Origin of the sequence: Streptococcus suis (assembly GCF_046032515.1) — a bacterium.
In the GTDB taxonomy this organism is placed as follows: domain Bacteria; phylum Bacillota; class Bacilli; order Lactobacillales; family Streptococcaceae; genus Streptococcus; species Streptococcus suis_AL.
Genome location: NZ_JARQPJ010000002.1, coordinates 114,690 through 172,360, shown reverse-complemented (window position 1 = coordinate 172,360; position 57,671 = coordinate 114,690). Strand labels below are relative to the sequence as shown.

Sequence of the window (57,671 nt, the reverse complement as noted above, 5' to 3'; positions counted from 1 at the left end):
TTTTACACCTGACCCAGAAATTTTTACTGAGACGACTGAGTTCGACTTTGCAAAATTAAATAAGCGGATTCAAGAATTGGCCTTCCTAAATCGTGGTTTAAATCTCTCTATTACGGACAAACGTGAGGGAGTAGAGCAAACAAAGGAATATCACTATGAAGGTGGTATTGCTTCCTACGTTGAGTATCTTAATGAGAACAAGGATGTCATTTTTGAGACCCCTATCTATACAGAAGGGGAAATGGATGATATTACCGTTGAGGTTGCCATGCAATATACGACGAGTTATCATGAAAACGTAGTTAGTTTTGCCAACAATATTCACACGCATGAAGGTGGTACCCATGAGCAAGGATTCCGTACAGCTCTGACACGTGTTATCAACGACTACGCCAAGAAAAATAAAATTCTCAAAGAAAATGAGGATAATTTGACTGGTGAAGATGTGCGTGAAGGCTTGACAGCGGTCATTTCTGTTAAGCACCCAGGGCCTCAATTTGAGGGACAAACTAAGACAAAACTTGGGAATAGTGAAGTGGTCAAAATTACCAACCGCCTTTTCTCTGATGCCTTTGCAGAATTTCTTTTGGAAAATCCACAGATTGCTAGACGGATTGTTGAAAAAGGTATCTTGGCAAGCAAGGCTCGTATTGCTGCTAAGCGTGCGCGTGAGGTAACTCGTAAGAAATCGGGTCTTGAGATTTCAAACCTCCCAGGTAAGTTAGCGGACTGTTCCTCAAATGATGCAACGAAGACAGAGCTTTTCATCGTTGAGGGGGACTCAGCCGGTGGTTCAGCTAAATCCGGTCGCGACCGTGAATTTCAGGCTATTTTACCGATTCGTGGTAAGATTTTGAACGTAGAAAAAGCCAGCATGGACAAGATTTTGGCCAACGAAGAAATCCGTAGTCTATTTACAGCTATGGGAACTGGCTTTGGTGCGGATTTCGACGTTAGCAAGGCACGTTATCAAAAATTAGTCATTATGACAGATGCCGATGTCGATGGTGCCCATATTCGGACACTCCTTCTGACATTATTTTACCGCTACATGCGTCCTGTTGTAGAAGCGGGATACGTATATATCGCTCAACCACCTATTTACGGTATCAAGGTTGGAAGTGAGATAAAAGAATATATTCAACCTGGGGTTAATCAAGAGCAAGAATTGCAAGATGCCTTAGAAAGACATAGTACGGGACGGTCCAAGCCAACGATTCAACGTTACAAAGGTTTGGGAGAAATGGATGATCATCAGTTGTGGGAAACTACGATGAATCCTGAAAATCGTCTCATGGCACGCGTTTCAGTTGATGATGCGGCAGAAGCCGATAAGATTTTTGACATGCTAATGGGGGATAAGGTTGAACCTCGTCGAGAGTTTATCGAGGAAAATGCTGTTTATTCAACATTGGATGTCTAAAAACTAAAAAAACAAGTGCATATACTAGAGATTTATGGTATAATTAAGCGATATTTTCTAGTAATTACTATGAGCTAAGGAGATTTACATGCCTACAGGAACAATCATCTTAATCGTTTCGATTGTTATTATTTTAATCATTGCCTATGTAGCTTGCCTGATTGTTCGTAAACGAAATGACAACCTTTTGGTTGCATTGGAAGAACGTAAGGAAGAGCTATTTAACCTTCCAGTTAATGAAGAAGTCGAAGCTGTCAAAGTACTTCATTTGATTGGTCAAAGTCAGGTGTCATTCCGTGAATGGAATCAAAAATGGGTTGATTTGTCGCTCAATTCATTTGCCGACATTGAAAATCATATCTTTGAGGCAGAAGGTTATAACAATGCCTTTCGCTTTGTGAGTGCAAAGAACGCTATCGACAGTATCGAAAGCCAAATTGATTTAATTGAAGAAGACATCGCCTCTATCCGTCATGGTTTGATGGAGTTGAAGGAGCAAGAAGAGAAAAACTCTGGTCGCGTAAAACATGCGTTAAACTTGTTCGATAGTTTACAGGAAGCTGTTCGTGAAAATCCAGATAGCTACGGTGAGACATTACCAGAACTTGAGAAACAATTGAAAAATATTGAAGTTGAGTTTTCTGAATTTGTGATGCTCAATTCCTCAGGTGACCCGATTGAAGCTTCTGAAATCCTTGATAAGACTGAAGAGCATATGATTGCTCTCAATCAAATCATGGATCGCATTCCAAGTTTGATTGAACGAGTTACAAAAGACTTCCCAGAGCAATTGGAAGATTTGGAGTCGGGTTATCGGAAACTGGTTGAGCAGAATTATTTGTTCACAGAAGCTAACATCGAGTCACAGTTCCAAAATATTCGCGTTTCAATTCGTGAAAATACTGCTTTGATTGTTTCCTTTGATTTGGATGCGGCAGAAGCTGAAAATGAGGGAATTCAAGCAAAAATTGATCATTTGTATAAAGTCTTCAATCGTGAAATCGAAGCGAATAAGGAAGCTGTTAAGATTAGTAAAAACTTGCCAAAATTCTTGGAGCATGTTGTCCAAAATACACAGCTCTTGGATGAGGAAAGCCAACGCCTAAACGCAACTTACTTGCTGGCAGATAGCAAACTTTCACGGATCAATCAGCTTAAAGCTCGTTTGGAATCGATTGAAATTGTTGTTACAGAAAGTGTGGAAGACATTGAAAATCCACAAGTTGCATATTCTATTCTGGAAGAGCGTTTGGACCATTCATTGGCAAGCTTGAAAGAAATCGAAGAGGAGCAGCTTGTTTTAGCTGACTATCTTAAATCACAAGAATTGTCAGAGAACACAGCGCGTAAGAAAGCTACGCTTTATATCAACAAATTGCATACCCTTAAGCGTTATATGGAAAAACGCAACCTTCCAGGAATTCCAGCTGAATTTTTAACAAACTTCTTTAGAACGAGCGATCATGTGGAAGCCTTGATTGCCGAGTTAGACTATAAACGAATTAATATCGAAGTTGTTAACCGTTTGTTGGAAAATGCAACGTATGATATGAATCAATTGGAAGAGTTAGCGTATTTGATTGTGCAAAATGCGACTTTAACAGAGCAGTTGCTACAATACTCTAACCGTTATCGTTCATTCGATGAAAGTGTGCAAAAAGCATTTAACCGTTCATTATCAATTTTTGAAAAGGATTTTGATTACCAAGCAGCATTTGAAGAAATTTCATTTGCTTTGGAAACAGTTGAACCTGGTGTAACAGAGCGTTTTGTACGTTCATACGAAAAAACTCGCGAAGCCATTCGCTATTAGATAAAAAGCCATTTGGCTTTTTATTTTTATACTTTGAAAGGAATATCGGAAATGACAACTGGATTATTAGTTATGGATGTTGATTCAACATTAATTTTGGAAGAAGGAATAGATCTACTTGGAGAAGAGGCCGGTTTAGGAGAGCAAGTTGCAGCAATTACCGAACGTGCTATGCGTGGGGAATTGGATTTTGAAGAAGCCTTACGTGAACGTGTGGCGTTGTTAAAGGGATTGCCTGTTTCTGTGTTTGATCGAATTATCAAAAAAATCCACTTTACGCCTGGAGCAGCAGAATTAGTCTCAGAATTAAAAATGCGAGGCTATAAGGTAGCAGTAGTTTCAGGCGGGTTTCATGAAACAGTCGATCGACTAGCTGCACAGTTAGAGTTAGACTATGTTCGGGCTAATCGATTAGAAGTAGTGGATGGAGTATTGACGGGACAAGTATTGGGTGAAATTGTAACGAAAGATACTAAAAAAGCATGTTTAGAAGAATGGGCGGCAGAAAATGGGCTGAGTCTATCTCAAACGATTGCCATGGGGGATGGAGCAAATGATCTACCAATGATTCAACGAGCAGGAATTGGAGTAGCTTTCTGTGCTAAACCGATTGTCCAAGAACAGGCGCCCTACCAAATAAATGAAAAAAATCTCTATAAACTAATAGAGATTTTAGATAGTAAATAATGGTAGCGGGAAAGAACTCGACTGGTCAAAAAAAGAGTTCGTCTTCCCGCCCCCGCACAGTTGATTAGGTCAGATTCGGAGTGTAAAACACGAACAAATCTGCCAATCAACCACTGCGCTGAGATGTTGACACGAACCCTGAGAAGCGAAGTTGGTCTTTTTGCCCAGCCTCTTTATTCTGTTGTCAGTAAAATCCTTTTCAAATCTTGGACGGTTTCGACTATCATGGTGGCCCCAGCCTTTTCAAATTCCTGTTTGTTCCCATAGCCGTAAAGAACACCGATGGCGGGAAGTTGGTGTTTGCGTGCTCCTTCAATATCATGTTCTCTATCTCCAATCATCACAGCATGGTTTGGAAATGCTTCTAATTGATTTATAGCATAGCTGATGACGTCCGCCTTACTGATGCGACTACTATCCAGACTAGCACCGGCAATGACATCAAAGTAGTGAGCGATACCAAAATGTTCTAGGATCTGTTTGGCAAATATTTCTGGCTTTGAGGTAGCAATTACTAGTGTTTTTCCAGCTGTTCTCAATTCTTCAAGCAGAGGGATGATTCCAGGATAGAGTTGATTTTCAAACATTCCTTTTTCTTTAAAATAGACACGGAAAGCATCAACTGCACTTTGTGTATCTTCAGGGCTGAGTTGGTAGAATCGTGAAAAAGATTCATAGAGTGGCGGGCCGATGAATCGGTTTAAATTGGCTGTATCTGGTTCTTCGATTCCCATTTTTTCTAGTGCGTAGGCGACGGAGTTTAAGATTCCTTGTCCAGAATCAGTAAGTGTTCCATCTAAGTCAAATAATATAGTTTGATACATACTTATCTCCTTTCTTTCAGTATAACACAGACGATGAAAAACAGAAAAGATTTATTGAAAGCTGAATAGTAGTGTGATATACTAATAATATAAAGGAGGTTAGTATCATGCATATTCTCATTGCTCCGGATTCATTTAAAGAGTCTCTTTCAGCTACAAAGGTTGCTGAAGCGATTAAAAAAGGATTTTCTAAGGTTTATCCACAAGCAGGGTATGACTTAATTCCCCTAGGAGATGGTGGCGAAGGGACAGTTGAGAGTCTAATGCAGGCCTTATCCTTGGATGTAACCCAGACTTGGGTGACAGGTCCATTTGGAGATAAAATTAAGGTTTCCTATGCGGTTAAAGATGATCTTGCGGTTTTTGAAATGGCTAAGATTGTAGGGCTGGCAAGTATCCCGCATGGAAAAAGGAGTCCTCTCTTTATTAAGACACAAGGGGTTGGGGAGCTGATTGTAGAGCTCGTTCAAAATGGTGTTAAACGAATATTTATAGGAGTAGGTGGCTCTGCTAGTCATGATGGTGGTATCGGAATGGCGGCAGGTTTAGGAGTGAAATTTTATAATCGAGAGGGAAAAGAAGTAGAGGCAATTGGAGCTCATATCGGGGAGATTGTCAGTTTTTCCACAGAGGATATGTTGGTAGATTTATCTCAGGTCAGTATTGATTTGGTAACGGATGTGGAGAATCCGCTTTGTGGACCAGCGGGAGCCACATTTGTTTTTGCAGGTCAGAAAGGTCTTTCCTCTGCTGAATTTGAACCAGTAGACAAGAAAATGGAGTCCTTTTATAAATTAGTTAATCCAATGCTACTCGATTTAGCAGGAGCGGGTGCTGGAGGAGGTATGGCAGCAGGTTTAGTCCAATTTGCTGGTGCTCGCATTCAAAAAGGCATCGACTTTGTCTTGGACCAGTTGGATTTTGATCATCGCGTCGCCAAAGCGGATCTGGTTGTGATCGGAGAAGGGCGGATGGATGCCCAAAGCTTATCAGGGAAGACTCCGATAGGAGTAGCTAGACGTACGCCGACTGGGATTCCCATCATTGCAATTTGTGGTAGCCTCAAAGACGATCTTCCCGAGTTTCCTTTTGAAAATATCTGCGCCGCTTTTCCGATCATTGCAAGCGTTGAAAGTTTGGAGGACACGCTTCAAAAAGCAGAAAAAAACCTGGTCCGCACGGCAGAACAGGTGGCAAGAATTCTTCAGTTAGGAGGCCAACAAAGATGGAATTAGTGAAATATGTGGCTATTATCTTATTTATTTTTATTTGTCTTGCAAAGCTAGTATTCGTTTTGAGACTTTCCGAAAAAGAAAGAGGAATGGAAACGAATGTAATAAAGGCAAATGGAGCAATGTTCTTTTTCAATGAAAAAAATGAAAGAGGCAGATTGCTAGGAATCCTTTGTCTAACCTGTATTATTTTTACTTTAATATTTATACTGCTTTATTGATAAATCAGTCTAACCAAATAATTTTTTCCAGAAGGAAGATTTTGCATCTTCCTTTTTTTCTTCTGGCTTTGAGATAAGATTTGGAAATATGGATTCTAAGCTAACTTTTTCATTATCCACAGCGTGATTTGTGTGAAAGACAAGTGCGTAGGGAGACTGTCCTATTTTTTCATCGATGATAGCGGTAGTAATGCCGAAGTTCTGAGCAATTTTTAGTAGTGAAATTTGTTGCTTGTCAGACAGGGCTGGCGAGAGTTTGAGGAATAGAGGAGAGTAGCTGTTTGCTAGTTTTTGGCAAATTGTATCGAACTTATTTCCGACGACTTCACTACTCAAATCGTCAAAGGAAACGAGCAGGACAACCCGTTCGCGATAGGTTCCCATGTATAGACGTTGTTCATCTGGATTGAATCGTGTTTCGCCAGAGGCTTTCTGTAGTATGGTAGTATTTAAATCGTTCATGGTTTCAGTATAACATACTCAGTTAACTTTGAAAAGGAAGGCGTTTACATTATTTCTTTCAGTAAAATAACCTGTTTTTTCTTGAAAAATCCCTTCTTTTAGGGTATGATAGCTATGTAACAATTTTAAACTCAAAGGAGAGTAATATAATGTCAATTATTACTGATGTTTACGCTCGCGAAGTCCTTGACTCACGCGGTAACCCTACACTTGAAGTTGAAGTTTATACTGAATCAGGTGCTTTCGGACGTGGTATGGTTCCTTCAGGAGCTTCTACTGGTGAGCACGAAGCAGTTGAGCTTCGCGACGGTGACAAATCTCGTTACCTTGGTCTTGGTACTCAAAAAGCTGTTGACAACGTGAACAACGTGATTGCTGACGCTATCATCGGTTTTGACGTTCGTGATCAACAAGCTATCGACCGCGCTATGATCGCTCTTGACGGTACTCCTAACAAAGGTAAATTGGGTGCAAACGCAATCCTCGGTGTTTCTATCGCTGTTGCGCGTGCTGCTGCTGACTACCTTGAAGTGCCACTTTACACTTACCTTGGTGGATTCAACACTAAAGTATTGCCAACTCCAATGATGAACATCATCAACGGTGGTTCTCACTCAGACGCTCCAATCGCTTTCCAAGAATTCATGATCTTGCCAGTTGGCGCTCCTTCATTCAAAGAAGGTCTTCGTTGGGGTGCTGAAGTATTCCACGCTTTGAAGAAAATCTTGAAAGCTCGTGGTTTGGTAACAGCTGTTGGTGACGAAGGTGGTTTCGCTCCTAAGTTCGAAGGAACTGAAGACGGTGTTGAAACAATCATCGAAGCTATCGAAGCTGCTGGTTACGAAGCTGGCGAAAACGGCATCATGATCGGTTTCGACTGTGCGTCATCTGAATTCTACGACAAAGAGCGTAAAGTTTACGACTACACTAAATTCGAAGGTGAAGGCGCTGCTGTTCGTACATCTGCAGAACAAATCGACTACCTTGAAGAATTGGTTAACAAATATCCAATCATCACTATCGAAGATGGTATGGATGAAAACGACTGGGATGGCTGGAAAGCTCTTACTGAGCGTCTTGGCAAACGCGTTCAATTGGTTGGTGACGACTTCTTCGTAACAAACACTGACTACCTTGCACGTGGTATCAAAGAAGGTGCTGCTAACTCAATCCTTATCAAAGTTAACCAAATCGGTACTCTTACTGAAACATTTGAAGCTATCGAAATGGCTAAAGAAGCTGGTTACACTGCAGTTGTATCACACCGTTCAGGTGAAACTGAAGATTCAACAATCGCTGACATCGCAGTTGCAACTAACGCTGGCCAAATCAAGACTGGTTCATTGTCACGTACAGACCGTATCGCTAAATACAACCAATTGCTTCGTATTGAAGATCAACTTGGTGAAGTTGCAGTCTACAAAGGCTTGAACTCATTCTACAACTTGAAAAAATAAAACAGTCTGGGAGACTGTTTTATCCCTGAGCTAGCATAGCGAAGGTTATAATAAGAACAAGTCTGGAAATTTCCAGACTTGTTTTTTCCAAGTACAGTGTACTAATTTATCCCCGAGTTAGAATAACGAGGGTTATAGTAAAAACAAGTCCGAAGATTTTCGGACTTGTTTTCAATGTCTGGGAGACTGTTTTATCCCCGAGCTAGCATAGCGAGGGATTAGTAAAACTCTCTAGGTTTTCCAAGGGAGTTTTCTTTGCCTTGATATTGATAAAATGATATTCTAAAAAGGTAGATCAACTTAAGTATTCTCATGTTGAAAAGAGATGGAGAGTGGGATGATAGAGTGGATATTTTTTGATTTGGGTTCGACGCTTTTAGATGAAGAGACTGCTTATGGTTATTATATAGACAAGTGTGTGAAGAAGTTAGAGTCTCTGGATATAGAGGTTTCATCAGATTCTTATAAAAAGAAAATGGTGGAGTATGCTCATCAGTCGCTGGATCCCATTCGTGCGACCTGGCACTATTTTGCACCGACCGAGCCACGTCCTTTATGGACAAATGAGGGTGTGAGCCTGTATCCTGAAACAATAGATGCTCTAGAGAAGTTATCACAAAACTATCGATTGGGGATTGTTGCCAATCAGTCTAGTAGTGTTAGAGATCTGCTTAAAGAGTGGGGAATTGAGTCTTATTTTCAACTCATCATCCTCTCTGAAGAGGTTGGGCTATCTAAACCAGATACAACTATTTTCACACTTGCCTTGCAAAAAGCAAACATCCCTGCAGATAGAGTTGTCTATGTCGGGGATAGGTATGATAATGATATTCTACCTGCTAAATCTTTGGGAATGTGGACTGTACGGATACTGACAGGTTTTGGGAAGCATGCCCGTGAAAATGAAAAATTGAAGAGCGATTGGGTAGTTCCTTCATTGCAAGAGATAACAAATATTTTTGAACAAACAAAAAACTAGACTGAACATTCTCAGCCTAGTTTTTACATGTATTAGAACAAGCCTTTAACTTTATCTAAAAGACCGTTAACACCTTCAGAACCTGATAACAAGCCTTTTGCCTGTTCCAAGTATTCACCAAATTGGTCTTTGTTTTCTTCGATAAATTGTTTTGCACCATCAAAGGTTAGTGTAAAATAATTCTCGGAAAAATGTTTACAAGTTTTCAAAATAAAAAAGTCCTATATCCTAGGAAGTGCGTAAATAACCTAGAAGGATATAGAACCCATGACTATTGTAGCAGAGATTTGTGAAATTTTAAAGAGTAGTGTTCATTTAGCTGAGTTTGACAAGAGTGTCATGCAGTTGATGAGTCAGTTATTGACTAAATCTGTGAGAGAATCCTTGGAACGTTTGGACAAGGAAATTATCCAGTCTTATCTCTCGGATGGATGGGAGATAGACCGTTTAGAAGAGCGTCAGCTGACTTTCTTGTTTGGGACGGTTTCGTTTAAGCGTCGTCGGTTACGAAAAGCTGGGGAAAAGAGATTCTTGCCTTTGGATAAGGTTATAGGGTTGAATTCTAGAGAACGTTATAGTCCTAGTTTCAATGAAAAACTTAGCCTTTTAGCGACAGGAATGACCTATCGTCAGGCCTCCCAAAGTTTATATCTTCTGACAGATATTGAGATGAGTCACCAAGGGATTCACAACCTTGTCCAGCGTGTTGGTGAGAAGGTGGTCAATAGCCAAGTAGAGCCTACAGAAACTGAGTTAAAACGCCCTGAATTTCTCTTTATTTAGGGTGATGGTGTTTGGATTGGTAGTCAAGATAAAGGGAAACACTTGGAGTTGAAACGTGGCTACATTCATGAAGGTGTGAGACGTTCTGGCAAGCGTGGCGAATTGATTAACCCTGTCTATTTCGGTTGTTTTGGTACAAGTCAGGACTTGTTTAAGCAAATGAGTGACTACCTCCAAATGCACTATGACCTGAGGTATACGGTTATTGTTGCCAATAGTGACGGCGGCTCTGGCTACGAAGCTCACAAGTTCGAAGACATGCTTGGACGACACAAGAGCTTTGACTACTGCCTTGATTCCTACCACGTTATGAAGTATGTTACTGGAAAATTAGGCTTTGATAAAAGCTTGTTACAAGCGGTGCGGAAGTGTGTAAAAGCCCATGACTGTGAGCAACTGGTCTTGATTTTAGACACGGCAGAATCCGTTTTGGAAGATGAGAAACAACTTGAAAAGCTATTGGCAGTCAAGTCTTATTTGATGAGCCATTGGGGAGCCATCAAGCCCTTCAAACTACGGGATTTGGGCGTTAGTGATGGTGTAGGAACCTGTGAAAGTGGGCATCGATTTTACAGCTACCGCATCAAGAAACAGGGTCGAAACTGGAAAAAACGAGGCGTGAGTCATCTAGTTGCCATCATGACAGCACAGAAGAATGGAACTTTTGAGGCTTTATATCGTAGTTCTAGCCCACATCAAGTCTTTAGTGACAAGGTTGCAATCAGTATGCGCCAAGTACTAAAAAAACTACCGCACGAGCCTCATAGGGTACCTCAAGCAAGCATTGCTTTGAACGGTGCTACCAGCACTCCGATTGGTCAACTCAAGAAATGGATATAGGACTTTGAAAACTTTCCGAGAGAAACTTGACATAAACAAGTCAGGTCGTGAAAAGGAGTTGTTCGATTTGTTCTATGCCCATCTCATAGATGAAGGGGTGATTGCCCATTCAGGTCAGATTGTGGATGCTACCTTTGTCGAATGCCCTAAACAAAGCAATTCACATGAGGACAATCAGAAAATCAAGAAAGGCGAAAAGATAGAAGGTTGGAATAAGACTAAACGGAGCCAAAAAGACGTAGATGCGACTTGGACACGCAAAGGTGATGTCCGCTATTTTGGCTATAAAAACCATATTTGTGTCGATAGAAAATCAAAACTTATCAAAAATTATGAGGTCACAACAGCTAGTGTACACGACTCCAATGTCCTAGCCCCTCTTTGTGATGCCAATGAAGCGGTTTTTGATGACAGTGCTTATGTTGGAAAATCAGTACCAGAAGGTTGTCGCCACCACACGATTCGTCGTGCGTTTAGAAATAAACCGTTGACTGAGACTGATAAGGTCATTAATCGACATATTGCCAAAGTCCGTTGTCGCGTTGAGCATGTTTTTGGCTTTATTGAAATGAGCATGAAAGGTAGCATCTGTCGAGCAATTGGGAAGGTACGAGCTAAAACCAATGTGACCTTAACCAACTTGCTCTATAATATCTGTCGTTTTGAGCAAATCAAACGACTAGGATTGCCATCGTGGGCTTAGTGCGCCCAAAAATAGGAAAATAAGCAAAAAGTAAGCTTCGAAAGCGAAGCTTACTGGAAATAATGCTTACAATTAGGGCTTACTTAACAACTACTTGAAGTTTTTAGAGGTGCCCGAAAAAGATAATTACAGTAAAGATAAATTATCGAAGCAAGTAATGTATAATTATCAAAATATTTCCTTTGAAAATTTTGATAGTTTGTTTAAAAATGTTGAGAAAATTATCCAACATAATTTCCTGAAACGAGTATTTAAAAAATAAAGGAAACGAGGAAAATTTATTATTACAATATCTAATATCCTTGTTATAATTGCTAGAGAAGCCCCTATTATTAAAAAACGAGCAATTCCAATTTGGAGTTGCTCGTTTTTCACGCTTTACAATTATAATAACAACAAAACAACTAGCAAGCTAGAGTTGGCCGTAGATCATTTTATGCTAGAAATTATTCAATACTGCTAGCCCAAGACTTAGCCACATAACGTGACAGGCTTGAAATGGCGAAATTGATGACAAAGTAGATGAGAGCAACCATGAGATAGAGAGCAAAAACTTGCTCCGCCTCAAAGTAGCGTCCCATGAGGATTTGACTCGAACCGAAGAGTTCTTGCAGGGCGATAACGGAGTAGAGGAAACTAGTGTCCTTGATGACCGTTACAATCTGCGAGATGATGGCTGGCAGCATCTTGCGGATAGCCTGTGGCATGATGATATAGACCATGATTTGCACTGGTGTAAAACCCTGTGACAAACCAGCTTCGGTCTGGCCCGGTCCGATGGCGTTTAGACCACCACGGATAATCTCGGCCATGGCTGCCGTGGTAAAAATAGTAAAAGCAGTAATACCAGCAGGCGTTGACTTCATTTGGAAGACTAAGAAGACGGTGAAAATCCAGAGCAAGTTTGGCACATTACGTACAAATTCGATATAGATGGTTGCAATCCACTTGAAAATTGGATTTTTTCCATTTCGCATAATGGCCAAAATCATACCAAACAGGACAGACAAGACCACGGAAATACTGGAAATATAGAGAGTGAGTTTCAAGCCGTTCCACAAGAGTTGGAAGGTTGAAGGTTTGAGTAATTCTAAAACATAATTCATCGTTCAACCTCCTTCTAGTGTGAAAAAGCTGACTTATTCTTTTCTTCAATGCGACGTCCCCAGCTTGCAACAGGGAAGCACATGATGAAGTAAAGGAAAGCAGCACCAGCAAAGGCTGGAATGTAGTTGGCATTCATGGCAGACCAAGATTTTGTCATAAACATAATATCAGCTCCAGAAATAATGGCAACAGTAGCCGTATTCTTAATTAAGTTTACTACTTGGTTGGTCAAAGGTGGAAGAATGGTCGGAATGGCCTGTGGTAAAATGATGATTCGCATGGTTTCAGACTGAGTAAATCCTTGTGAAAGTGCGGCTTCAGTCTGCCCAGTAGGCACAGCCTCAATCCCTGCACGAATGACCTCTGCGATATAGGCACCGTGATAGAGTCCGACGCAGATAACAGCAGTCCAGTAAATGGATGGCATAAGAACGTAGTTAGAAATTAGTGGTAGTCCATAATAAACAATCATGAACTGAACCAACAGCGGCGTGTTCTGATAGTATTCAACATAGACACGTGCGATGATTTTTAAAACTTTATTTTTACTTGAAGAGAGACTACCAAAGACAATTCCTAAAAACATGGCCATGATAAAGGCACCGACAGAAATGGCTAAGGTAAAGAGAAATCCTTGGAAAAAAGTTGGAAAATCCTTGAAATAACTGACCCAATTCTCCCAAGCGTAAGGACTAGTTGTTAAAACTGTCATATTGTTTCACCTTTCTATTCGTCAGTTTCTGTGACTGGTTTGAGGCCATTGGCATCATAGATGCTTTGTAGGCTACCATCGGCAGTCCATTTTTCTACGAGACTATTTAAGTAGTCGTTAAGGTCTTTGTTAGATAATTTAGTAACAATTCCATAGTCAGAAGCTGAGAAGCTAAAGTCCATGAGTTCTGATTTTGAGCTGATATACCCAGAAAGGATAGATTGGTCTACTGAGAATGCATCTGTACGGTGAGCGCGTAGCGAGACAGAGAGTTCTGGATAAGAACCAAGCTCTGCAAAATTGACAGAGATACCATATTTGTCTGCTAGTTCAGAGATGAGGGTACGTGTAATGGAACCCTGAGCTACTCCGATTGTCTTTCCATCCAGGTCGGTAAATGTCTTAATTCCGCTATCCTTATTGACCAAGAAGCCAACGGCATCTGTGTAGTAAGGAGTTGTGAAATTGTAGAGGAGTTTACGTTCCTCAGTGATGGTAAAAGTTGCGATGACCATATCCACTTGACCGTTATCTAAGAGTGGTCCTCGGGTTTGCGCTGTAACGGGAGTAAATTCGATCTCTACACCTAATTCATCTGCAATTTTACGAGCAATGTCAATCTCCATTCCCTCAAATTCACCAGTATCAGGGTTCTTGTAGCCAAAGTTTGGGACGTCCTGTTTCACTCCGACGCGGAGCACGCCTCTATCAATGATAGCTTGAACTTGATCACTGTTGGTGATGGCTGCGGGTGTTTCTGTTTGAGCTACTGGTTGTTTTGCGAAAACGAGAAGAATAAGTCCAAAGACCAATAATCTAATTGCAAAGAAAATGTTGATTTTTTTCTTATCCATAGACTTCCTCCTAGAGTTTTACTTTGTCAGATTCGTGGTTGATAATCTTGCTGAGGAATTGTTGGGCACGAGGCTCTGTCGGATTGTCAAAGAAGCCATTCACATCTGTTGTATCAACTAAAACTTCTCCCTCAGCCATGAAGATGATGCGATCAGCTACTTCACGAGCAAAGCCCATTTCGTGTGTTACGACAATCATGTTCATCCCGTCACGTGCCAATTTTTGCATAACTGCAAGTACATCTCCGATCGTTTCAGGGTCCAAGGCAGATGTTGGTTCATCGAAGAGTAGAAGCTCAGGTTTCATAGCTAAGCCGCGAGCGATGGCGACACGTTGTTTTTGGCCTCCGGATAGCATAGCAGGGTAGGAATCCTTCCGATCCCAGAGGTTAACAAATTCAAGATACTTTTGAGCGGTTTTTTCAGCCGTAGCTTTATCGATTCCCAAAACCTTAATCGGTGCCAAGGTAACATTTTCTAACACGGTTTTGTGTGGGTAAAGGTTGAAATGCTGGAAAACCATACCAACTTCTTTGCGAAGTGATACGAGCTCTTTGATAGAAGTAGAGGAAATATCATGTCCATTGACGATGAGTGTTCCTTCATCAATTGCCTCTAAACCGTTAATCGTGCGAATGAGAGTAGATTTTCCGGATCCGGAAGGTCCAAGGAGAACGACAACCTGTCCAGGTTCGAATTCCAAGTTGATATTGCGAAGGGCGTGGTAGTCACCGTAGTATTTATTGATATTTTTAAATTCTACTAAAGCCATGAGATTCTCCTTGTGTATAGTTTTCTGAGCTATGAATAATATAGTAGCACTGTAGATTAGGAATGTCAAGTAAATTCTGACAATTTAATGTGTCGTATGTCAGAAAATGTGACATAACTGTGTCGGATGGTTTTGAAATATGAATTTTTTAGGTAAGTTTGATATAATAGAAGAAATAAAATAAAGGTAATAAAAAAATGAAGAAAATATTAATCGTTGATGATGAAAAACCAATCTCAGATATTATTAAGTTTAATATGACGCGTGAGGGATATGAAGTTGTGACAGCTTTCGATGGACGTGAAGCCTTGGAAGTATTTGAGGCTGAGTTTCCTGACATTGTCATTTTGGACTTGATGCTGCCAGAATTGGACGGACTAGAGGTCGCTCGAACGATTCGTAAGACCAGCAATGTTCCAATCTTGATGTTATCTGCTAAAGATAGCGAATTTGATAAGGTTATCGGGCTTGAAATCGGGGCGGATGATTATGTGACCAAGCCCTTCTCTAATCGTGAATTGCAGGCGCGTGTTAAGGCTCTTCTTCGTCGTAGTGAATTGGCAGAGACGCAGACAAATATTGAGTCAACAGGAACTCCAGAGTTGGTGATTGGCGATTTGGTCATTCTGCCTGATGCGTTTGTCGCTAAGAAGCATGGCAAAGAGCTGGAGCTGACCCATCGTGAGTTTGAATTGCTCCACCATTTGGCCAAACACTTAGGTCAGGTTATGACTCGAGAACATCTATTGGAAACAGTTTGGGGTTATGATTACTTTGGTGATGTCCGCACGGTGGATGTAACGATTCGTCGTCTGCGTGAGAAAATTGAAGATACACCAAGCAGACCAGAATACATTCTTACTCGTCGCGGAGTGGGATATTTTATAAAAGGAAATGATTAATCAATTACGTTATTTAATGACCACGGCAGAATTTTGGTTTGTTGTCATTTTGATTGGATTTCTAATTGCTCTGACGGTCCTTTTGATTGAAAACTATCGGGATAATAAGCAAATTAAACAACTCAATCAAAAAGTCAATGCCTTAATTGAGGGGAATTATGCAGATGTGTTAGACATGAGGGGAAGTCCTGAAATCACAGACATGGCGAATTCTCTTAATGATTTGTCGGAGGTCATCCGCTTAACTCATGATAATTTAGAACAAGAAAAGACACGTCTGACTTCCATCCTGTCCTATATGAGTGACGGTGTTATTGCTACAGACCGTATCGGACGGATCATCATGATTAACGATATGGCCCAGAAACAGTTGGGGCTTTCTAGCCCAAAGCAGGAGCAGTATCATCTGCTAGAGGTTTTAGATTTATCAGACCGTTATACATTGAGAGATTTGTTGGCTCAGACACCTGAGATTGTGATTGATCACACCAATGAAAACGAAGAATTTTTGACTTTACGCGCTAATTTTGCCACGATTCGTAGTGAGAGTGGTCTGATTTCTGGCTTGGTTGTCGTCTTACATGATATGACCGAGCAGGCCAAGGAAGAACGGGAACGTAGGCTCTTTGTGTCAAATGTGAGTCATGAATTGCGTACGCCATTGACTTCCGTCAAATCCTATCTAGAGGCTCTGGATGAGGGAGCGCTGACGGAGTCTGTTGCACCGAGTTTTGTTAAGGTATCCTTAGATGAGACCAACCGCATGATGCGGATGATTACAGACCTCCTAAGTTTATCGCGTATTGATAATCAGGTTGGTCAGATAGATGTCGAACTGATAAACTTTACTGCTTTTGTGACCTTTATTCTTAACCGTTTTGACCAAATGAAAAATGCTGATTCTGATAAGGTCTATACGATTGTTCGTGACTATCAAATCAGTCCTATTTGGGTTGAGATTGATACAGATAAGATGACTCAGGTTTTGGATAATATCTTAAATAATGCCATTAAATATTCGCCAGACGGCGGGACAATTACCTTTAGTATGAAAACAACAGACAATCAGTTAATTGTTTCGATTTCGGATGAGGGCTTGGGGATTCCGAAGGCTGATTTGCCGAAAATTTTTGACCGCTTTTATCGTGTGGATAAGGCGCGTTCCCGTGCTCAAGGTGGTACAGGTCTCGGGTTGGCTATTGCTAAAGAAATTGTCAAACAACACCAAGGCTTCATCTGGGCTAAGAGTGAGTATGGCCATGGTTCAACATTTACAATTGTTTTACCATATAGCAAGGATATTGCCTTGGATGAGTGGGATGATTCAGATGAGGAAGAATAGGAGAGCATGATAGGAAAAGGTTTTAATTACAGTATTTTAGCGTCTGGTTCCAGTGGAAATTGCTTTTACTTGGAAACAGATCAGAAGAAAATCTTGGTGGATGCGGGTTTATCTGGGAAAAAAATTACCAGTCTTTTAGCAGAAATTGACCGCAAGCCAGAAGACATTGATGCCATTCTAGTGACGCATGAACATAGTGATCACATCCATGGTATTGGTGTTTTAGCTCGTAAGTATGGTATGGATATTTATGCCAATGAATTGACTTGGCAGGCTATGGAGAGCAAATTGGGTAAGATTGATGTGGCTCAAAAACATATCTTCGAATTGGGTGCTATGAAGACTTTTGGCGACCTAGATATTGAGTCCTTTGGAGTTAGCCATGATGCGGCCTGTCCGCAATTTTACCGTTTTATGAAGGATGACAAGTCCTTTGTCATGCTGACGGATACGGGTTATGTCAGCGATCGGATGGCGGGGATTGTAGCCAATGCCGATGCTTATTTGATTGAATCCAATCATGATGTCGAAATCTTACGTTCGGGTTCTTACTCTTGGAACCTCAAACAACGGATTTTATCAGATAAGGGCCATCTTTGTAACGAAGATGGTGCTGATGCCATGATTCGCTCGTTGGGAAATCGGACCAAAAAGATTTACCTCGGGCATTTATCAAAGGAAAATAATATCAAGGAATTGGCCCACATGACCATGGTTAATCAGTTAGCACAGGCTGATTTAGGAGTTGGAGTAGATTTTCAAGTCTATGATACATCGCCAGATACAGCGACTGCCTTGACCAAGATTTGACAATTGATACAAACTAAGTTATACTAAAAATACTAATTATACGAGGTGAAGTTACATGAATAATTAAGCTACTTATTAGTCGTTCTTAAAACTTGTTGAAAATCAATTATTTGATAATTTAGTCTTTTAGTTTGCTTTTAGTACTAGGCAACGAGCTGCAGGCTGTACTGAAGTACGGCAAAGCGAGTTAACGAAGTGATAGAAGATAAACTAAATGACTACACAAGGGATAAGATTGCTCATAAGGGCTTACTATTCGTGTGACTTTTTCCATAGGGAAAGGTCATGTTTTGCATGGCTTTTTTCTTGTTCATTGAGCAGAATAGGGGCCCTTTTTGTGAAGAAAAGAGGTCTATATGGAAGTAATGAAATGTATTCAATTAGAGAAGGAATTTGCGGGACGAAGTTTGTTTACAATCAAGCAGTTGAGCCTTCAAGCTGGTCAAAAGGTTGGTTTGGTTGGAAATAACGGTGTTGGCAAGTCTACTTTTTTGAAAATCTTGCTGGGACTAGATAGGGATTTTGCTGGTCAGATTGAGGTAAAAGCAGACTGGGCCTATGTGCCCCAGTTACAGGAAAGGAGCTTGCTTTCAGGTGGGGAACAGGTTTGGAAGTCTATTCAAGAGGCTTTTGCCCAAAGACCGCAGTTGTTAATTATGGATGAACCGACAGCTAACCTAGACTATGAACACCAGGAAAAGCTGATCAAACAAATCAAACGCTATCGTGGCAGCCTACTGGTTGTCAGCCATGATCGGCATTTTCTCAATCAAATAGCCAGTCACATTTGGCATTTGGAAGAAGGAACTATTCAGGTTTATCCTGGGAATTACGAGGCATTTGTAGAAAGTCGCCGAGCTAAGCGAGAAGGTCAGCAGGAGGCCTATGAAGCCTATCAGAAAAAAGTCGCTCAACTGAAAAAAGCCCAGCAAGAGCGTCAGGCAAAGGCTCAGAAGATGGGGAAGAGAAAGAAAGGTGTTTCATCGTCTGAGTGGAAGGTTAATGCCATGATGGGTTCCTATGACAGTCAAGCCAAGTCTATGGCCAAGACTGCCAAGCATTTGGAAAAACGGATGGAGCGTTTGGACAAGGTTGAACAACCCAGAAAGGAAACGTGGGTAAAGATGGAAGCGAAAGGTGCCTTGGATACTGGTCTTCACAGTCTCTTTCGCTTACAGGCTGGTCAGCTCTGGATTGGGGAAAAATATTTATTTGATTTTCCTCAGCTTGGTATGACTTTTGGGGATAAGCTAGCTTTGGTTGGGTCAAATGGTTCTGGGAAAACAAGCTTTGTTCGGAAACTGATTTCAAAAGAATTAGAAGGCTACTACAATCCAAAATTAAAAATTGCATATTTCTCCCAGGATTTGACAAGTCTCAATGAAGAAGAAACAGCCTTTGTGAATGCTAGCTCGACGTCGCTTCAAGATAGGGTAACGGTTCTCAATTTATTAGGCATGTTGGGACTCTCTTACGATAAGGCCCAGCAGAAGGTGGCAAATTTATCAGGTGGTGAACGTGTTCGGCTTTCCTTGGCCAAGGTCTTGTTATCGGATGCCAATCTTTTGATAGTAGATGAGCCTACAAATTATTTGGACATTATAGCCATAGAAGCTCTGGAGAAATTTTTGCAGGAATACCAGGGAAGTGTCCTCTTGATTTCCCATGATCAACAGTTTGTGGAAACATCTGTTCACAGTCAATGGGAGATAGTGCAAGCTTGTCTCGTGAAGAAATCATAAGAAAATATATTCTGAAAAGGAGGCTCTGTCTAAAAAATATTTTTTGCCTGTGGTATAATAAGAAGGATATTTCTAGAATGAGGTCTTTGAAGTGAAAAAAAGAAAGAACAAGCCTTTGGAACACGATGGAAATTTTATTTCCCTTCGTTTAAATATTTTATTTTCTATCGTGATTTTCCTTTTCCTAGTTTTGATATTGCGTCTGGCAGATATGCAGATTATCAATCATGATTTTTATAGTAATAAGCTGTCTACTGCCAGTCAGAAAATCATCAGCAATGGCTCTATCCGTGGGCAGATTTACGATGCACAGGGAAAACCTTTGGTTGAAAACGAGATTCAGCAGGTTGTCTCCTTCACACGTTCCAACAAGATGTCTGCTCAGGAAATGAAAGAAGTAGCTAATAAACTTTTGCAGTGGGTCAATGTGTCGGACGTAACAATTACTCAACGTGATAAGGCAGACTATTATTTAGCGGATGAAGAAGTTTATCGTCAGGTAGTCGAGGCCTTGCCAGAAGATAAAAAATACGATTCTGATGGCAACTACCTGAGTGAATCGACAATTTATTCTAATGCGGTTGATAGTATCCCTGCTGAAGCATTACAATATTCTGAGCAAGATAGCAAGGCGATTGAACTATTTAAGCAGATGAATGGAGCTACTTACTTCTCTACTGTTAATTTGGTAACAGATACTCTAACTGCTGAACAGGTTGCTCATATCGTAGCCAATGAAAGTCAACTTCCAGGCATTTCAACGACTAACAACTGGCAACGGACGATTTTACCAACTTCCCTCAGCTCTATTATTGGTACAGTAACGAGTGAACAGGCTGGTTTGCCTGCGGAAGATGCGGAATACTATCTCTCCAAGGGCTACTCATCAAATGACCGTGTGGGAACTGCCTACCTCGAGAAACAATATGAAGAAGTATTGCAAGGTCAACGTGAGAAAAAACAAATTAATCTAGATCGAAATGGAAATGTCGAAAGTATTGAGACAATCCAAGAAGGACAGCAGGGAAATAATATTAAACTGACTATTGATTTAGCCTTTCAAGATGGGGTCAATGCTATTTTGAAAAAATACTTTGAAAGTGAGCTGGCTACTGGTAGTGCACTTTACTCGGAAGGAGTTTATGCAGTCGCATTGGAACCTTCAACAGGTGCGGTGCTTGCCATGTCTGGATACAGTCATGAAAAAGGAGCAGGTAGCATAACAGAAGATGCCCTCGGTACTATTACAAGTGTTTTCACACCAGGTTCCATCGTCAAAGGAGCGACAATCAGCTCTGGTTGGGAAAATGGAGTAATCAGTGGCAATCAAGTGCAGTTAGACGAACCAATCTATTTTGCAGGTTCAGCACCAATTACATCTTGGTATGGGGCCTATGGTAGTTTTAATATTGATGCGACAGAGGCTCTGGAATATTCTTCTAACGTCTACATGGTTAAGATTGCTTTGGGACTACTTGGTCAGACCTACTCAGCTAACATGTATTTGAATGATGGCGATACATTGACAAATGCCATGACTAAGCTTCGTTCGACTTTTGCTGAGTATGGTTTAGGTGCGTCAACAGGTATTGACCTTCCACTCGAATCTACAGGATTTTTACCGGAAGAGTATTCGACAGCCAACTTTATTACCAACGCTTTTGGACAGTTTGATAACTATACACCGATGCAGATGGCACAGTATGCAGCGACCATTGCGAATAATGGAACACGGATTTCTCCACACCTCGTTGAGGGAATTTATGGGAATAATGCCCAAGGTGGTTTGGGAGAATTAATTGAAACCGTATCTGGTAAGGAGATGAATCAGGTTAATATTTCCGCTGAGGACATGTCTCTTCTTCGTCAAGGTTTCTACCAAGTTGTCAATGGTAGTGGGCGCTTTAATACAGGTAGTGCTATCGGTCGTGGTGCGGCTGTGACCATCAGTGCCAAGACTGGTACAGCCGAAACCTATACAACGACAGCTTCTGGGGATGTGGTTACTGCGGTCAATACCAACGTTGTTGCTTATGCACCTAGTGATAATCCTCAAATTGCGGTAGCAGTTGTCTTACCAAATTTGACCAATCAAAGTTCAACAACTACTAAGACAATTACTCAAGAAATTATCAATTTATATCAATCACTTCACCCAATGAATTAAGGAGGCTTATGCTTTACCCTACACCTATTGCTAAGTTAATTGATAGTTATTCTAAATTGCCAGGTATCGGTATAAAAACGGCTACCCGTTTAGCTTTTTATACTATTGGCATGGAGGATGATGTCGTTAATGAATTTGCGAAAAATTTATTGGCAGCCAAGCGAGACCTATCTTATTGCTCTATTTGTGGTAATTTGACAGATCAGGACCCCTGTGCCATTTGCCAAGACTCAACGCGAGACCAATCTACTATTTTGATTGTAGAGGATAGTCGAGATGTTACAGCTTTGGAAAATATTCAAGAATACCACGGTCTTTATCATGTCTTGCATGGCTTGATTTCCCCCATGAATGGTATCGGACCAGATGATATTAATTTGAAAACCCTCCTCACTCGCCTGATGGACAATGAGGTTACAGAAGTTATTGTGGCGACCAATGCAACAGCAGATGGAGAGGCTACATCTATGTATATCTCGCGTGTCCTCAAACCTGCGGGAATCAAAGTAACCCGACTAGCTCGTGGTTTAGCGGTAGGCAGTGATATTGAATATGCAGATGAAGTGACCCTGTTGAGGGCTATTGAAAACCGCACAGAGCTATAGCTGTTCTGTAGTTAGATACGTTCCTAATTTTAAGATAGGATAGATATGATTTGTTAAATTATGCTATACTAAGAGTAATAGCGTTGATACAGGAAGGAAAATATATGTCAAAAGAAACCTTGATTTTACTATATGGTGGGCGTTCTGCAGAGCGTGAGGTATCCGTTCTGTCTGCCGAAAGCGTCATGCGTGCCATCAATTATGATAAATTTTTTGTAAAAACCTATTTCATCACACAAACTGGGGACTTTATTAAGACGCAAGAGTTTTCTCAAACACCGTCTGCCGATGAAAAACTCATGACAAACGCGACAATTGTTGAAGAGCAAAAAATCCGTCCGAGCGATATTTATGAAGAAAAGGCAGTTGTTTTCCCTGTCCTTCACGGACCGATGGGAGAAGACGGGTCAATTCAAGGCTTCTTGGAAGTGCTTCGTATGCCGTATGTTGGTACCAATATATTGTCTTCTAGCGTTGCCATGGACAAAATCACTACCAAGCGTGTTCTTGAATCAGCAGGAATTCCCCAAGTACCTTATGTGGCAGTTATCGAGGGTGAAAATATCGATGATAAGATTGCAGAGATTGAAGGAAAATTGACTTATCCAGTCTTTGTAAAACCAGCTAATATGGGATCAAGTGTCGGTATCTCTAAGGCAGAGGATTTAGCTGGCTTGCGTAAGGCACTTGAGCTGGCCTTCAAGTATGACAGCCGTGTCCTCGTTGAGCAGGGTGTTAATGCGCGTGAGATTGAGGTTGGTCTTTTGGGAAATGCTGACGTGAAAACCACACTTCCTGGCGAAGTAGTCAAAGACGTTGCTTTTTATGACTATGATGCTAAATACATCGACAACAAGATTACCATGGAAATCCCAGCTAAGATTGATGACTCTATCATGGATACTATGCGGGACAATGCTGCCAAGGCCTTTCGTGCTATCGGTGGTTGTGGTCTCTCTCGCTGTGATTTCTTCCTGACAGAAGACGGCGACATCTTCCTCAACGAGCTCAACACCATGCCAGGATTTACCCAGTGGTCTATGTACCCACTTCTTTGGGACAACATGGGACTGGCTTATCCAGACTTGATTGAAGAGCTAGTTCGTTTGGCCAAAGAAATGTTTGAAAAACGCGAAAGCCATTTGATTTAATGATAATGAAAAGGATTGGAAAATTTCCAATCTTTTTCTAGTTCACATTCTTGCAAAGGTTTGCGAAAAAGAATAGAATGGTTTCAAATATGTGGAGGTGTTTATGTATCAAACGACAGTAAAAGGGGAAGGTCTGTTTCAGGCAGTTTCTCAAGGTTATGGTGAACCGGTTCGGACCTTTGGGGTGACGGAGAAGGGGGAAACTCCAGTTAGTTTGGTCAATATAGGATTGGCTGCCTGTGTGACCATGTGTGTGCAAGGCTACTACGCCAGCCAAGAAGGCAATAAAACCATGCCTGTTCAAGTTTCTTCTCAGCTGGAAGATAGACGTTTCGAAGTGTTTATCCGATTGGCAGAAAAAGTTTCGGAAGAAAAGCAGACTGCTATCTTGGCCTATGTGGACCAAAAGTGCAGGGTCAAAGCCCTTCTAAGTGATGACATCAGCTATCACATTGAGTTTGACCTGTTAGATGAGGCTGAACTTTCATCCACACGAGCTAAAAAGTGATATAATAGAGAGAGCAAAAGCTCTTTTTTAGTTTATCGTCATTTAGTTTATCTTTTATTACGTCGACGAATGAGGAAACTTTGTTTCCTTATTTCCAACTTCAAACACTCCACTGGAGTGTTTGAACTCGCCTTGCCTGATTGAAACAGTCTGGGGGACTGTTTCAAGTCAATGCCTAGAAATTAGAAAGCATTGTTATGCCTGCGGCTGTTGATGCGAACTTTGTTCGCTTTATTTCCAACCTCCAACTATCTCCCAGATAGTTGGAGCGAGTACTAAAAGTAAACTAAAAGACTATATTGGAGAAAATAATGAAATTAACCCTACACGAAGTCGCTCAGGTCTTGGGCGCAAAAAATGATATCAGTCTTTATCCCGATACAGAGCTCAACAAAGTTGAGTTTGATAGCCGTTTGATTGAAGCAAATGATCTCTTTATCCCTTTAAAAGGTGCGCGTGACGGTCATGACTTTATTCCTGTGGCTTTTGAAAATGGCTGCGCAGTAACCCTGTCTGAAGTCAGCCTTGATGTTCCTCACATTCTGGTAGATGATTGCTTGGTTGCGCTTCAACAATTAGCGGCCTACTACCTAGACAAAACAGGGGTAGAAGTCATTGCTGTGACAGGCTCAAACGGTAAAACGACCACCAAGGACATGATTCACGATGTTCTAGCGACGACTTACAAGACCTACAAAACACAAGGAAACTATAACAATGAAATCGGTCTCCCTTACACTGTCCTTCATATGCCAGACGAGACTGAGAAACTGGTTTTAGAGATGGGCCAAGACCACTTGGGCGACATCCATCTCCTGTCTGAAATTGCCAAACCAAGTCTATCAGTTATTACCCTTTTTGGAGAAGCCCATCTGGAATTTTTCGGCTCACGAGAAGAGATTGCCAAAGGAAAATTACAGATTGCGGATGGAATGGAGCCAGGTAGTAAACTCTTGATCCCAGCAGATCCGATTGCGGATAAGCTCTTGCCGAGCCATGTAGAACTTATTCGCTTCGGTGAGCAGTCTGATTTGCAGGTGACCAGTCTGGTCGAGAGCAAGGACAGCCTGACTTTCACCGTCAATTTTATGGACGGCGACATTTTCCTGCCTGTTACGGGCAAGTACAATGCCACCAACGCCATGGTAGCAAGCTACGTGGGCAAGACCTTGGGTGTGCCTGATGAGGCAATCAAGTCAGCCCTTGCCAGTCTTAACTTGACCCGCAACCGCACCGAGTGGAAGAAGGCGGCAAACGGAGCAGATATTCTCAGCGATGTTTACAACGCCAATCCAACCGCTATGCGATTGATTTTGGAAACCTTCTCTAGCATTCCAGCCAATGAAGGCGGCAAGAAAATCGCCGTTTTGGCAGACATGAAAGAACTGGGTAGCCAATCCGTTGATCTCCACAATCAGATGATTCTTAGCCTGTCGCCTGATGTGCTAGACACTGTTATTTTCTACGGTCAGGATATTGAAGGTCTGGCTCAGTTGGCTAGTCAGATGTTCCCAATTGGAAAAGTCTATTTCTTTAGGAAAAATGCAGAGCAGGACCAATTTGAAGACCTGGTGAAGCAAGTCAAGGAAGTCCTTGGTGGGAAAGACCAAATCCTCTTTAAAGGCTCTAATTCCATGAACCTTGGAAAAGTGGTGGAAGAATTAGCAGAATAGGAGAAATAGAATTGTCAATCCTAGATGAATTGTTTCAACATGAAGATATTCAGCCACATTTAATATATAAAGAAATAAAGGCAAAAGACTATCTTTTAGATGAAGGTCAAGTCTCGCATATGATTTATCTTGTACAGTCCGGTGCGTTGAGACTGTGGCATAACCATGACGGAAAAGACATCACTATTCAGTTTTTCTTTGAGGGAGATTCGGTTTCGTCTCTTGAAAGTTTTTTAACGAAGACAGAAAGTATTTACAGTCTTCAAGCTATTGAAGATACTGTGGTTTCTTGCCTAAATCGGCAACTATTTGAAACATTTTTACTAGAACACCCAGAGTATTATCACTCGTTGACAATACTTTTAAGTCAGAAAATGATTAAATACAACCATCTTTTTCTGTCACGAATAAAAAACTCACCTGAGCAACGATTTTTAGAATTAGTTCAAGAAAAATCTGACCTGTTATGGAGAGTTCCAGATATTTATTTATCTTCTTACCTAGGAATAACTCCTGTATCACTTTCTAGAATAAAAAAGCGACTGACTTAACATTTGTTAATGTCGGTCTTTTTAGATTGTAATATACTGGTTGTACCTTGAATGATAAACAAGGAACAATAAAAAAATAGAGGAGAAATTTCAATGAAAACAACAATTGTCTATAACCATCCCTATGAAAAATCATATAATCACGCTATTTTAGAAGCCAGTATAGCTGGTGCTCAAAAGGCGGGGAGTCAAGTGCAGGTTATTGATTTAGATGCAGAAAAGTTTAATCCTGTGATGACTAGTGAAGATTTGCTAGGATTTGTGAAACATCAGCAGGTGGACCCACAAGCCCAAGCTTATTCAAAGTATATCGGAGAATCAGAACATCTCATCTTGATTTTTCCAATCTGGTGGGAGTTGATGCCAGCGATGATGAAAGGCTTCATTGACAAAGTTATTTTTCCAGGAGCATTTTACGACTACAAAGCAAATGGTTATAGTATGCAGGCGCGTCATGAGAAGTTAAAAACCATTACTATTATCACAACTATGAATACTCCTAAATTTTTGTATCAACTAATTTATGGTAATGCTATCAAAAATGCGTTAATTAAAGGAACATTTCAGAAAACAGGCTACAAAGATGTGAAATGGATGAGTTATAACATGGTAAAAATGGTTGATGATAGGAAAAGAAAATCTTGGCTAGAGCAGATTGAAAAACGGATTTATCAGCGTGTTCAACAGTGATAAGTCAATCCTCTTCAAAGGCTCTAATTCTATGAACCTTGGAAAAGTGGTGGAAGCAATAGAAAAGTAGAGAGGTGAGACCTCTCTTTTTTAGCAAGTCTTGTCAAAATGTCGAAAAGTTGATATACTGATTCCTGGGGAAAGAAAGGAATTTAATAAGATGAGTGATTTTTTTAGTAATCAGATTTCTGAAGCACCGAACTTGGACGTATTGGAACATCTGTTTCTCATGATTATTTGGTTTTTCATGCTCTATCTTTGTTTTCGTTGTTACCAAAAGAGATGGTTTCATACTGTTTTTTGGTGGCTTCAATTTATACAGATTGTCTCCCTTTATACTTGGTATATCGTAGCTGATTTTCCTCTTTCAGAGAGTCTTCCTTTTTATCATTGTCGCTTGGCCATGCTCTTTATTCTTTGGGCTAAGCCCGGACCTCTGAAACGTTATTTTGCTTATCTCGGTCTTTTCGGATCGCTTTCTGCCTTTATTCATCCGGTATTTGACCCGTTTGCTTTTCCACACCTTACCTTCTTTACTTTTGTTATTGGCCACTATGCCTTGACCGTTAATTGTATGTTGTACCTGTTATCTGATTTAGAAGGGGAGATGTTGAAGGGGAAAGAGATAGTGAAATATACGCTTATTATGAATATGCTGATTCTAGGAGTAGCTCTTTTAACTGGTGGAAATTATGGATTTTTAAGACAGGCACCTTTAGTGAATACTAATAATCTTCCTTTGAATTTCTTCTTGGTAACTTGCCTACTCTGTTTCTCTATTTTGAGTATACAAGCTATGCTGATTGCCTATTTGAAAAAAGAAAGCAAACAAATGAATTCGCATATATTGAAAAAATAAGACTTGAAATTAGTTTTTCAAGTCTTATTTTAGTTTTTAAATGCGCCTTGTTTGTAGCTAATCCAGAAAAAGACAGGGATAAAAATAAGCATTAATCCAGAATAGATTGGCAATGTGTGACTGTTTAGGGGGTGAATCTCAATCAGACCATGTAGGAAATGGGAGCTGATGAAGAAACCGAAAACGGAATAAATAATAAGAGCCAGTCGAGCTTTTGTCAGTGGCAAACAGGCACGAATGACAGCCAGTAGACCTGTTGAACCAAGAACATAATAAGAGAGGGTTTGCATGTCATGCAAGTTTAAGTATCCAAAGACTTGCAGTAAATGGAAAATAAGGACACTGAGAACAACCACGAGAGCATTTGGTAGGGCTAAGAGAAGAGATTTTCTGAGAAAATGTTTTTCTACGGGGCGGATATTTCGTTCAAAAGTTAGGATAAAAGGAGGAAAACCTTCAACAAATTGACCAATGAGGGTCATTTGTATCTGAATAAATGGGAAAACTAACAAATATTCTGCTTTACCTAGAGTGATACTAGCGATACAGATAAGGCCAAGTAAGAAAGAGTAGATTGTTTTGATAAGAAAGATGGGCGCAATGTGGGAGATGTTATTAACAACGCGTCGTCCCTCAAAGAGAATCTCAGGAATATCTCGAAATTCAGAATCTAGGAGGACTAGATTAGCGATTTGTCTAGTAGCGGGATCGCCTTCTGCCATAACAATGGAACAATCAGCTTCGCGTAGTGCAAGAATATCATTGACCCCATCACCGGTCATTGCAGTAGTATGTCCCTGTGCTTTGAGGGTTTGGATGAGCAATTTTTTCTGATGTGGGGATACGCGACCGAAAATGGCGGTTGTTTCAGCTCTGGCAATTAGTTCTTCGTCGTCAACTTTGGAACAATCGATATAGCTATCGTAGTCAGCAAATCCAGCTTCCTTAGCAATGTGTGAGACAGTCACAGGATTGTCACCAGAGATTATTTTTAGTGTCACTTCTTGCGAGCGAAGATAGGCTAGTGTTTCTGCGGCGTCTTCTCGGATTGGGTCGGCAATTTCTAATAGAGCTAGAGGTTCAATATTCTCAGATAGCTGATTTTGAGAAGAAGGAAGGGACTGTTGACTAAGCGCAAGAATCAGGACACGGGAACCACGAGCCTGTGCCTCAGAAACAGAAGGAGGATTTTGTGTTAGTAACATTTCTGGTGCCCCTAGAAAAATGCGACCAATGTTTTCTATTGTCATTGCTCCCCATTTTCTATCGCTAGAAAATGGAATGATGTGACTAGCTTTATAGTGGTGCTCTAAATCACCATATTCTTTTCGAATGGCCTGAGCTGTTGAATTAGTATCCTCACTTGTCTGGATATAAGTAGCGAGTAACCGTTGAATAGTGTCAAGTGAATAATGGTCGGTTAAGGGGAGCAGGTTTTCGACGGTCATTTTCCCCTGAGTAATCGTTCCGGTCTTATCCAAACAAAGAACATCAACTCGGGCAAGTGTTTCGACGGAATACATTTCTTGTACGAGGACATTTTTCATTCCCAGTTTGATAACGGCAGTTAAGAGAGAAGTGATGGTTAGCAGAGCAATTCCCTTTGGTAACATACCTAGTAGGGCAGTAGAGCTGGTAATAACTGAGTCTTTTAAGGGAAGAAGTTTGATGAAAAAGGCTTCTAGAAAAAGAGCTAGTCCGAATGGAATGATAATTTTTCCTGTAAATTTAGCAATTTTATCCATATTGTAAAGAATACGAGAGACGATAGGTTTGTGAGTTTTCGCCTCGAGCATGAGCTTATTGGCATAGTTTTCTGCGCCAACATGGATGACTTTTGCATAAATCTGTCCACTGACTAGGTAGCTACCAGACAATAATTCAGCCCCATTATTTTTCACAATCAAGTCGCTTTCACCAGTTAACATGGCCTCGTTTGCCTCGGCTATACCTTCTATAACGATAGCATCACTAGGAACTTGTTCGCCAGCAGACAGCAAGAGAACATCATCTAAGACAATATCTTCTGGTGCAATAGAGATTGTCTCGCCGTCGCGAACAACTCGGATAAAATCCTTGTTCATCAGGTTGAGTTTGTCAATCATTCGTCGTGCCCGCCATTCTGTCAGCATTCCTGAAACAGCGTTGAGGACAATAACTCCGAAGAAGAAAAGGTTGGACCATGCCTGAACAGCTAGTAAGGCTAAGAAAATGGCAAAATTGAGTGCGTTAAAAGATGTAAACACATTTCGTCTGAAGATTTCCCAATTACTGGCACTGGTCTTTGTCTTAAAATGATTGTTTTGCTGGTTTTGAATACGTTCTTGTACTTCCTTGGTTGATAAACCTTTTATTTTTTTGTTCATTATTTTATCTTTCTTTTTCTAGTAGATAGAATACATCTCATACTTATTGTAACATATTTATAATACAACAGTATAGGTCTGTAGACCTATTCTTCAATAGTTTGAAAAATTCCCTTATTTCCGATATAATAAGAGAGTTGTCTAGTAAAGAATAAGGATGAATCCAATGTAAATCGAATAAGATAAGAGCTCAGCTCTGCTATGAATCAAAATACAAAAAATGAAAAGGAAATATCATGTCACTACAAGAAGAAATCAAGAAACGCCGCACCTTTGCGATCATCTCTCACCCGGACGCGGGTAAGACAACTATTACCGAGCAGTTGCTCTACTTTGGTGGGGAGATTCGTGAGGCTGGGACGGTCAAGGGGAAAAAGACTGGTAACTTTGCCAAGTCTGACTGGATGGATATCGAGAAGCAACGTGGGATCTCGGTGACTTCCTCTGTCATGCAGTTTGACTATGCAGGCAAGCGGATCAATATCCTAGATACACCAGGGCACGAGGACTTCTCAGAAGATACTTATCGTACCTTGATGGCGGTGGATGCGGCTGTCATGGTGGTGGACTCTGCCAAGGGTATCGAGGCCCAGACCAAAAAGCTCTTTGAGGTTGTAAAACACCGCAATATTCCAGTCTTTACCTTTATCAACAAGTTGGACCGTGACGGTCGTGAGCCACTTGATTTGTTGCAGGAGCTGGAAGAAGTCTTGGGCATTGCCAGCTATCCAATGAACTGGCCAATCGGTATGGGGAAATCTTTCGAGGGTCTCTATGACCTCCATAACAAACGCTTGGAACTCTATCGAGGTGATGAGCGTTTTGCAAGCTTGGACGAAGGTGATAAGCTCTTTGGTTCTAACCCCTTTTATGCACAAGTTCTGGACGATATCGAGCTCTTGGCGGAAGCTGGGAATGAATTTTCAGAGCAGGCGATTTTGGACGGCGATTTGACACCTGTTTTCTTCGGCTCAGCCCTGACAAACTTTGGTGTGCAGACCTTTCTTGACACTTTTTTGGAGTTTGCTCCAGAGCCACATGGTCACAAGACAACGACAGGGGATGTCATTGATCCACTCAATAAAGACTTTTCAGGCTTTGTCTTCAAAATCCAAGCCAACATGGACCCTCGTCACCGCGACCGCATTGCCTTTGTCCGTGTGGTTTCGGGCGAATTTGAACGCGGTATGGCAGTTAACCTGCCTCGTACAGGCAAGGGAGCCAAGTTGTCCAACGTGACCCAGTTCATGGCCGAATCCCGTGAGAATGTGGAAAATGCAGTAGCGGGTGACATTATTGGGGTTTACGATACAGGGACCTATCAGGTAGGGGATACCTTGACCGTAGGCAAGAACAAGTTTGAATTCGAACCGCTACCGACCTTCACCCCTGAAATTTTCATGAAAGTTTCTGCTAAAAACGTCATGAAACAAAAATCCTTCCACAAAGGAATCGAGCAACTGGTGCAGGAAGGTGCTATCCAGCTCTACAAGAACTACCAGACTGGCGAGTATATGCTGGGTGCCGTTGGTCAGCTCCAGTTTGAAGTTTTCAAACACCGCATGGAAGGCGAGTACAATGCCGAGGTAGTCATGACCCCAATGGGTAAAAAGACTGTCCGTTGGATCAAGCCAGAAGACCTAGATGAACGCATGTCCTCAAGCCGTAACATCCTAGCCAAAGACCGCTTTGACCAACCCGTCTTCCTTTTTGAAAACGACTTCGCCCTCCGCTGGTTCGCGGACAAATATCCAGATGTGGAGTTGGAAGAGAAGATGTAGAAAATATCTGGGAGATATTTGCTATCGGGAGATGGGAACTGACGGAAGTCAGTTTACCGTTGAATAAAGTCTGGGTGGAGTGGAATAGTCTATAAATAGACTGTTTTAGCCCGAGCCTTGAGATGTCAAGCGAGGTGAAAGGTTGGAGATGAGAGCTGATGGTAATCAGTTTACAGCTGTTCAGCTTTGAAAATCAAGCTAAAACTTCCTAAAGTCGCTTTGATGAACCTCTAGTTCAATCTTCATCTAACCCAATTAACTCTATAATAAGTCAGGCAAGTCCTGGCTTTTTTTAATTTTGTTATCATTGCAAAAAAAGTATTATTATAATATACTATAGTTATATAAATGGAAATGGATTGGAGGTCTTATCCCATGTTTTACTACCTTAGAAAGTGTAAGTCGGAGGTGCTGGCTTATGTCTTGGTAGCTCTTGTCTATGCTCTGATTTTGGCAGCAACAGGTTTTGTCTATGCTAGGGTTTCAGAGGCGGCTCTGTCCGGTGACCAAAAGGCATTTGTGACCAGTTCACTCATAGCGGTGGGCTTTTTCATCTGCGATACCTACTTTGACTACCTGCCTCGTTATCTCAAGTCTAAGTTGGTCAATCGTATCATGGAAAGGACTCGCAATCAGCTGGTGGCTGTCTATGCAGCTGGTGATGATTCAGGAAGTGATGACAAAAAGAGTGCTGACAAGATTCACATTTTGGTCAACCACATGGATGTCTTGGAAAATGGTTATCTAACACCGCTCTTGTCCATGTTGACAAGCCTCCTTGTTTTTACCTTTTCACTGATTGGTGCCCTTTATTTGCAAGGGACCATGACGCTGATTATGCTGGCTTTGTGCTTTATTCCTTTTCTCGCTCCCTTGATCAATAATCGTATCCTTGCTCATGCCACTCAGGATAGTCAGTCGGAGAAGAATGCCTACCTCAAGCTCTTTAGTGAGTTTGTTCATTCTCTGACCTTTATCCGAATCAGCACCATTACTCCGATTTTTGAGGAGAAACTCCAAGCATCCAGTCAGGAATATGCTAGGCGAGCCAACCATTTTTCCAAAAAACAATCTCAGACCTACGCCGTGTCCTACGGTTTGAGTAGTGTGGTCTATTCGGGTGCCTGGATTATTGGTGGTATCTTTGTCTTTCAAGGCCTGCTGAACATTTCAGACTTGATTGCTATGACCACACTAATGGGAACGGTTGCTGGTCCCATTCAAACCATGTCAGGACTGATTACAGAGTATCTTGCTAGTCGGACGGTTGTGGAGGAGTTGACAGGTCTCTTAAATAGGAAGGAAGAAGGTCAAGCTGCCAAGCCAGTTTTGAAGGAATCCATTACGAGCCTTGCTCTGGAAGGGATTGATTGTCGCTATCAGGACCATCTGATTGTGGAGAATTTTTCTTATCTTTTTCACGCCAATAAAAAATATGCTATCTTGGGCAAGAGCGGGAGTGGGAAGACGACCTTGCTCCGCCTCTTGCTGGGGATTCAGAAGCCAGAAGCTGGAAGAGTCCTGGTCAACCAGAGGAATCTGGCGGACCTAGAACAGACCTCGTTTTTTGGAAAAATCTATTATCTTCCTCAAAAAACGGCTATTTTCTCAGCTAGTATTGGGGAAAATCTGAGCCTGTTTGGTCCCTTGGATCAGAGAAAGGCTCTGACTTGCTTGAGCAGGGTTGGTCTGCTAGACTGGTTTGAACGACAGGAAAATGGTTTCGCTACCCTGCTATCCTCTGCCCAGCAATTATCGGGAGGGGAGGAGCGGCGGTTTGATATAGCTAGAGCCCTCTATCGTGATGCGGAAGTCTTGTTATTTGATGAGCCAACGACGGGCTTAGATACTAGAAATGAAAGTTTAATTGCGGAAACCTTGTCCAAGATTGAGGATAAGTTGGTCATCGTCGTCACCCATTCGCAGAATGAAGAATTTCTAGGCTTGTTTGACGAGAGGCTTCTATTATAGGCTGGTTTTTACTTTGTTTCCTGTAAGTTTTTCGGTACAATAATAGAAAATTAGAAAAAGGAGTTATCGCATGGGGTTATTTTCAGGTTTAATGGGCAATGCTTCCCAAAAGGACAATAACAAGGTAGAACAAGATCTGGCGGACATTTTGCTAGACACCGAACGAGTAGAAATGGCTTTCAGCCTGGTACGCGATTTGATTGTTTTCACAGAACACCGCTTGATTTTGGTGGACAAGCAGGGCATGTCGGGCAAGAAGGTGTCTTACAAATCAATTCCTTATCGGTCGATTTCACGCTTTACGGTCGAAACCTCCGGTCATTTTGATATGGACGCGGAGCTCAAGATTTGGATTTCTTCTGCGGCAGATCCAGCGGAAACCCTCCAATTCAAGAGTGATAAGAGTGTCATTCAAATTCAACAGGCACTTGCAGCAGCGGTATTGTTGAAATAATTTTCTGAAGAAGGGGAGCGAAAGCTCCTTTTTTCATGAAAACGCATTTTTTAAGTTTTCAAGGCAAAAGCCAACCTTTATGCTTAGAATGTGTTATACTAGGTAAGTTGCAAGTCTGATACTGGTTAGTTCGCTACCAGTGGAAATAATTGTTACAAAAAAAGTTAGATAAGGTAGCTTCGCACTGCCTTGTAAAAGAAAGGAAATGCGTTAGGAAACTAGTTCGGGAAGAGCATTCGAACCCGTGCTAAAAACTTCGTGAAAAAGATAGACTTCCTAGTGTGTTGTCACACTGCGTCAGTCTCCTATTTTCACCTTGTTTTCTTAACGCACTTGGTATCATAATTGAAATTTACAGATTTACAATTGTCAGAAGACATTTTGCTTGCCGTTGAGAAGGCTGGTTTTGAAACGCCGTCACCTATCCAGGAGCAGACTATTCCTCTCGCTCTTGAGGGTAAAGATGTGATTGGTCAAGCCCAGACGGGTACTGGTAAAACAGCTGCCTTTGGTCTGCCCACCCTCAATAAAATTGACATCAATAATCAAGCTGTTCAAGCCCTAATTATTGCTCCAACGCGTGAGTTGGCGGTGCAAAGTCAAGAAGAACTCTTCAAATTTGGTCGTGAAAAGGGTGTGAAAGTCCGCTCTGTTTACGGTGGTTCTAGCATTGAAAAACAAATCAAGGCCCTTCGCTCTGGTGCCCACATTGTTGTTGGTACACCAGGTCGTCTCTTGGACTTGATTAAGAGAAAAGCCCTCAAGCTTGACGGCGTTGAAACCCTTATTCTTGATGAGGCAGATGAAATGCTCAACATGGGCTTCTTGGACGATATTGAAGCCATCATCGAACGTGTGCCAGCAAGTCGCCAGACCCTTCTATTTTCTGCGACCATGCCTGAGCCAATCAAGCGTATTGGTGTCAAGTTCATGAAAGAGCCTGAGCACGTTAAGATTGCGGCCAAGGAATTGACCAACGTCAACGTGGACCAATACTATATCCGTGTCAAAGAACATGAAAAATTTGACACCATGACTCGCCTTATGGACGTTGACCAGCCAGAATTGTCAATCGTCTTCGGTCGTACCAAACGCCGTGTCGATGAATTGACTCGTGGACTCAAACTGCGTGGTTTCCGTGCAGAAGGTATCCACGGAGATTTGGACCAGAATAAGCGTCTTCGTGTTATTCGTGACTTTAAAAATGACCAGATTGATGTCCTTGTTGCGACGGACGTAGCGGCGCGTGGTTTGGATATTTCTGGTGTGACACATGTCTACAACTACGATATTCCACAAGACCCAGAAAGCTATGTTCACCGTATCGGTCGTACAGGTCGTGCGGGTCAATCAGGTCAATCTATTACCTTTGTTTCGCCAAATGAGATGGGCTACTTGGCCATTATCGAAGAGTTGACCAAGAAGCGTATGAAGGGGCTCAAGCCTGCGACAGCTGAAGAGGCTTTTGAAGCTAAGAAAAAAGTTGCTCTGAAAAAGATTGAGCGTGACTTCGCAGACGAGACCATTCGTGGAAACTTTGATAAGTTTAAGAAAGATGCAATCAAGCTGGCGACTGAATTTACCCCTGAAGAGCTTGCTCTCTACGTACTCAGTTTAACCGTACAAGATCCAGATAGCTTGCCAGAAGTGGAAATCGCGCGTGAAAAACCACTGCCATTCAAGTTTGCACCTGGTCAAGCCAAGGGCAAAGGTGGCCGTGGTGGTCGCGACCGTGATCGTAGTGGTCGTCGTGATGGTGACCGCAACCGAGATCGTGGAGGACGCCGTGGAGACCGCAACCGTCGCGATGACAAGTTCAAGCGTGACAACCGCCGTCAAGATAATAAAAAACCACATCAACGCACATCAAGTGAAAAGAAAACAGGCTTTGTGATTCGCAATAAAGGGGAGAGATAAGCCGTATTTGACAGACCATAAAGAGTGGTCTGTTTTTTTGAAATCTATTTAGAAAATAATCGAAATAGTTCTTGACAAACAATAAAAACAGAGTATAATTCTATTTAGAAATATTTCTAAATACTGACGATGAATTTTTTACTATCTCAATTCTCTTCATGAGCATGCTTCATTTCTCATGGGTCTTATAGGTATAGGAGGGAATAAAATGGTTGTTGAAGTAAATGGAATTCAGAAAACAATTGGTTCAAAAAGTATCATTAATAATGTTTCTATAAAAATTGAGCGAGGTCAGGTCTTTGCATTACTTGGGCCAAATGGTGCTGGAAAAACGACATTAATTCGAATTATTTTAGGGTTATTACACCCTGATAAGGGAACGGTTAAACTATTTGATATGATACTGACGGAAAATTCCAGAACAGAGTTGTTGCAACGTATTGGTGTTCAAAATGATGGAAATCTCTACGAAAACCTAACTGTTCAGGAGAACCTGGCTATTTGGGGAGAAATTTATGGTATGGACAATAGTCAGATTGACTCTAGAATAAGTATTTTAAAAAAGTTATTTCGGTTAGAACAGTATCTAGACATGGTTGTAGGGAGTCTTAGTAAAGGGAACAGACAAAAAGTTATGCTCGCTAGAGCTATGTTGCATAATCCAGAAGTATTGATATTGGATGAACCTACGACAGGTTTGGATCCAGAGGCCATTGATGAATTTTATAGTTTTATCAAACAGTTGAAAAAAGAAGGTATTACAATTATTATGTGCACTCACTATCTTTATGGAATGGATGGAGTGGTAGATAGTATAGGTATCCTAAAAAACGGTTGTATCTTGCAAAGTGGTGACTTAGATGCACTTCAAAAAACAGAAAAAATAGTTCAATTTCAAGGACATTTTCATCCAAATGACTTGGAAGAACTGTCCTATCTTGGGGCTATATTGAAATGTTCGAATACTGAGTTCCATATTAAGGTAGATAGACTTGACAATATTCCAGAAATTGTAAAAAAATTATCAGCTAAAGAAAATGCTATTTACGGTATTCATCAGGAAACCGAATCTTTAAAAGATATATACTTTAGAATTGTTGGAGGTACTCATCATGAAGAGCTATCAAATTAAAGTAATTGTTAAAAAAGATTTAATTGAGTTACTAAAAGATAAGGGATTGTTATTGAGTCTGTTCCTTCCTCCGATCATTATTAGCATATTGCTTCCCTCTCTGATATTGGTCTTTGGTGCTAATGGAGGTGTCACCACTAGTATTGCTGGATTAAGTGATTTTTTAGAACACTTTCAAATTTTGAAGTATCCAAGCTATGTGACTTCTGCAAATTTACCATATTATGCTATTTTTACCTATTTCTTTTTACCGTTATTCATGTTGGTTCCAATCATGGCTTCTTCCATATTGGCAGTAAGTAGTCTTATTGGTGAGAAGGAGAACAAGACCATGGAGGGGTTGTTATATACTCCCTTATCTCCTAAGAACTTAATTTTGGGTAAGGCTCTTGCATGCGCAATACCAGCATTTTTAGTAACGATTACGTCAGTTATCATCTATTCAACGATGGTTAATATATTAGGTTGGAGCAACTTTGGGCATATTATCTTACCAAATCTTACTTGGTTGTTAGTAGTTTTCGTCATTTCCCCATTGCTTATCTTATTGTCAATTCTGCTCATTATTGGAAGTTCACAATATTTCAAAAATAGCAAATCTGCACAAGGAATTGCGATGATAATAGTGTTTCCGATTTTAGGGATGTTGATATCCCAATCGTCAGGAGTTTTAATATTAGGAATTTTTGAAACGATTGTTTTCATATCCATCTTACTGTTCGTAGTAATTGTGACGTTTATTGTTGTGGTTAAGAGATTTAATTTTGAAAAATTTATTTTGAATAATTAATAATGATTAAACTAAAGAAATAGGCTTCAAGTTTTATTGAAGAGTAATTGCTACTAGAAAGAAGGAGGAAATGATAGTATGGGATTGTCTGAAACCTTGAAGGCAATTTCTGCTCCTATTCGTAGGCAAATTCTAGATAGTCTTAAGTCGGGGCCGAAGTCTGCTGGGGAAATTGTAGAACAATTTCAATTAACAGGAGCAACAGTTTCTCATCATTTATCCACTTTGAAAAAAGCTGGATTAATTTTGGAGGAAAAGCAGAAAAATTTTATTTATTATCGTCTAAACTATACGGTCTTTGAAGAAGTCTTGGTTTGGATTGCAAGCTTTGGAGGGCAACAAGATGAAGAAAATTGACATAAAAACCTTATTAGCAACTTCTAGTATATTTTTATTAATAGTTGTATTGACGATTTATTACTATAAAGCATTGCCAGACACCATGGTGACACATTTTGGCGTAAATGGTGAGCCAAATGGCTCTATGGCTAAGTATATGATGATTTTGACACTGCTATCATTCTTTTGTGCTCACCTATTCATTTGTGTACTTTATGATGTGAAAGGGATAGGGAAAACACCAGTCATTCGAGTGGTCAAATGGTTTTTTCCGTTGCTGGTTCTAATCATTCAAGTTGCTTTGCTTAGGTCTAACTTGGGAGGAGAACTGGATTATCGGAGGCTTGTCATTGGACTGCTGGCTGTCTATTATATGGTGATAGGAAATTATTTACCCAAGGAGGAATTGGACAGCAAGACCAATGAAATAGAACGAAAGGGAAGAAAGCAGTCAGGCTATCTCTTCATTATTGGTGGGTTATTGCTGCTAGTTAGTCTATTAGGCTCACCACCCCTATCTATCCTTGTGCTGATTTTGTTTGGTACATCTGTCATAACCTTGAGTCTCTATTATTTTTATCGTCGTTACAAAACTGCTTCATAATTGGAGCAGTTTTTGTTATACTAATTGTAGTAAAACAGGAGGTACGACCATGGGTATTTTAACAATGGACAAAGCCTTTGTATTCTAAAATAACAATACAAAGGAGAAAGACATGATTACTTACAAACAAAATCCTCAACTCGACTTTCAAGCAGTCCTTGAAATCTATGATTCAGTTGGTTGGACAAATTATACTGACCGGCCTACCATGTTACAGAAGGCCTTGGAACATAGCCTACTGGTTCTCGCTGCATTTGACGGTGAACGTCTAGTTGGTCTTTTGCGGGCAGTTGGTGACGGGCATTCAATCGTTTTTATTCAGGACATCTTGGTCCTGCCACCCTATCAGCGACAAGGGATTGGGCGTCATCTTTTGGAGCAGGCCGTTACCCACTTTCCGGGTATTTATCAGCTTCATCTCTTGACGGACAATACTGAGAAAACACGGTCTTTTTATGAGGAACTTGGCTTTACAGCTGTTGAAAGCTTGGACTGTGTTGCTTATACTTATTTAAAATAAGGAACAATTTAGAAATGCAGAGGCTGGGAGACCAGCCTTTTGCTTCGAGCAAATGATTTGAATTTCAAATAAAAAAGAGTAGAATGCATTTATCAATAATTAGTAACAAAGGAGGTGAACAATGGCAACTGTATTAATTGTAAAGGCCCACCCACTTGACGCACAAAAGTCCTACGCCTTGCGAGCCATGGAAGAGTTTCAAACTCGTTACGCCAGTTTGCACCCAGAAGATCAGATAGAAGTAGTAGATGTTTTTGAAGACCAGATTCCAGCCTTGGACAAATGCTTGTTAGAGGCTATGGGGGCTGCTAAAAAAGGCGAGAGTATCAGTTCTGAGCAAGCAGAGCGATTGGACCGTTACAATGCCTTGACCCAACAATTTCTTGCAGCAGATAAGATTGTCGTCGTCAATCCCCTTTGGAACCTCAATGTGCCAAGTCAGTTGGTATCTTGGGTCAATACCATCAATGTAGCCGGTCTGACCTTTAAGTATGGTCCAGAAGGCTCTATCGGTTTGGTCAAGGACAAAAAGCTCTTACACATCCAGTCCAATGGTGGTGTTTATGCAGGTCAAGATCCAGCTGCCCAGTACATCAAGTCTATCTTTGAATTTTTAGGCTTTGAAGACATTTATCAGGTCTTTATCGAAGGGCAATCTGCCGATCCAAGTCAGGCTCAGGCTATTTTTGAAGAAGCTATAGGGAAAATTGATACAATTTTGGAAGTATTTTAAATAAAAAGCCTCGTACTATTTTGTACGAGGTTTTTTTGTCATTTCTGCAATATAATCTAATTTACTCTGCCGACTGCGTTTCTTAAACAAAGCCTCGGCAGACATAGCTTCCTGCTTACTAGCAAAGGCTTCTTGATAGAGCAGGCTGACAGGCAATCGTGCGCGGGTGTATTTGGCCCCTTTCCCACGATTATGGGTAGCAAGCCGTTTCTCCACATCAGTCGTATAGCCAGTATAAAGACTCCCATCGGCACATTCCAAAACATACAAGTAGGCCTTATTTTCCATAATAAATCTCACGAATAGCCGGAGTATAGTCTCCGTTTTCCTCATGGACAACCAGAGGTGGCAGGATGTGCAGACCGTCCACCGAGCCGTCCTTGATAGCCTCAATCAGCAACATATTGGCTTCCTTGCTAGCCTTGGGATAGACAAACTGGATGCGTTTGGGAGCCAGCTTGTAGGTTCTTAGTGTGTCCAAAATATCTAAAAATCGATCGGGTCTGTGAACCATGGCCAAGCGACCATTGGACTTGAGCACCTGTTGGGCCACCTGACAAATGCTGTCTAGGTTGGTTGCAATCTCGTGTCTGGCTAGAAGATAATGCTCGCTTTCATTGAGGTTTGACTCTTTATCCACCTTGAAATAGGGAGGATTGCAGAGCATCAAATCAACCTTGGAGCGTAAATCATACTGGGGTAGATTTGCCAAGTCGTCATTGATAATCGAAACCTGTTCCTCCAGACCATTGAGGGCAATGGAGCGGCGGTTCATATCCGCCAAGCGTTCCTGTAATTCAACCTGAATAATCTGAGCCTTGGTGCGAGTGGAGGCAAAGAGACCCACCGCCCCATTTCCGCTACAAAGGTCAACAATCAGCCCCTTCTGAGCAGGCATTTTTGGAAACCGCGAAAGAAGAACGCTGTCAATCGAGTAGCTAAAAACCTCTCGATTTTGAATAATCTGAACATCTGTCGAGAAGAGCTGGTCAATCCGCTCCCCGTCTAGTAAATCAATTTTTTGCATAGGTATATTATACCATCTTTGAATGAAAATCACTGTTTATTTTGAATGAAAAAAGGCTGGGCAAAAAGCCCTAGCCCACTTCTCAGTGTTCGTGTCAACATCTCAGCGCAGTGGTTGATTGGAAGATTTGTTCGTGTTTTACACTCCAAATCTGACCATTACGACTGTTGCGAACAGAGTTCGCTTCATCTCCAACCTCAAACTGTCTCCTAGACAGTTTGAGCTGTGCGGAGGTGGGAGTGAAACAGTCTGGGGATAGACTGTTTCAGCTCAACAACTTAAAACGAAAAATTGTTGACGAACTCTTTTTGACTTAGTCGAGTTCTTTCCCACTCCCAACTCTTAAACAAAAAATTCTACCCAAGCCCCAACAAGCAAGAATGCGATGCAGAGATAGATTTGCCAATTTGCCCTCAACATCCATTCTTTAGACCAAAAGGCACTATGGGCAGTACCGACGAAAGCAAAGAGCAAGAGTGCAAGCCAGAGGCTAGGCCCCTTGTCCAACCATTCTCCTATGCTACCTAATAACAACAATATCATTAAATAAAAATTCAAACTCCGATAATATTCTTTATTAAATTCTTTAAACATATAAAATCCTCACAGTACAAAGAAGGAAACGATTATCCAACTGACAATAAAACTAATCGTTAGATAAATTTGCCATGTTTTTTTAATCCAGATACGTGACTTAAAGAAAGCTAGATAACCAGCATAAAGTCCGACTCCAAGCTTGAGAAAATGGATAAACCAAAACGGTCCATTTACAGCTGCAGAAATCACTTGTAGGATACAGGCAAGAGACAAGTAAAATTCCCAGGTCCGATAGAATGCTTTATTGAATTTTTTAGACATAGTAAGCTCCTTTCTATTTACCCAAAATGAATTTCAGATAAATAATCACCACGATTGATCCTATATAGAAGATGTAGCCCATGCGAGTGAGTTCCTTTTCTTCCTTGAAGAAAAAGGTTCGAATGACATGGATAAAAATAATCATAGAGGCCAATAGGCTATACCATGCAGGCGTTTGGGAAGAGTCTAGTAAAATGTCTGACAGAAAAAAACAAGTCCAAAAAATCATAGAATAGAAGGCACTATACCGATAGAAATGCTTGTTAAACTGGAATTTCATGATAATCACCTCTCTTTCTTTTATTATATCAAATAATGTATAGGTTTAAAAGTATTTATCGGTAGATCTAGTATGGTTATTGTTATAAAGAAAAACTATAACAAGGCTCCCTATTTTTCTATAAGTATTTTTGGCTATTTTTCACACCAAATCTCCTATTTCATGCTAGACTATATTGTAAGTTAGATTGGAGTAGATGTTATGACAGATTATAAGATTGATACGATTTTAGCGCATACGGGCATCAATAGCGATGAGAGAACAGGTGCCTTGATTTCCCCTATCCACCTTTCGACGACCTATCAACACCCTGAGTTTGGTCAATCGACAGGTTATGACTACACGAGAACAAAAAATCCGACACGTGCCAGTTTAGAGACGACTTTGGCAGCTATTGAAAAGGCCGACTATGCCCTAGCAACGAGCTCGGGAATGGCTGCTCTGGTCTTACTTTTTAATGGTTTTCCTGTAGGGAGTCAAGTGGTAGCGGCGCGTGATTTGTACGGTGGTTCCTTCCGCTGGTTCAATGAGCAAGAGAGTATCGGTAGATTTCAATTTACCTATGCAAACACCGAGGAGGAGCTGATAGCAGCCATCACCGAAGAGACAGACTATGTTTATCTGGAGACACCGACTAACCCACTCATGGTGGAGTTTGACATCGCTAAGGTTTCGGCTATCGCCCATGCCAAAGGTGCTAAGGTGATTGTCGATAACACTTTTTACAGCCCTATTTATCAAAATCCACTTGTTCTAGGAGCGGACGTTGTCCTACATTCAGCAACCAAGTACCTATCTGGGCATAATGATGTACTAGCTGGCGCTTTGATGACCAATGATCAAGCCCTATATGATAAGCTCTTTTATGACCAAAATACATCGGGTCCAACCCTATCTCCACTGGATTCTTACTTACTCATGCGTGGACTCAAAACCCTCTCGCTTCGAATGGAGCGGGCGACACAAAATGCTCAGAAAATTGTTGCCTATTTGGAGAAGAGTCCAGCAGTCAAGCAAGTTTACTACACAGGAAAAGGTGGGATGATTTCGGTTAAGGTGGTAGATGAAAGTCGGATTCCCCATATTCTCAACACCCTGAAAGTCTTTACCTTTGCTGAAAGTCTGGGTGGAGTAGAGAGTCTGATTACCTATCCAGCCACTCAGACCCACGCGGACATTCCAGCTGAAATCCGTCATTCTTATGGATTGACAGATGACTTGCTTCGTCTGTCTATTGGTATAGAGGATGCGGAAGACTTGATTGTAGATTTAAAAATAGCCTTGGAGGGATAAGATATGACACAGTATAATTTTATAGATAGTCCGAATCGCCTATCCCAGCATGCGGAAAAATGGAAAAAAGTGGAGGCTGATCCTGAACTCTTACCCTTGTGGATAGCAGATATGGACTTTGAGCCTCTACCAGAAATTCGCCAAGTTATCCGTGACTACGCAGATCATCATGTTTTTGGTTATCCTTATGCTAGTGACAGCCTCTATCAGTCTATTATTGACTGGGAAGATAGACAGCATGGCTATAAGATTGAAAGAGAGTCCATCCTGCTCATCGAAGGAGTTGTTCCTGCCTTATCTGTAGCTATTCAATCTTTGACAGAAGAAGGGGATGCAGTCCTAATTAATACACCTGTCTATCCACCCTTTGCACGGACTGTCAAATTAAACAATCGCCAGCTTGTTACCAATTCACTTGTAGAAGTGGATGGTATTTTTAGGCTTAATCTTGACCAGCTTGAAAAGGACATTGTAGAGAATCAAGTGAAACTCTATATTTTCTGTAATCCCCACAACCCAGGTGGTAGAGTTTGGACAAGAGAGGAAGTGTTGGCTATTGGACGTCTTTGTCAGAAACATGGTGTTATCCTTGTCTCAGATGAAATACATCAAGATTTGACCTTATATGGTCACAAGCATTATTCCTTTAACACAGTGGATGAAAATTTCAAAGATTTTTCAATTATCTTATCATCTGCGACCAAGACCTTCAATATCGCTGGTACAAAAAATAGCTTTGCAATCATTGAAAATCCAAGCATTCGCAAGACATTCGCTAAGCGTCAATTGATAAATAATCAGCACGAGATTCCAACGATTGGCTTGTTAACCACAGAAGCTGCTTTCACTTATGGAGATGAGTGGTTGAAGGAGTTGAAGGTTATTTTGGAGAGAAATATAGACTTTGTTGAGGAGTATTTGACAACCCATACAAGGATCAAGGTCATGAAGCCCCAGGGAACCTACCTCATCTGGCTTGATTTTTCTGCCTATGAATTAGAGCATGCGGAACTCTTTGATATTCTTCATTGTAAAGCAAAATTGATTTTGAATGATGGTTTGACCTTTGGTAAGGAAGGTAAGCATCATGCACGTCTGAATGTAGCAGCACCATTCAACATGATTGAAGAAGCCTGTCAGCGACTAGGTAAATTTTTTGGATAAAGAAATAAGGACTAGGTGTGAGTAAAATCACCTAATCCTTATTTTTTTGTGTTTTTCTAAATTCTGTCGGGCTCATATGGAAATAATTTTTGAAGGCCGCGCTGAAGGTGAGAGGGTCTTGGTATCCGACAGAATAGGCGATTTCAGTGATACTCCGAGAAGCATCTTCTAATAGTTGACAAGAACGATTCATTTTTACTTGTAAAATATAATCTTTGATAGAATAGCCAGTTTCCTGCTTAAAAATTTTATAGAGATAGCTTCGGCTTAAAGCTAGAAAATCTGCTATTTCAGAAACTTTAATTGGATGGGCATAGTGGTTATGGATCATCTTGATGGCTTGCTGAACATAGTGCTTGGTTTGTGTTTCAGGCTTAATTAATGTTTCACTGGGAAATTCCTCGATGAGTGCTGCTAAGAGTTGGTTGAGGTAGCCAATTAAGACCAATTCTGTGATAGAGGGGATGGGATGCATCTGAACATGGTTAATCTGATGCATGTAGCCTAGAATTGGTGACTCTAGATTGGAGTGGAGGTAGTAGTTTTCTAGCAGTTGACTTTGATTAAGTAGGTCTTTTGCTCGTGAACCACTAAAACCAACCCATATATAGGTCCACGGGTCTATATCATCAGCTTGATAGAAAATGGAAACATCCTTTGGAAGAATAAATATATCCCCGGCAGAAAGATAGCTAGTCTTACCGTCTACAAGAATCTTCCCTTTTCCATTTGTAATAAAATGCAGGACAAAATTATCACGGATAGTAGGACCGAAGGAATAGCCCTTGTCACATTGTTCGGCACCGTAATGGTCTACATTTAGGTCAAAATTATGACTATCCAATTCATTATAGATATTTAGAATATTCATTTCAATCCTCCTAGGAAACATTATAACATGTTTTAAATACAAAAGACTATTAAGTAAAGCGTTTTCATTTTGTAAAATAATAGCATAAAGAAGAGATAGGAGAGATGAATGTGATTGAGATTTATAATGAAAAACAGATTTTTCACCTGAAAACAAGAGAATTCTCTTATATCATCCAAGTGTTGGAAACAGGCGATCTGGTTCATCGTTATTTTGGGAAAAAAATCGAAAAATTTAGCGATGGAAACAAAATAACATATTTAGATCGATCGTTTTCTCCGAGTCCAATTACTGGGGATAGGACATACTCATTGGATGTCCTCCCACTCGAATATTCCAGCAATGGTCTGGGAGATTTTAGAACCTCAGCATTAGATGTTCGGAACGAATTTGGAGTCACTCTTGACCTAAAATACAAAGAGTATCGATTATACAAGGGGAAAAAAGAACTGAGGGGATTACCAGCAAGTTTTGGAAATCAAGAAGAGGTAGAGAGTCTTGAAATTGATCTTTACGATCAGTTGACAGATGTTACCGTAACACTTCAGTATTCTGTTTTTGAAGAAGCTTCCTATCTCGCACGGTCAGCTACAATTCAAACTGGCAAATATCCATGCAAACTAGAGAAGGTCTTGTCTGCAACGCTTGATTTTCCACATCAAGATTTCATTGTTCACAGCTTGGCAGGACGTTATGCTTATGAAAAAGAGTGGACACAGACCCCATTGACAAAAGGTCAGTATTCGATTGGTAGCATTCGAGGTGCTTCAAGTCACTCAAGAACACCCTTCTTAGCACTAGCTTCACCCGATGCAAGTGAGGACAAGGGCGATGTTTATGCGGCCCACCTTGTCTATAGTGGCAACTTTACAGCATTTGTCGAAACGACAGCCATGGAAACCAGTCGATTGGGACTAGGATTGGAAAGTCACTATTTCTCATGGCAATTGGATAAGGATGACCGGTTTCAAACTCCAGAAGTTCTCTTATCATACACTGATAAAGGATTTACTGGTATGACACAAAATAGTCATCACTTTATCACAAAACACCTCATTCGATCATCGTTTGTAAACAAACCAAGGCCCATTTTAATCAACAACTGGGAAGCAACCTATTTTGAATTTACAGAAGAAAAGATTTTACAGTTAGCTCAGGTTGCAAGTCGAGCTGGTATTGAATTGTTTGTTCTGGATGATGGTTGGTTTGGTAAACGAAACAATGATGAAAGTTCATTGGGCGATTGGAAAGTCAATTTGGATAAGTTGCCAAATGGTTTGAATGGTTTAGCAGACCGAATAAATGAGCTTGGCATGAAATTTGGACTGTGGTTTGAACCAGAGATGATTTCTATTGATAGCGATCTTTATCGTGAGCATCCTGATTGGGCAATTCGCACAGAAGGACGCTTACCAATCTACAGCCGAGAACAATTAGTTTTGGATTTGACCAAGCAGGAAGTCTGTGACTACATCATTGATAGCGTCTCTTCCATATTAGAATCAGCCAATATTTCTTATGTAAAATGGGATATGAACCGTAATATCACCAATATCCCTGAAGGTTTAGCAAATGACCAGCGCTTTGAATTCCACCATCGTTACATGCTAGGTCTCTACCGTGTATTAGACCACCTTACAAAGCGGTTCCCGGATATTCTTTTCGAATCCTGTGCAGGCGGTGGAGGTCGTAATGATTTGGGAATCATGTATTACATGCCGCAAGCTTGGGCAAGTGATGATACAGATGCGATTGAGCGCTTATCTATTCAAGAAGGTACTAGTTTGATTTATCCCCCTTCCTCAATTGGTGCACACGTTTCTGCCGTTCCAAACCATCAGGTTGGTCGGATCACACCTCTTGCTACACGAGGCAATGTGGCTATGATGGGAGGAGCGTTTGGTTACGAGCTGGATTTAACGAAACTTTCCGAAAAGGAATTGGATGAAATCAGTCAGCAAATCGAAACCTATCACTCCATTCGTGAAACTATACAATTCGGTCAGCTCTACCGTCTGAAAAAGACGAGCAATACCTGGGCTGCCAATTATGTTAGTCAAGATAAGAATCAAGCGGTCTTTACATTTGTAAAAATTCTTGCTAAGCCAGAAGCGCCTTTGCTTCATGCTCGGTTGAAGGGACTTGACCCAGATGCCCTTTACGAATGCCCACAATTAGGAGAGACATTCTACGGGGATGAATTAATGAACATCGGACTCACCATGCCACATGTTCAAAAAGATTATTTTAGTGTACAATATATTTTTAACAAAATCTAGGAGGATTTTATAATGAAAATGAAAACATTTTTAAAATGTGCGTCCGTCTGTGCTTTTGCCAGCTTCTTGGTTGCTTGTGGGAATGCAAGTAGTAGCGATAAGGTAGAAATAGAATATTTCTCACAAAAACCAGAAATGCAAGCTACCCTTCAGGAAATTATTAATGATTTCGAAAAGGAAAATCCTACGATTGATGTTAAATTTTCAAATGTACCAGATGCAGGAACTGTTTTGAAAACCCGTATGGCCAACAATGAAGCGCCAGATGTGATTAACATTTATCCACAAAATGCGGACTTTAAAGCATATGCAGCGGATGGGCGTTTCCTAGAAATTGGTGATGATGCAGGTCTCAGTCATCTAAAAGATGGTGCTGTAACGCCTTATCTTGTTAACGAAAAAAATTATACCCTTCCTTTGACAGCAAATGCCTATGGTATTTACTATAATAAGGATAAGTTCAAAGAATTGGGGCTCGAAGTTCCAACTACCTATGCAGAATTTGTGGCTTTGGTAGACAAAATCAAAGCAGACGGTAGCGCAGCACCATTTGCCCTTTCATTGAATGACGCTTGGTCATTGAATGGCTACCATCAGTTAGCCTGGGTAACTGTTGCTGGTGGATTTGATGGCGCTGAAGATATTCTAATCCGCAGTGCAAAGGGAGCAATTCAAGATGACGCTACAACAAAAGCTGTCTTAGAACGCTTGCAATTGTTGACAGATAACGGACAAAAAGGTGCAACAGGCGCGCTCTATGCAGATGCGGTGGCAGCCTTTGCAGCAGGTGATGCTCTCATGCTTCCACAAGGTACATGGGCAGCTACAGCTGTAAACCAACAAGAACCAGAATTTGAATATGGTATGTTTACATTCCCTGGCGATAAAGAAGGTGGCGACTATACCATCGGTGCAGCTGACCTTGCTCTATCTATTTCAGCAGATACAGAGCACCCAGAAGAGTCTAAAAAATTCCTAGAATACCTTTCTCGTCCAGAAGTTATCCAGAAATACTATGATGTAGATGGCTCACCAACTTCAGTTGAAGGTGTAGATACAGAAGGTAAGTTTGAAGAAACTGCTGGAGTGACACAATATGCCTTCACTGACAAACATGTAGTTTGGTTGCAATCTGAATGGGAATCAGAAGATGAGTTCTGGAACATTACTGTTGAAATGGTTAAAAATCCAAACTCAGCAGAATTAGTGAAAAAACTGAACGCATTCTTTGACCCAATGAAAAAATAATTCAAGAAAACTATAAGGAGGGCTAGAACAGCCTAGCTCTTCTTTATAGTTGCTTAGGGTCAGTTTGAATCCCTCCTAACCACTCCATTCAAACTGACCCTAAGTAACTATACATTTTAGAAAAAAGGAGTACCATGATGAATCAAAAAGGTTTTATTGCCAAATATTGGCCCTATCTATTTGTTGCCATACCAATTGGTCTACAGTTAATCTTTTTCTTCTATCCCTTATTAACGGGAATCTATTATAGTCTGACGGATTGGAATGGATTGACATCAGATTTCAGCTTGATTGGTATTCAAAACTATCTAGATATCTTGAAGAATCCTGATTTTTATACGTCCATGACTTTTACCATTATCTTCACCATTGGTTTGGTCATCGGAGAAATTGTTATAGGGATTTGGTTGGCTAGTCTCCTTAATCGTAAGATTAAAGCTGTTGGTTTCTTTAGAACCTGGTATTTCTTCCCAGCAGTTCTTTCAACCGTTACTTTAGGCTTGATTTTTGTCCAATTGTTCAACTATGGTTTCACACAAATTGGAGAATTACTACATATTGATTGGTTGATGGAAAACTTATTGGTACAAGAAAATACTGTTATTCCAGCTGTACTTTTTGTGGCTCTCTGGCAGGGATTGGCGATGCCAGTCATCATCTTCTTGTCTGGGTTACAAAGTATTCCAGAAGATGTGAAAGAAGCAGCTGCAATCGATGGTGCAACACGCTCTCAACAATTCTTCAATATTGAACTTCCATTCTTATTACCATCTATCAGTATGGTTTTCATCTTGGCAATGAAGTCAGGTTTGACAGCATTTGACCTTATCTTTGCACTGACAAGTGGTGGCCCAGACGGCAAAACAGAATCTTTGGGTTTACTCGTTTACAACTATGCTTTTGTAGATAATAAATTCTCTTATGCCAATGCTTTGGCTGTAGTACTCTTCATCTTCATTATTGTCATCTCATTGATTCAGATGAGAATTTCGAAGAAATTTGAAATTTAGGAGGACTGTCATGAATACTCAAAAACAGAAAAATTGGTGGGTCTATCTCGTGCTCTTCAGCGGTATTCTCTTCATGTTTATTCCGCTACTTGTGACGATTATAAGTTCGTTCAAACCAACCAAGGAAATCACGAGCAACTTCTTTGGTCTTCCTGAAAATTTCACCTTAAATAACTACGAACGCTTGTTTAATGATGGGATTGTTCAATATTTTGGCAATTCTGCCTTGATTACGATTGTAGCTGTTGGCTTGATTTTACTTGTTATTCCAATGGCAGCCTTCGCCGTAGCCCGTCAAATGAAACGCCAGACGGTGTTTAACTTTATCTACTTTTTCTTGATTATTGGGATTTTTGTACCTTTCCAGGTGATTATGCTCCCAATGACCAAATTAATGTCAAGCCTTGGTTTGAACAATATTGTCGGTTTGATTATCCTCTATTTGACCTATGCAGTTCCTCAGGCCCTCTTCCTCTACGTCGGCTATATTAAGACCATTGTTCCTGAGGAAATGGATGAGGCGGCAGCTATTGATGGTTGTGATAAATTTACCATGTACTGGAAAATCATTTTCCCACTCATGAAACCTATGCATGCAACTGTTTTGATTATCAATGCCCTCTGGGTCTGGAACGATTTCCTCTTGCCCCTATTGGTATTGAACCGTGACCAAAGCATGTGGACTTTACCTCTTTTCCAATACAACTATCAAGGCATGTATTTCAGTGATTATGGACCATCATTTGCATCCTATGTGGTGGGAATTATTCCAATCTTACTTGTCTATCTTGTCTTCCAAAAACATATTATTTCAGGTATGACGAGTGGTTCTGTCAAATAAATCGAAAGGTTGACTTGTTCAACCTTTTCAAATAAAAGTAAAAGAAAAGGCTTACAAAGGAGAAAATCTATGAAAATTAAAAATCAAGCGATGTTGATTACTTATTCTGATAGTTTAGGCAAGAATCTTAAGGATTTGAAAAAAGTTCTTGAGGGGCCATTAAAGGATGTTGTGGGAGGTATCCATATTCTGCCGTTTTTCCCATCATCTGGTGACCGTGGGTTTGCGCCAATGGATTATACAAAGGTGGACCCTGCATTTGGAGATTGGTCAGATATTGAAGCATTAAGCAAGGACTATTATCTGATGTTCGATTTTATGATCAATCATATTTCTGCAAAATCTCCTTATTTCCTTGATTTTCTTGAAAAGAAAGACGATTCAGCTTATGCCGATTTGTTTATTCGCTATAAAAACTTTTGGCCAAATGGTGAGCCAACACAAGAAGATGTTGATTTGATCTACAAGCGTAAACCTCGTGCTCCCTATCGTATTGCCACATTTGCTGATGGTAGCGAGGAGAAGGTATGGTGTACCTTTGATGAGCAACAGATTGACTTGGATGTGACTACAGAGACAACCCGTCGGTTCATCCAAGAAAATTTGGAACAGTTGGCAGAACATGGTGCTTCAATTATTCGCTTGGACGCCTTTGCTTATGCCAATAAAAAAATAGGAACTAACTGTTTCTTCGTAGAGCCTGATATTTGGGAAATGCTTCATTTTCCACGTCAGTTATTGGCTCCAAAAGATGTAGAAATCTTACCAGAAATTCATGAACACTACACCATTCAGCAAAAAATTGCGGAACAGGATTATTATGTTTATGACTTTGCCTTGCCAATGCTGGTTCTCCACGCCTTGTATTCTGGTCATGTCAATCGCCTGGTTCACTGGATGGAGATTTGCCCTCGTAAGCAATTTACAACTCTTGATACACATGATGGAATAGGCGTTGTGGACGTTAAGGATTTGCTGACGGATGAGGAGACAGAGGAAACGCGTGAAGCCTTGTATGCACAAGGTGCTAATGTGAAGAAAATTTATAGTACAGAAGCCTACAATAATTTGGATATTTATCAGATTAACTGTACTTATTATTCTGCCCTTGGCAACAACGATCAAGCTTACCTATTAGCGCGTGTTCTTCAGTGTTTTGCACCAGGTATTCCACAGATTTACTATGTTGGTTTACTTGCAGGTGAAAATGATATTGAACTTTTAGAATCAAGCAAGGAAGGCCGCAATATCAATCGCCATTACTATGATTTGGAAGAAATTGAGCACGAAGTCCAACGGCCAGTTGTACAATCCTTGTTCAAACTCCTTAAATTCCGCAATACAAGTCCAGCTTTCGACGGAGAGTTCGCTGTTAAGATGCTGGATGAAACAAGTATGGAAATTGTCTGGAATAATCAAGATGCAGGGGTATCTGCCCGCCTTACAGCAAACCTAAAAGAAAAAACCTTTGAAATTGTTGAAATAGAAGAGGGCAAAGTTACCACAATTGAGTTATAATATGATTATATAGAAAGAGGGGGATTCCCCTTTGTCTTGAGTAAATAAGATTGTACAGAAAGGATCAATCAAATGTCAGAAATACAAAAAACAGATTGGTGGAAGAAGTCCGTCATTTACCAAATTTATCCTCGTAGTTTTCAAGATTCAAATGGAGATGGAGTAGGGGATATTCGAGGGATTATCAGCCGATTAGATTATCTACAGGAGCTAGGAATTGATGCTATTTGGCTCAGTCCTGTTTATCAGTCCCCCATGGATGACAATGGTTACGACATCAGCGACTACCAAGGAATTGCTCCAGAATTTGGGACCATGGAAGATATGGAAGAGCTGATTGCAGAAGGCCATAAACGCAATATCAAAATAATCATGGATTTGGTGCTCAATCATACCTCGGATGAACATTTCTGGTTTCAAGAAGCCCTCAAAGGACCAGATAATCCCTATTATGATTATTATGTTTGGGCTGATGAGCCGAATGAATTACGCTCGACCTTTTCAGGCTCTGCTTGGGAATACGTTCCACATCTGAACAAATACTATCTCCACCAATTCTCTGTTAAGCAACCAGATCTGAACTGGAAAAATCCTGCTCTGAAACAAGAAATCTGGGACATGATCAATTTTTGGATTGAAAAAGGTGTCGGCGGTTTCAGGCTAGATGTGATTGATTTGATTGGAAAAGAACCGGAAAAATTAATTACAGCCGATGGACCGACTCTCCATCCTCTTATTCAGGAATTAAATGAGAAAACCTTTGGTGCTTATGACTTAGTGACTGTTGGAGAAACCTGGAGTGCCAATCCAGAAAATGCTCAGTTATATTCGCATCCTGATCGAAAAGAATTTTCGATGATTTTCCAATTTGAACATGTCGGACTTGATCAGCAGGAAGGGAAAGAAAAGTGGGATTTGGCACCGCTTGATCCAGCTCGTTTGCATAAGGTTCTATCCAAATGGCAGACTGAACTGGTTGGTAAAGGCTGGAACTCACTTTTCTGGAATAACCACGATTTACCTCGTGCCATTTCTCGCTTCGGTGATGATCGACCTGCATTTCGTGAACTAAGTGGTAAAATGTTGGCTATCTATCTTCATTTTATGTCAGGGACACCTTATATCTACCAAGGTGAGGAAATCGGTATGATTAATACACCGATTACAGATATTAGCCAAGCGGACGATATTGAAACACGTCGCATGTATGCGGAGCGGATTGAAAATGGCTTCACCAAGGGGGAATTGATTACTTCTATAAATGCCAAAGGTCGTGATAATGCTCGCCGTCCAATGCAATGGACAGAGGCAGAAGGAGCGGGCTTCAGTACAGGTCAAGCCTGGCTGGCTTTGGGAGATACTGTCAAAGACATCAACGTTGAAAAAGCACTTGCAGACAAACAATCGCTTTTCTATACCTATCAAAAATTAATCGCTCTTCGGAAAGAGTATCCTTGTATGTCTGAAGGAAAATATGAAGTGATGGAGACTGGAAATAGCTTGGTAATGGCTTACCGTAAATATGATGAACAGGATGATTTCATTATTCTGGTGAATTTCACAAGTGATGAGCAAGCATTTGACGTATCAAGCGAAGGGTATTCCTTGTTTATGCATAACTACGATGAAGCTGCATTTTTGGATAGACAAATATTAAGACCGTATGAGGCAATCGTTCTCAAAAAATAAATTCCTTTTCTTTTCCCATGCTTTTTTCATGATTTTTTGGTAAAATGGAAAAAACAAAAAAGAGAGGTTTTATCATCATGGGTAAATTCCAAGTCATTTCACACCCACTCATTCAGCACAAGTTGTCAATCCTTCGTCGGACATCGACTTCTACTAAGGATTTTCGTGAGTTGGTAAATGAAATCGCAATGCTAATGGGTTACGAAGTTTTGCGTGACTTGCCACTGGAAGATGTGGAGATTGAAACACCAATTACGAAAACAGTTCAAAAACAAATTGCCGGTAAAAAATTGGCTATTGTACCAATTCTTCGTGCAGGTGTTGGTATGGTTGACGGTTTGCTTAGCCTTGTACCCGCTGCTAAGGTTGGTCACATTGGTATGTACCGCGATGAAGAAACCCTCCAACCCGTTGAGTATCTTGTGAAATTACCAGAAGATATTGATCAACGTCATATTTTTGTAGTTGACCCAATGCTTGCTACAGGTGGTTCAGCTATTCTTGCAGTTGATTCATTGAAAAAACGTGGTGCTTCAAATATCAAATTTGTTGCTCTTGTTTCAGCTCCAGAAGGTGTAAAAGCTCTTCAAGATGCACATCCAGACATTGATATTTACACAGCAGCTTTGGATGAAAAACTCAATGAAAAAGGCTACATCGTACCAGGTTTGGGAGATGCAGGTGACCGCTTGTTCGGTACAAAATAATTGATTAAAAGGAATCAGCTCTGCTGGTTTCTTTTTCATTTCCTGAAATCGTGTTTTTTATTTGACCAATTTTGACTATTCATATATAATGGGTACAGAAAATCTCGAAAAGGAGTAATTTTATGATTCCAGTAGTTATTGAACAAACTAGCCGTGGTGAGCGCTCGTATGATATTTATTCACGCCTGTTGAAAGACCGTATTATCATGTTGACAGGACCAGTTGAGGATAACATGGCAAACTCAATCATTGCCCAATTGCTTTTCCTTGATGCCCAAGACCCAACTAAGGATATTTATCTTTATGTCAATACACCAGGAGGTTCTGTGTCAGCAGGTCTTGCCATTGTGGACACGATGAATTTCATTAAAGCTGATGTTCAAACGATTGTTATGGGAACAGCAGCCAGCATGGGAACGATTATTGCATCAAGCGGTGCCAAGGGTAAACGTTTCATGTTGCCAAATGCAGAATACATGATTCACCAGCCAATGGGTGGTACTGGTGGCGGTACTCAGCAGACAGACATGGCGATTGCTGCCGAGCACTTGCTCAAAACACGTAACAAATTGGAAAAAATCTTAGCTGATAATTCAGGAAAAACAGTCAAACAAATCCATAAGGATGCAGAACGTGATTACTGGATGACAGCCGAAGAAACACTTGCTTACGGCTTCATTGACCAAATCATGGACAATACAAAAGCAAAATAAGTGACTAGTTGGAAAGAGATGATTCATTCATCTCTTTTTTGAATTAGCTCAAGCTTTTCAATTTTCAATGAAAAAGGTATAATAAGTTCAGAGTTACTTGAAGAGGAGAAGTTATGTTTGAGAAACAGTCACGCACATGCTTAACCATTTACTTGCATTACAATCGAGATGCTCGCAAGCTGAGCCAATATGGTGATTTGATTTATCATTCAAAACGATTACGTTACGTTTCTGTTTATATAAATCAAGATCAGCAGGAAGAGATTATGGCAAAACTAAAAAAAGAAAAGTTTGTCAAAAAAGTGGTCCCTTCCTATATCAAAGATATCAATCAAGATTTTGTTGGTAGTTTATGGCGGGAAGAAGAGGCAGTAATGTAATGTTTGAACAGGCTTGATAGCCTGTTTTTACTTGCTGTTTTCCTTTTTGAAAAAATTTTTTCTTTTTTTGTTGACAATTTTCTGATAATTCAGTATATTAGATACATCGCAAAATTTAAGAAAGATTTAAGGAGTTTTCATGAAAACAAGAAAATTTGCAGTAGCGCTTGCTACATTTGCCTCTGCAGCTCTACTCGCTGCATGTGGTAATGTTTCGACAACCAATACTTCAGCCGCAGGTTCTTCTGTAGGTGGTACGTTTAAAATTGGCTACAACTTGGAGTTGTCAGGTGCTGTTTCATCTTATGGTCAAACAGAGGAAAAAGGTGCCAACCTTGCCGTGAAAGAAATCAATGCTGCGGGTGGTATTGACGGCAAAAAAATCGAAGTGATCACAAAAGACAACAAGTCTGAAACAGCAGAGGCAGCTACTGTTGCAACAAGCTTGGCAAGTGAAGGGGCAAACGTTGTGATTGGCCCAGCTACATCAGGAGCTTCAGCAGCCTCTATTCCAGCATTGACATCTGCTGGTGTTCCTATGATTACTCCTTCAGGAACTCAAACAAACTTGGTTGTGAACGATAAAGGTGAGGTCCAAGAATACTTCTTCCGTACAACCTTTACAGATGGGTATCAAGGTCAAATCATGGCTAAATACGCTACTGAGAACTTGTCAGCTAAGAAAGTTGTTCTTTACTTTGACAACTCTTCTGATTATGGTAAGGGTGTAGCAGAGGCGTTCAAGAAAGCATACACAGGAGAAATCGTTTCAGAAATCACATTTGCTTCTGGCGATAAAGATTTCCAAGCTGCTTTGACAAAATTGAAAGATAAGGAATTTGATGCTATCATCATGCCTGGTTACTACAATGAAACAGGTACAATTGTGAAGCAAGCACGCGGTTTGGGTATTGACAAGCCAATTCTTGGTTCAGATGGTTTTGACTCACCACAATTTACTGAATTGGCAACTGCATCAGCAGCATCAAATGTTTACTACCTTTCTGCATTTGTAACATCAGCAAGTGAAAAAGCAAAAGCATTCTATGATGCATATAAGAAAGAATACAATGAAGAGCCATCAATGTTCTCAGCTCTAGCTTACGACTCAGTTTACATGGCAGCAGAAGCAGCAAAAGGTACAGCTGATTCAGCAGCAGTGAAGGCTAATCTTGCAGCTCTGAAAGACTTTGAAGGTGTGACTGGTACAATGTCTGTTGACAAAGAGCATAATGTTGTTAAATCAGTTTATGTTGTTGGTCTAACAAACGGAGAAGAATCATCTGTAGATACTATCTCTATTGACTAATAGTGGAT

55 protein-coding genes and 2 pseudogenes (1 of these 57 only partly in view) are annotated in these 57,671 nt (G+C 40.7%); 43 read left to right on the top strand and 14 right to left on the bottom strand.

All coding sequences use genetic code 11. From position 1 onward, the window contains the following. The 3 genes from gyrB to serB form a co-directional block, all read left to right on the top strand. Positions 1-1,423 carry the 3' portion of a DNA topoisomerase (ATP-hydrolyzing) subunit B gene (gene gyrB, locus P7J49_RS02070; RefSeq protein WP_002939427.1) on the top strand. It extends 530 nt beyond the left edge of the window, so 1,423 of the gene's 1,953 nt are visible here — the last part of the coding sequence; its start codon lies beyond the left edge, outside the window; the stop codon is at positions 1,421-1,423. Positions 1,424-1,511: 88 nt separating this feature from the next. Continuing rightward, positions 1,512-3,236: a septation ring formation regulator EzrA gene (gene ezrA, locus P7J49_RS02065; protein WP_408569107.1), complete on the top strand. Its 1,725-nt coding sequence runs from the start codon at positions 1,512-1,514 to the stop codon at positions 3,234-3,236. A 51-nt stretch (positions 3,237-3,287) separates the two neighbouring features. Continuing rightward, on the top strand, positions 3,288-3,923 hold the full coding sequence (serB, locus tag P7J49_RS02060; RefSeq protein ID WP_024386271.1) for a phosphoserine phosphatase SerB: 636 nt from the start codon (positions 3,288-3,290) through the stop codon (positions 3,921-3,923). Between the two features lie 173 nt (positions 3,924-4,096). On the opposite strand, the gene P7J49_RS02055 is transcribed toward serB, so the two are convergent. Beyond that, positions 4,097-4,747, bottom strand: coding sequence for an HAD family hydrolase (locus tag P7J49_RS02055; protein WP_029186555.1), 651 nt, complete (start codon positions 4,745-4,747; stop codon positions 4,097-4,099). A gap of 107 nt (positions 4,748-4,854) precedes the next feature. Between P7J49_RS02055 and P7J49_RS02050 the strand changes: the two genes are divergently transcribed. After that, entirely contained in the window at positions 4,855-5,982 is a 1,128-nt protein-coding gene (locus P7J49_RS02050; protein ID WP_029186556.1) for a glycerate kinase, read from the top strand. Continuing rightward, complete coding sequence (locus P7J49_RS02045) at positions 5,973-6,200, top strand: hypothetical protein (RefSeq protein WP_029186557.1); 228 nt, start codon at positions 5,973-5,975, stop codon at positions 6,198-6,200. The genes P7J49_RS02050 and P7J49_RS02045 overlap by 10 nt, the downstream gene beginning before the upstream one ends. 9 nt (positions 6,201-6,209) lie before the next feature. On the opposite strand, the gene P7J49_RS02040 is transcribed toward P7J49_RS02045, so the two are convergent. After that, positions 6,210-6,662 carry a DUF1694 domain-containing protein gene (locus P7J49_RS02040; protein WP_029186558.1) on the bottom strand — a complete coding sequence of 151 codons (453 nt, stop codon included), beginning with the start codon at positions 6,660-6,662 and terminating at the stop codon, positions 6,210-6,212. A gap of 149 nt (positions 6,663-6,811) precedes the next feature. On the opposite strand from P7J49_RS02040, the gene eno reads away from it, so the two are divergent. Both eno and P7J49_RS02030 read left to right on the top strand, forming a co-directional pair. After that, a complete protein-coding gene (eno, locus tag P7J49_RS02035) occupies positions 6,812-8,119 on the top strand; it encodes a surface-displayed alpha-enolase (protein ID WP_002935704.1) in 1,308 nt (435 codons plus the stop codon). Between the two features lie 337 nt (positions 8,120-8,456). Next, entirely contained in the window at positions 8,457-9,098 is a 642-nt protein-coding gene (locus tag P7J49_RS02030; RefSeq protein ID WP_408569104.1) for an HAD family hydrolase, read from the top strand. A gap of 32 nt (positions 9,099-9,130) precedes the next feature. Here P7J49_RS02030 and P7J49_RS02025 read toward each other — a convergent pair whose 3' ends face one another. Further along, positions 9,131-9,310 carry a hypothetical protein gene (locus P7J49_RS02025; RefSeq protein WP_408569113.1) on the bottom strand — a complete coding sequence of 60 codons (180 nt, stop codon included), beginning with the start codon at positions 9,308-9,310 and terminating at the stop codon, positions 9,131-9,133. A 55-nt stretch (positions 9,311-9,365) separates the two neighbouring features. Between P7J49_RS02025 and P7J49_RS02020 the strand changes: the two are divergent. Both P7J49_RS02020 and P7J49_RS02015 read left to right on the top strand, forming a co-directional pair. Continuing rightward, a pseudogene (locus P7J49_RS02020) lies at positions 9,366-10,721 on the top strand (ISLre2 family transposase). A 10-nt stretch (positions 10,722-10,731) separates the two neighbouring features. Next, positions 10,732-11,424 (top strand): annotated as a pseudogene (locus P7J49_RS02015) (IS5 family transposase); the annotation flags it as partial. Between the two features lie 446 nt (positions 11,425-11,870). Here P7J49_RS02015 and P7J49_RS02010 read toward each other — a convergent pair. From P7J49_RS02010 to P7J49_RS01995, 4 genes are read right to left on the bottom strand one after another with little or no spacing between them, the layout of a single operon-like run. Continuing rightward, positions 11,871-12,530: an amino acid ABC transporter permease gene (locus P7J49_RS02010; protein ID WP_408569102.1), complete on the bottom strand. Its 660-nt coding sequence runs from the start codon at positions 12,528-12,530 to the stop codon at positions 11,871-11,873. A gap of 14 nt (positions 12,531-12,544) precedes the next feature. Beyond that, on the bottom strand, positions 12,545-13,243 hold the full coding sequence (locus P7J49_RS02005) for an amino acid ABC transporter permease (protein WP_013730248.1): 699 nt from the start codon (positions 13,241-13,243) through the stop codon (positions 12,545-12,547). A gap of 14 nt (positions 13,244-13,257) precedes the next feature. Next, positions 13,258-14,097 (bottom strand): transporter substrate-binding domain-containing protein, encoded by an 840-nt coding sequence (locus P7J49_RS02000; protein ID WP_408569100.1) that lies wholly within the window; start codon positions 14,095-14,097, stop codon positions 13,258-13,260. Between the two features lie 10 nt (positions 14,098-14,107). Beyond that, positions 14,108-14,869, bottom strand: a complete 762-nt coding sequence (locus P7J49_RS01995) for an amino acid ABC transporter ATP-binding protein (RefSeq protein WP_408569098.1) — start codon at positions 14,867-14,869, stop codon at positions 14,108-14,110. Positions 14,870-15,066: 197 nt separating this feature from the next. Between P7J49_RS01995 and yycF the strand changes: the two genes are divergently transcribed. From yycF to P7J49_RS01935, 12 genes are all read left to right on the top strand, one after another. Beyond that, on the top strand, positions 15,067-15,771 hold the full coding sequence (gene yycF / locus P7J49_RS01990; RefSeq protein ID WP_004298854.1) for a response regulator YycF: 705 nt from the start codon (positions 15,067-15,069) through the stop codon (positions 15,769-15,771). Further along, positions 15,764-17,113, top strand: a complete 1,350-nt coding sequence (gene vicK, locus P7J49_RS01985; protein ID WP_408569096.1) for a cell wall metabolism sensor histidine kinase VicK — start codon at positions 15,764-15,766, stop codon at positions 17,111-17,113. The genes yycF and vicK overlap by 8 nt, the downstream gene beginning before the upstream one ends. Positions 17,114-17,119: 6 nt before the next feature. After that, positions 17,120-17,923 carry an MBL fold metallo-hydrolase gene (locus P7J49_RS01980; RefSeq protein ID WP_408569094.1) on the top strand — a complete coding sequence of 268 codons (804 nt, stop codon included), beginning with the start codon at positions 17,120-17,122 and terminating at the stop codon, positions 17,921-17,923. A gap of 356 nt (positions 17,924-18,279) precedes the next feature. Beyond that, positions 18,280-19,665 carry an ABC-F type ribosomal protection protein Vga(F) gene (vga(F), locus tag P7J49_RS01975; RefSeq protein ID WP_408569093.1) on the top strand — a complete coding sequence of 462 codons (1,386 nt, stop codon included), beginning with the start codon at positions 18,280-18,282 and terminating at the stop codon, positions 19,663-19,665. Positions 19,666-19,756: 91 nt separating this feature from the next. Continuing rightward, entirely contained in the window at positions 19,757-21,832 is a 2,076-nt protein-coding gene (gene pbp2b, locus P7J49_RS01970; RefSeq protein WP_024384903.1) for a penicillin-binding protein PBP2B, read from the top strand. Between the two features lie 8 nt (positions 21,833-21,840). After that, complete coding sequence (gene recR / locus P7J49_RS01965; protein ID WP_002935848.1) at positions 21,841-22,437, top strand: recombination mediator RecR; 597 nt, start codon at positions 21,841-21,843, stop codon at positions 22,435-22,437. Between the two features lie 104 nt (positions 22,438-22,541). Next, entirely contained in the window at positions 22,542-23,588 is a 1,047-nt protein-coding gene (locus P7J49_RS01960; RefSeq protein WP_408569091.1) for a D-alanine--D-alanine ligase, read from the top strand. 103 nt (positions 23,589-23,691) lie between these two features. After that, on the top strand, positions 23,692-24,096 hold the full coding sequence (locus P7J49_RS01955; protein WP_222358094.1) for an OsmC family protein: 405 nt from the start codon (positions 23,692-23,694) through the stop codon (positions 24,094-24,096). Between the two features lie 311 nt (positions 24,097-24,407). Beyond that, positions 24,408-25,769 carry a UDP-N-acetylmuramoyl-tripeptide--D-alanyl-D-alanine ligase gene (locus tag P7J49_RS01950; RefSeq protein WP_408569089.1) on the top strand — a complete coding sequence of 454 codons (1,362 nt, stop codon included), beginning with the start codon at positions 24,408-24,410 and terminating at the stop codon, positions 25,767-25,769. An 11-nt stretch (positions 25,770-25,780) separates the two neighbouring features. Next, positions 25,781-26,320: a Crp/Fnr family transcriptional regulator gene (locus P7J49_RS01945; RefSeq protein ID WP_408569087.1), complete on the top strand. Its 540-nt coding sequence runs from the start codon at positions 25,781-25,783 to the stop codon at positions 26,318-26,320. A gap of 93 nt (positions 26,321-26,413) precedes the next feature. Further along, positions 26,414-27,010, top strand: a complete 597-nt coding sequence (locus P7J49_RS01940; protein WP_029186249.1) for an NAD(P)H-dependent oxidoreductase — start codon at positions 26,414-26,416, stop codon at positions 27,008-27,010. A 160-nt stretch (positions 27,011-27,170) separates the two neighbouring features. Beyond that, the gene (locus tag P7J49_RS01935) at positions 27,171-27,869 is read left to right on the top strand and encodes a TIGR02206 family membrane protein (protein WP_029186248.1); all 699 of its coding nucleotides are present in this window, start codon (positions 27,171-27,173) and stop codon (positions 27,867-27,869) included. A 29-nt stretch (positions 27,870-27,898) separates the two neighbouring features. Here P7J49_RS01935 and P7J49_RS01930 read toward each other — a convergent pair whose 3' ends face one another. Then, positions 27,899-30,235 carry a cation-translocating P-type ATPase gene (locus P7J49_RS01930; RefSeq protein ID WP_029186247.1) on the bottom strand — a complete coding sequence of 779 codons (2,337 nt, stop codon included), beginning with the start codon at positions 30,233-30,235 and terminating at the stop codon, positions 27,899-27,901. 236 nt (positions 30,236-30,471) lie between these two features. Between P7J49_RS01930 and P7J49_RS01925 the strand changes: the two genes are divergently transcribed. The 10 genes from P7J49_RS01925 (at position 30,472) to P7J49_RS01880 (ending at position 40,476) form a co-directional block, all read left to right on the top strand. Further along, entirely contained in the window at positions 30,472-32,016 is a 1,545-nt protein-coding gene (locus P7J49_RS01925) for a peptide chain release factor 3 (RefSeq protein ID WP_408569084.1), read from the top strand. A 375-nt stretch (positions 32,017-32,391) separates the two neighbouring features. Further along, entirely contained in the window at positions 32,392-33,987 is a 1,596-nt protein-coding gene (locus tag P7J49_RS01920) for an ATP-binding cassette domain-containing protein (RefSeq protein WP_408569082.1), read from the top strand. A 70-nt stretch (positions 33,988-34,057) separates the two neighbouring features. After that, positions 34,058-34,441, top strand: a complete 384-nt coding sequence (locus tag P7J49_RS01915; RefSeq protein WP_024379718.1) for a PH domain-containing protein — start codon at positions 34,058-34,060, stop codon at positions 34,439-34,441. A 345-nt stretch (positions 34,442-34,786) separates the two neighbouring features. Continuing rightward, positions 34,787-36,358: a DEAD/DEAH box helicase gene (locus tag P7J49_RS01910; RefSeq protein WP_408569080.1), complete on the top strand. Its 1,572-nt coding sequence runs from the start codon at positions 34,787-34,789 to the stop codon at positions 36,356-36,358. A gap of 208 nt (positions 36,359-36,566) precedes the next feature. Next, positions 36,567-37,490 carry an ABC transporter ATP-binding protein gene (locus P7J49_RS01905; protein ID WP_408569078.1) on the top strand — a complete coding sequence of 308 codons (924 nt, stop codon included), beginning with the start codon at positions 36,567-36,569 and terminating at the stop codon, positions 37,488-37,490. After that, a complete protein-coding gene (locus tag P7J49_RS01900) occupies positions 37,471-38,280 on the top strand; it encodes an ABC transporter permease subunit (protein WP_408569076.1) in 810 nt (269 codons plus the stop codon). The genes P7J49_RS01905 and P7J49_RS01900 overlap by 20 nt, the downstream gene beginning before the upstream one ends. Positions 38,281-38,358: 78 nt before the next feature. Next, positions 38,359-38,637 carry an autorepressor SdpR family transcription factor gene (locus P7J49_RS01895; RefSeq protein WP_002936205.1) on the top strand — a complete coding sequence of 93 codons (279 nt, stop codon included), beginning with the start codon at positions 38,359-38,361 and terminating at the stop codon, positions 38,635-38,637. After that, entirely contained in the window at positions 38,624-39,223 is a 600-nt protein-coding gene (locus tag P7J49_RS01890; protein WP_408569074.1) for a DUF1648 domain-containing protein, read from the top strand. Before P7J49_RS01895 ends, P7J49_RS01890 begins: the two co-directional genes overlap by 14 nt. Before the next feature lie 112 nt (positions 39,224-39,335). After that, on the top strand, positions 39,336-39,743 hold the full coding sequence (locus P7J49_RS01885) for a GNAT family N-acetyltransferase (RefSeq protein WP_398594992.1): 408 nt from the start codon (positions 39,336-39,338) through the stop codon (positions 39,741-39,743). Between the two features lie 121 nt (positions 39,744-39,864). Next, entirely contained in the window at positions 39,865-40,476 is a 612-nt protein-coding gene (locus P7J49_RS01880; protein WP_408569072.1) for an FMN-dependent NADH-azoreductase, read from the top strand. 15 nt (positions 40,477-40,491) lie between these two features. Here the strand turns inward: P7J49_RS01880 and P7J49_RS01875 are convergent, their stop codons facing one another. From P7J49_RS01875 to P7J49_RS01855, 5 genes are all read right to left on the bottom strand, one after another. Next, positions 40,492-40,764 carry a GIY-YIG nuclease family protein gene (locus P7J49_RS01875; protein WP_029175941.1) on the bottom strand — a complete coding sequence of 91 codons (273 nt, stop codon included), beginning with the start codon at positions 40,762-40,764 and terminating at the stop codon, positions 40,492-40,494. Continuing rightward, a complete protein-coding gene (locus P7J49_RS01870; RefSeq protein WP_024398567.1) occupies positions 40,754-41,503 on the bottom strand; it encodes a tRNA1(Val) (adenine(37)-N6)-methyltransferase in 750 nt (249 codons plus the stop codon). The genes P7J49_RS01875 and P7J49_RS01870 overlap by 11 nt, the downstream gene beginning before the upstream one ends. A gap of 342 nt (positions 41,504-41,845) precedes the next feature. Continuing rightward, positions 41,846-42,097 (bottom strand): hypothetical protein, encoded by a 252-nt coding sequence (locus P7J49_RS01865; protein WP_408569069.1) that lies wholly within the window; start codon positions 42,095-42,097, stop codon positions 41,846-41,848. A gap of 9 nt (positions 42,098-42,106) precedes the next feature. Next, positions 42,107-42,361, bottom strand: coding sequence for a hypothetical protein (locus tag P7J49_RS01860; RefSeq protein ID WP_408569067.1), 255 nt, complete (start codon positions 42,359-42,361; stop codon positions 42,107-42,109). A gap of 13 nt (positions 42,362-42,374) precedes the next feature. After that, the gene (locus P7J49_RS01855) at positions 42,375-42,506 is read right to left on the bottom strand and encodes a hypothetical protein (RefSeq protein WP_408569065.1); all 132 of its coding nucleotides are present in this window, start codon (positions 42,504-42,506) and stop codon (positions 42,375-42,377) included. A 336-nt stretch (positions 42,507-42,842) separates the two neighbouring features. Here P7J49_RS01855 and P7J49_RS01850 point away from each other — a divergent pair, with 336 nt between their 5' ends. Both P7J49_RS01850 and P7J49_RS01845 read left to right on the top strand, forming a co-directional pair. Beyond that, positions 42,843-43,934, top strand: a complete 1,092-nt coding sequence (locus P7J49_RS01850; protein ID WP_024415649.1) for a cystathionine gamma-synthase — start codon at positions 42,843-42,845, stop codon at positions 43,932-43,934. 3 nt (positions 43,935-43,937) lie between these two features. Then, entirely contained in the window at positions 43,938-45,098 is a 1,161-nt protein-coding gene (locus tag P7J49_RS01845; RefSeq protein WP_318799488.1) for a MalY/PatB family protein, read from the top strand. 31 nt (positions 45,099-45,129) lie between these two features. On the opposite strand, the gene P7J49_RS01840 is transcribed toward P7J49_RS01845, so the two are convergent. Continuing rightward, positions 45,130-45,969 carry an AraC family transcriptional regulator gene (locus P7J49_RS01840; protein WP_024418535.1) on the bottom strand — a complete coding sequence of 280 codons (840 nt, stop codon included), beginning with the start codon at positions 45,967-45,969 and terminating at the stop codon, positions 45,130-45,132. A gap of 104 nt (positions 45,970-46,073) precedes the next feature. Between P7J49_RS01840 and P7J49_RS01835 the strand changes: the two genes are divergently transcribed. The 10 genes from P7J49_RS01835 to P7J49_RS01790 all read left to right on the top strand — a co-directional run bounded on the left by P7J49_RS01835 (position 46,074) and on the right by P7J49_RS01790 (position 57,663). Continuing rightward, the gene (locus P7J49_RS01835; RefSeq protein ID WP_408569062.1) at positions 46,074-48,248 is read left to right on the top strand and encodes an alpha-galactosidase; all 2,175 of its coding nucleotides are present in this window, start codon (positions 46,074-46,076) and stop codon (positions 48,246-48,248) included. A gap of 12 nt (positions 48,249-48,260) precedes the next feature. Further along, positions 48,261-49,496, top strand: coding sequence for an extracellular solute-binding protein (locus tag P7J49_RS01830; protein ID WP_024376791.1), 1,236 nt, complete (start codon positions 48,261-48,263; stop codon positions 49,494-49,496). A gap of 137 nt (positions 49,497-49,633) precedes the next feature. Next, complete coding sequence (locus P7J49_RS01825; protein WP_004298918.1) at positions 49,634-50,506, top strand: carbohydrate ABC transporter permease; 873 nt, start codon at positions 49,634-49,636, stop codon at positions 50,504-50,506. Positions 50,507-50,516: 10 nt separating this feature from the next. Beyond that, complete coding sequence (locus P7J49_RS01820; protein ID WP_009910491.1) at positions 50,517-51,347, top strand: carbohydrate ABC transporter permease; 831 nt, start codon at positions 50,517-50,519, stop codon at positions 51,345-51,347. A gap of 69 nt (positions 51,348-51,416) precedes the next feature. Beyond that, a complete protein-coding gene (gene gtfA, locus P7J49_RS01815; RefSeq protein WP_408569059.1) occupies positions 51,417-52,865 on the top strand; it encodes a sucrose phosphorylase in 1,449 nt (482 codons plus the stop codon). A gap of 72 nt (positions 52,866-52,937) precedes the next feature. Beyond that, positions 52,938-54,554: a glycoside hydrolase family 13 protein gene (locus P7J49_RS01810; protein ID WP_408569057.1), complete on the top strand. Its 1,617-nt coding sequence runs from the start codon at positions 52,938-52,940 to the stop codon at positions 54,552-54,554. 77 nt (positions 54,555-54,631) lie between these two features. Beyond that, the gene (upp, locus tag P7J49_RS01805; RefSeq protein WP_012027487.1) at positions 54,632-55,261 is read left to right on the top strand and encodes a uracil phosphoribosyltransferase; all 630 of its coding nucleotides are present in this window, start codon (positions 54,632-54,634) and stop codon (positions 55,259-55,261) included. 101 nt (positions 55,262-55,362) lie between these two features. Further along, positions 55,363-55,974, top strand: coding sequence for an ATP-dependent Clp protease proteolytic subunit (locus P7J49_RS01800; RefSeq protein WP_408569111.1), 612 nt, complete (start codon positions 55,363-55,365; stop codon positions 55,972-55,974). A 113-nt stretch (positions 55,975-56,087) separates the two neighbouring features. Continuing rightward, positions 56,088-56,354: a DUF2129 domain-containing protein gene (locus P7J49_RS01795; protein ID WP_408569055.1), complete on the top strand. Its 267-nt coding sequence runs from the start codon at positions 56,088-56,090 to the stop codon at positions 56,352-56,354. A gap of 139 nt (positions 56,355-56,493) precedes the next feature. Further along, the gene (locus tag P7J49_RS01790) at positions 56,494-57,663 is read left to right on the top strand and encodes an ABC transporter substrate-binding protein (protein ID WP_408569054.1); all 1,170 of its coding nucleotides are present in this window, start codon (positions 56,494-56,496) and stop codon (positions 57,661-57,663) included. Positions 57,664-57,671: the final 8 nt, after the last annotated feature.

What these genes read in the sequence shown, in the direction of transcription:
- ezrA (WP_408569107.1), top strand. Translation starts at nt 1,512, where the DNA reads ATGCCTACAGGAACAATCATCTTAATCGTTTCGATTGTTATTATTTTA.
- serB (WP_024386271.1), top strand. Translation starts at nt 3,288, where the DNA reads ATGACAACTGGATTATTAGTTATGGATGTTGATTCAACATTAATTTTG.
- P7J49_RS02055 (WP_029186555.1), bottom strand. Translation starts at nt 4,747, where the DNA reads ATGTATCAAACTATATTATTTGACTTAGATGGAACACTTACTGATTCT.
- P7J49_RS02050 (WP_029186556.1), top strand. Translation starts at nt 4,855, where the DNA reads ATGCATATTCTCATTGCTCCGGATTCATTTAAAGAGTCTCTTTCAGCT.
- P7J49_RS02045 (WP_029186557.1), top strand. Translation starts at nt 5,973, where the DNA reads ATGGAATTAGTGAAATATGTGGCTATTATCTTATTTATTTTTATTTGT.
- P7J49_RS02040 (WP_029186558.1), bottom strand. Translation starts at nt 6,662, where the DNA reads ATGAACGATTTAAATACTACCATACTACAGAAAGCCTCTGGCGAAACA.
- eno (WP_002935704.1), top strand. Translation starts at nt 6,812, where the DNA reads ATGTCAATTATTACTGATGTTTACGCTCGCGAAGTCCTTGACTCACGC.
- P7J49_RS02030 (WP_408569104.1), top strand. Translation starts at nt 8,457, where the DNA reads ATGATAGAGTGGATATTTTTTGATTTGGGTTCGACGCTTTTAGATGAA.
- P7J49_RS02010 (WP_408569102.1), bottom strand. Translation starts at nt 12,530, where the DNA reads ATGAATTATGTTTTAGAATTACTCAAACCTTCAACCTTCCAACTCTTG.
- P7J49_RS02005 (WP_013730248.1), bottom strand. Translation starts at nt 13,243, where the DNA reads ATGACAGTTTTAACAACTAGTCCTTACGCTTGGGAGAATTGGGTCAGT.
- P7J49_RS02000 (WP_408569100.1), bottom strand. Translation starts at nt 14,097, where the DNA reads ATGGATAAGAAAAAAATCAACATTTTCTTTGCAATTAGATTATTGGTC.
- P7J49_RS01995 (WP_408569098.1), bottom strand. Translation starts at nt 14,869, where the DNA reads ATGGCTTTAGTAGAATTTAAAAATATCAATAAATACTACGGTGACTAC.
- yycF (WP_004298854.1), top strand. Translation starts at nt 15,067, where the DNA reads ATGAAGAAAATATTAATCGTTGATGATGAAAAACCAATCTCAGATATT.
- vicK (WP_408569096.1), top strand. Translation starts at nt 15,764, where the DNA reads ATGATTAATCAATTACGTTATTTAATGACCACGGCAGAATTTTGGTTT.
- P7J49_RS01980 (WP_408569094.1), top strand. Translation starts at nt 17,120, where the DNA reads ATGATAGGAAAAGGTTTTAATTACAGTATTTTAGCGTCTGGTTCCAGT.
- recR (WP_002935848.1), top strand. Translation starts at nt 21,841, where the DNA reads ATGCTTTACCCTACACCTATTGCTAAGTTAATTGATAGTTATTCTAAA.
- P7J49_RS01960 (WP_408569091.1), top strand. Translation starts at nt 22,542, where the DNA reads ATGTCAAAAGAAACCTTGATTTTACTATATGGTGGGCGTTCTGCAGAG.
- P7J49_RS01955 (WP_222358094.1), top strand. Translation starts at nt 23,692, where the DNA reads ATGTATCAAACGACAGTAAAAGGGGAAGGTCTGTTTCAGGCAGTTTCT.
- P7J49_RS01950 (WP_408569089.1), top strand. Translation starts at nt 24,408, where the DNA reads ATGAAATTAACCCTACACGAAGTCGCTCAGGTCTTGGGCGCAAAAAAT.
- P7J49_RS01940 (WP_029186249.1), top strand. Translation starts at nt 26,414, where the DNA reads ATGAAAACAACAATTGTCTATAACCATCCCTATGAAAAATCATATAAT.
- P7J49_RS01935 (WP_029186248.1), top strand. Translation starts at nt 27,171, where the DNA reads ATGAGTGATTTTTTTAGTAATCAGATTTCTGAAGCACCGAACTTGGAC.
- P7J49_RS01930 (WP_029186247.1), bottom strand. Translation starts at nt 30,235, where the DNA reads ATGAACAAAAAAATAAAAGGTTTATCAACCAAGGAAGTACAAGAACGT.
- P7J49_RS01925 (WP_408569084.1), top strand. Translation starts at nt 30,472, where the DNA reads ATGTCACTACAAGAAGAAATCAAGAAACGCCGCACCTTTGCGATCATC.
- P7J49_RS01920 (WP_408569082.1), top strand. Translation starts at nt 32,392, where the DNA reads ATGTTTTACTACCTTAGAAAGTGTAAGTCGGAGGTGCTGGCTTATGTC.
- P7J49_RS01915 (WP_024379718.1), top strand. Translation starts at nt 34,058, where the DNA reads ATGGGGTTATTTTCAGGTTTAATGGGCAATGCTTCCCAAAAGGACAAT.
- P7J49_RS01905 (WP_408569078.1), top strand. Translation starts at nt 36,567, where the DNA reads ATGGTTGTTGAAGTAAATGGAATTCAGAAAACAATTGGTTCAAAAAGT.
- P7J49_RS01900 (WP_408569076.1), top strand. Translation starts at nt 37,471, where the DNA reads ATGAAGAGCTATCAAATTAAAGTAATTGTTAAAAAAGATTTAATTGAG.
- P7J49_RS01895 (WP_002936205.1), top strand. Translation starts at nt 38,359, where the DNA reads ATGGGATTGTCTGAAACCTTGAAGGCAATTTCTGCTCCTATTCGTAGG.
- P7J49_RS01890 (WP_408569074.1), top strand. Translation starts at nt 38,624, where the DNA reads ATGAAGAAAATTGACATAAAAACCTTATTAGCAACTTCTAGTATATTT.
- P7J49_RS01885 (WP_398594992.1), top strand. Translation starts at nt 39,336, where the DNA reads ATGATTACTTACAAACAAAATCCTCAACTCGACTTTCAAGCAGTCCTT.
- P7J49_RS01880 (WP_408569072.1), top strand. Translation starts at nt 39,865, where the DNA reads ATGGCAACTGTATTAATTGTAAAGGCCCACCCACTTGACGCACAAAAG.
- P7J49_RS01875 (WP_029175941.1), bottom strand. Translation starts at nt 40,764, where the DNA reads ATGGAAAATAAGGCCTACTTGTATGTTTTGGAATGTGCCGATGGGAGT.
- P7J49_RS01870 (WP_024398567.1), bottom strand. Translation starts at nt 41,503, where the DNA reads ATGCAAAAAATTGATTTACTAGACGGGGAGCGGATTGACCAGCTCTTC.
- P7J49_RS01865 (WP_408569069.1), bottom strand. Translation starts at nt 42,097, where the DNA reads ATGTTTAAAGAATTTAATAAAGAATATTATCGGAGTTTGAATTTTTAT.
- P7J49_RS01860 (WP_408569067.1), bottom strand. Translation starts at nt 42,361, where the DNA reads ATGTCTAAAAAATTCAATAAAGCATTCTATCGGACCTGGGAATTTTAC.
- P7J49_RS01855 (WP_408569065.1), bottom strand. Translation starts at nt 42,506, where the DNA reads ATGATTATTTTTATCCATGTCATTCGAACCTTTTTCTTCAAGGAAGAA.
- P7J49_RS01850 (WP_024415649.1), top strand. Translation starts at nt 42,843, where the DNA reads ATGACAGATTATAAGATTGATACGATTTTAGCGCATACGGGCATCAAT.
- P7J49_RS01845 (WP_318799488.1), top strand. Translation starts at nt 43,938, where the DNA reads ATGACACAGTATAATTTTATAGATAGTCCGAATCGCCTATCCCAGCAT.
- P7J49_RS01840 (WP_024418535.1), bottom strand. Translation starts at nt 45,969, where the DNA reads ATGAATATTCTAAATATCTATAATGAATTGGATAGTCATAATTTTGAC.
- P7J49_RS01835 (WP_408569062.1), top strand. Translation starts at nt 46,074, where the DNA reads ATGAATGTGATTGAGATTTATAATGAAAAACAGATTTTTCACCTGAAA.
- P7J49_RS01830 (WP_024376791.1), top strand. Translation starts at nt 48,261, where the DNA reads ATGAAAATGAAAACATTTTTAAAATGTGCGTCCGTCTGTGCTTTTGCC.
- P7J49_RS01825 (WP_004298918.1), top strand. Translation starts at nt 49,634, where the DNA reads ATGAATCAAAAAGGTTTTATTGCCAAATATTGGCCCTATCTATTTGTT.
- P7J49_RS01820 (WP_009910491.1), top strand. Translation starts at nt 50,517, where the DNA reads ATGAATACTCAAAAACAGAAAAATTGGTGGGTCTATCTCGTGCTCTTC.
- gtfA (WP_408569059.1), top strand. Translation starts at nt 51,417, where the DNA reads ATGAAAATTAAAAATCAAGCGATGTTGATTACTTATTCTGATAGTTTA.
- P7J49_RS01810 (WP_408569057.1), top strand. Translation starts at nt 52,938, where the DNA reads ATGTCAGAAATACAAAAAACAGATTGGTGGAAGAAGTCCGTCATTTAC.
- upp (WP_012027487.1), top strand. Translation starts at nt 54,632, where the DNA reads ATGGGTAAATTCCAAGTCATTTCACACCCACTCATTCAGCACAAGTTG.
- P7J49_RS01795 (WP_408569055.1), top strand. Translation starts at nt 56,088, where the DNA reads ATGTTTGAGAAACAGTCACGCACATGCTTAACCATTTACTTGCATTAC.
- P7J49_RS01790 (WP_408569054.1), top strand. Translation starts at nt 56,494, where the DNA reads ATGAAAACAAGAAAATTTGCAGTAGCGCTTGCTACATTTGCCTCTGCA.